Source organism: Rhizobium sp. CG4, from assembly GCF_023701965.1.
Taxonomy (GTDB): Bacteria; Pseudomonadota; Alphaproteobacteria; order Rhizobiales; family Rhizobiaceae; genus Agrobacterium.
Genome location: NZ_JABAEG010000002.1, coordinates 55,058 through 111,065, shown reverse-complemented (window position 1 = coordinate 111,065; position 56,008 = coordinate 55,058). Strand labels below are relative to the sequence as shown.

Here is a 56,008-nt window from a genome sequence, read left to right as displayed (position 1 = left end):
GTTCTGTGCCTTTCCTTGTGGCGCAGCAGCGTAAAACGGCGTGGCGGCAGGTCAAAATCCAGCACCTGCAGTTGGCCGTTTTCCAGGAAAGGCGACACGATCATCTGCGACAGCGCGGTCACGCAGCCGCCTTGCAAAACGGCGGTTAATAGCGCCTCGTTGGAGGGCAGCACGAAACGAATGTCCAGCGCGTGCGGGTCGATGGCCTGCTCTTTCAGTGCCTGTTCCAGCACGGACCGTGTGCCGGAACCCTGTTCGCGCATGATCCATTTCAGCGACGTCAGCGCATCATCTGGTTGGACAGCGCCGGCCTTGGACACCACCACCAACTTGTCGCTGGTGATCGTGGCGGTGGAAAGCAGCGGCTCATCAAGCGCACCTTCTATAAAGCCCAGCTCCGCATCGCCGTTGATCACAGCTGCCGCAACCGTTGCGGTGTTGCCAATCGTCATGTTCAGTTGAATGCCGGGATAGCTGGCGGAAAAACCAAGCAGCCGCGAAGGCAGCCAGTAATTGGCAATGGTCTGGCTGGCCTGAACATCCAGGCTGCCGGTGTTCAGCTTGCCAAGCTCCGCCAGCACCGACTCGGTTTCTTTCACCCGCGCCAGCGTTTCCTTGGCTTCTTTCAGCAACACTCTGCCTTCTCGGGTCAACTGAATGCCGCGGCCGACCCGGTCAAACAGTTTGACGGCATAAAACGTCTCCAGCGCCTTGATGGAGGCACTGACGGCAGAGGGCGTCAGCCGCAGCGCATTGGCGGCCTGCGTCAGGTGTTGCCGTTCTGCGGTGGCGACAAAAATTACCAGCTGTTCAAAGGTCATGACCAATCGTTCGTTTTTATCGAATGAAATGTCAAATATTATTCGATATACGCAAACGAATTGGACGAATATTCTCTCAGATGTAAGTGGTTTGGGGGTTTATTTTGTCTGTTCGGTCTATGTTGGAAATCGGTCCCGGTCTTGTTCTTGCTGTTGGCATCACATTTGCCGCGCAGGGGCTGGTTGCGGTTGAAAAGGCCGTACTGGGTCATGAACTGGTGGATGCCCTGGTCATTGCCATCGTTCTTGGCACGCTGCTGCACACCTGTTTCGGCCTCGCGCCGTTCCTCAAGGCCGGGGTCGATTTCTCCGCCAAGTTCGTATTGGAAATTGCCATCGTGCTGCTGGGTGCGTCGGTCAGCCTTGCCACCATTGCCGATGCCGGCAGCCTGATGATTGGCGTGGTGGCCTGCACGGTCATCCTGTCGCTGATTGCCAGTTACAGCCTCTGTCGTTTGCTGGGCCTGCCGGACCATCTGGCAACGCTGGTTGCCTGCGGCACCTCCATCTGCGGCAATTCGGCCATTGTCGCCGCAGCCCCAGTCATTGGTGCAAAGTCGGATGATGTCGCAGCCTCCATTGCCTTTACCGCCGCGCTGGGTGTGGTGGTCGTGCTGCTTTTGCCGTCGCTGTTTCCTATTTTCCCGGTCAGTGAATGGCAATATGGCGTTTTTGCCGGCATGACGGTTTACGCCGTGCCGCAGGTGCTGGCCGCCACCGCACCGGTCGGTGCCGCCAGTGTGCAGATCGGTACGCTGGTCAAGCTGATGCGCGTGTTGATGCTGGGGCCGGTCGTGCTCCTGTTGCGCCTGTTTAAGGGCGGTGCCGCCATGCAGGGGGAACGCCTGTCACTTGCCCGTCTGGTGCCGTGGTTCATCATTGGCTTTTTCCTCACCATGTGCCTGCGCAGCCTTGCCATCATTCCTGATACTGCCGTGGATGTCGCCAAGGGTAGTTCGGCCATTCTCACCACAGTGTCGATGGCGGCGCTTGGCCTGTCGGTTAACATGCGCACGGTCTTTGCCTCTGGCGGCCGGGTGCTGGTGGCTGGCATCCTGTCGCTTGCCGCTTTGGGTGCACTGGGTGTTGCAGGCCTGATGATGTTTCACCCGCAATAAGCGCATCTGAAACAAGGGCAGGGGCGATCGGCCGCCCAGGCGGAATTGACAAAGTCAGGGGAAAATGGTTTTCCGGTGGTCAAGGTTTCGTGCACCTGCCGCCTGCAGACGTAACGTCCCGGTGAAGCCCGATTTTAAAACCCTTCTCACCCTCGATGCATTTCGTTGGTGGCAACGCAGGCTCCCATCACATATCGAAATGCCTCATCTGAGGAGTGAGTGATGTCGCAAAGACCATCACCGGATAATCATTTCCTGACCGCGCCCTTGGGCAAGGTCTTCGCAACAACAGCCATTCCCATGGCTGTGGTCATGACCATGAACGGCCTGCTCGGCATCATCGATGCCGCTTTTCTCGGCCATTTTGTCGGGCCAGAAGCCATTACCGCCATTGGCATATCCTTTCCCGTGCTCATGCTGGCCATTGCCCTGTCGACACTGGTCAGCAGCGGCATGTCCAGCATGTTTGCCCGCCAGCTGGGGCGTGGCGCCAGGGCAGACGCCGCGGCCACCTTTGCAAGCGCCCACGGTCTTGCGCTGGTTCTCGGTCTAGCACTTGCGCTGATGTTTCTGCTGGGCGGTCCGGCATTTGCCCGCCACATGGCCGGTGCAGATCCCGTCGTGGCAGACATGGTCTGGCAATTCCTCATGATATCGCTGGCTGGCAGCCCGGTGCAATTCGTGCTGGCACTGCATGCCGATGCCTGGCGCAATGAAGGGCGGGCCGGCAGCATGGCATTGCTGTCGCTGGGTGTCACCGCGCTCAACATCCTGCTCAACTACGTGCTTATCGTGTTGTGCGGTTTGGGCGTGGCCGGTTCGACCGGCAGCACGGTGCTGGCGCAAATCATTGGCCTTGCCCTGTTGCTGGAAGGGCGCAGGCGCAGCCCCACCTTGCTGCCGCTTTCCGGCCTGTGGCAGCACGGCTGGTTCGGCAGCTGGCGGCAATTTGTGGCGCTTGGCGCACCGGTCAGTCTCAGCTTCATTGGCATGGCCTTTACCGCAACCTGTGTGCTGGCCGTATTGTCGCAGCAAAGCGCGATACAACACAGCGAGATACAACAGGGCCAGGCGCAATTGCACACCATGGCCGCCTATGGTGTCATCACTCGCATTCTCGGTTTTGCCTTCCTGCCCATGATGGCGCTTGGCCTGTCCATGCAAAGCATCGCCGGTAACAATGCCGGTGCCGGGTTTTATCAGCGTGCCAGACGCGTGGCGGCCATTGCCGCCGGCACGGCCCTTGTTTACGGCGCGGTGGTGGAACTTGTGCTGCTGTCCCAATCCCATGTCGTGGCGTCAATCTTCATGACGGACATGCAGGTTATCGCGGAAGTCAGCCGCATAGTGCGGCCAATGATGGCGCTTTACATGCTGTCAGGGCCAGTCTTTATGTTCGGGCTTTATTGTCAGGCCATTGGCCAACCCGCCCGGGCTGGCCTGCTTACCCTGACCAAATCCTTCGTCCTGTTGCCGGGTCTCATCATAGCTTTGGCCTTGTTGACCACGGCAAATTCCATCTGGTTTGCCTATCCGGCAGCAGAGGCCATCGTCACGGTAATTGCCATCTGGCTGCTTGTAAAAACATACCCTAAAGCCGCACGGCGCGGGGCTGTCAGCTAGCAGAGCGGCTGGATTTGACCTCCGGCGGCGGTTCGCTGCCGCCGGAACCTGAGCCAATCCCTGCGGCCAATTGTCAACCGCCACCACCTGCCATTGCGGGCGGTAAAAAATAGCTTATTTTGCAACGTCTTAAATCTCCATAATGAGTCGTTAAACAGTGCCTGACCAGTGCCTGACCAGTGTCGAAGCGGCTGATATCGGGTATGGTTTTCTGTCGGTACGCAGGATTACAAGGTGCAGGGGTGATCAAGGTCTGCGGTGACAGCACGCATTCCTCCTGCTAACAAACTTTATACAATCGGCCACACATGAGCGGCCACGGAGCGCCACTGCTAGATGAATACATCAGACGCGGAAAATAACGGGCAGGACGATGTCTTCGCATTCATGGGGGCAGGCGGGCTGGCAGGTCAACTCATCCGTTCCAATGATTGGCGGACAACATCGGTCGGAGATGTGTCCATATGGCCCGCGGCCTTGAAGGCGGCTTTGTCAATCTGCCTCGGCTCCAGCGCGCCTTGTGCGGTGTTATGGGGCGCAAATAACATACTCTTTTACAACGACGCATATGTGCCGGTGCTGGCCGAGCGCCATCCCGCCGCCATGGGAAAACCTGCTGCCGATGTGTGGCCGGAATTGTTTCCTGCCGTGGGCGAAAGGCTCAAGCGCGTCATGGCGGGTGAAGGACTGAGCGAACGCCGGCAGCCAATGACTTTCAGCCGGTCAGGCAAAAGCGTTGAAACCTTCTGGGACTACGCCTACACGCCGATCAGAACCGAAACCGGCAGCATCGGCGGTATCTTCATCAATGTCTCTGACGTCACGGATGTTGTGCTGAATGAACGTCGCCTAACGCAACGGGCGCAGCAACAGCAGACGATGTTCCAGAAAATGCCGGGTTTTGTCGCCGTTCTGCGCGGCGAAAACCACATCTATGAATATGCCAATGATGCCTATCGCGACATTACCGGTGGACGGCACCTCATCGGCCTTCCGGCAAAGGAGGCACTGCCTGAACTGGAAGGACAGGGCGTTTTTGAGGTCTTGGACCGAGTTTATGCAGAGGGCAATGCTTTTTCCGCCACCGGAATGAAGGTCAGGCTTGCAGGCGAGACAAAGGATCGATTTATCGATTTCGTCTTCCAGGCGCTGCATGACGAAACCGGCCATGTCACCGGCATTTTTGTTGGTGGCCACGATGTGACCGCCCATCTGGAAGCCCAGCGCGCTTTGTCCGTTCGTGAAAGTGAACTGCAAACACTCACCGATGCGCTTCCGGTTCTGATCTCCTATGTCGACAAGAATGAGCGCTACCAGTTCGTCAACAAGTTCTATGAAACCTGGTTTCCAAGAAAGCGGGAATCGCTCATCGGCAAGACCCTACTGGAAGTGGTCGGGCCAGATGCTTACGCCAAGGTCAAACACTGGATTGATGCAGCACTGGCTGGAGAGCGACTGCATTTTGAACAGCGCATGCCGTATTCCACGACCTCGCACCGCGACATCAGCGTTGAGTATATTCCGCGTGTCAGCGGCAGTGGCAAGGTTGAAGGCTTTTACACGCTGGTGCAGGACATTTCGGAAACCAAGGCGGTGGAAGCGCGGCAACGGGAACTCACCAACGAGCTTTCCCATCGCATCAAGAATTCTCTGGCCATGGTGCAGGCCATTGTCAGCCAGTCTTTGCGCAATGCCGATGACACCAGCCTGGCACAGGAGGTCATCTCCGCACGGCTTTCTGCCATGTCGCGCGCGCAAGATATCCTGACCAATACCAACTGGGCATCGGCAGATATCCGCGAGGTGCTGGATATGGCGCTGAAACCCTATCTCGGCGGCGGTGACCGCTTTTCCTTTGTTGGCCCGTCCATCCGCCTTTCGGCACAGCAGGGGCTGGGATTATCGCTGGCCATTCATGAGCTTGCCACCAATGCCACCAAGTATGGCTCGCTGTCGGTCATTGAAGGAACCATAGAAATTCAGTGGTCGGTCAGCGAGGATGGCGATTTCGTCTTCGACTGGGTGGAAGTGGGCGGTCCCACCGTCGTTGCACCGAAGAAAAAGGGCTTTGGCTCGCGGCTGATAGAACGCAGCGTCGCCCCGTATTTTGAAGGTGCCTGCACCTTGTCCTACTTGCCGTCAGGTGTACGATTTAATCTGGTCGGCAAAATCCTTCACGAATGATCTTGGCTGACGGCCGATGTCGGAGAAACTGTCATGAACGAACCGCAGAGCGGCCACCGGTTAAACGATGCGGTGAAAACGGACATTGAAAACTCCGTTCTCTGCTGGCTTGCCACTGTCGACGCCGATGGCACGCCCAATGTCAGCCCCAAGGAAATCTTCGGCTCTTATGGGGACGACCATATTGTGGTGGCAGATATTGCCTCCACCAACACGGTGCGCAATCTCCACGCTCATGCAACCGCCTGCGTCAGCTTTGTTGATGTGTTTCGCCAGCGCGGTTTCAAGATTGTCGGCACAGCCAGAATAATTGCGCCTGATGACCCGGATTTTGCTGATCTCGGCGCAGACTTGCTGCGCATGGCGGGCGATGATTTTCCCATCCGTCATGTCATCGCCATCAAGATCAGCCGCATTTCCCGCATCTGGGCACCCAGCTACAAACTGTTTCCGCAACGCAGCGACCAGCAGCGCATGCAAAGCGCCTACGACACCTATGGTGTCGCGCCCATCCAGAAATAAGCACTGTCTTCTGGCAGGCCTAAAAGAGGAAGGATTACGGTAATGACAACACCAGCCCCACAGGATGATGGCGCAGCGTCCCATCTTAAGGGCATGGCCGTGCCTGAACTCACGCTGCCAGCCACCGATGGTACAAGCGTTTCCCTCAACCAACCCGGCTTGACGGTCATCTATGCCTATCCGCGCACCAGTCCGCCGGATGGCGCAGCGCTTGATGGCTGGGACACCATACCCGGCGCCCGGGGCTGCACACCGCAATCCTGCGCCTTCCGGGATCATTTTGCGGAGCTGAAACAACTCGGCGCATCAAGGGTGTTTGGCCTTTCAACCCAAACAACGGACTACCAGAAAGAGGCCGCCGAAAGGCTGCATTTGCCATTTCCCTTGTTGTCGGATAGCGGCCTGTCTCTGGCGGATGCCTTGCGTCTGCCAACCTTTGATGCGGCTGGCCTGACACTTTTCAAACGTCTGACCATGATCATCGAAAATGGCCGCATCGCCCATGTGTTTTACCCGGTCTTTCCACCGGAGAAAAACGCGCATGACGTCATCGACTGGCTGCGCAGCCGTACGTAAGAGACATCCCATGCCACGAAAGCCTGTCACCATCTCCTTGAAGGAAATCCTTCAAAATGAGCAGTTTTCCGCTCCTGCCGTCCGAAGGTCATGACAACAACGCTTGTTCTCGGCGATGAATATGACCAGCATTTGCGCGCCGTGCTCGTGCAGGTGATGTTGCAGTTGGGTGCTGTGCTGGAAAACCGCAACTGGGTTGTCGCCGGGTCGCAGGAGGTTGAAACCTTTCTCTGGCAGCTCGCCGGTCAGGACATCACCGTTGAGGCAGAGACCTATATGGGCCTGTCCATATCGGGGGATGAAAACACCATCAACGATATCGCGCAGCGTGTTAGCCAGGCCGTGCAGGCTGCCAGCTGACTATCCGGCGTTACGATGGCCATAGGGCGACGGCCGGTACAAACGATCAGCCAGGCTGATTGTCGCTGCCAAACTGGACCGGTATTTTTCTTGCCAACTGGCTCTCATATTCAGTCCAGTGCTGGGTCATAAGAACGGAGGCGCGGGCGTCGCATCTACGATTTCTTTCCTGCGGACCACGCCTGATCAGACCATGATGGAGATGAATGTGAATGTTTGAACTGCCTGTTATCGATAGCCGCATTAGCACCATTGCCCCTGGTTTCAGGGCGGTCAGCATTCTGGTTGATGCCGTGTCCGCAGGGCGTGGCGCGCTTGATCCGGAAATCTTGCAGAGCGCTTGCGCTTCTGTGGTGGCGGGCGGCCCGGACTGGGCAGAGCCGCACCTTGCCAGTTGGGCGGATGCCTATCAGCGTTTTGGTGCAAAACCCAACCGCACACCGTGTTCGGCGCAGGCACTGCGCAAACGGGTGCTGAAAGATGGCGGCATGCCGTCCATCAATCCTGTCGTGGATCTCTATAATGCTGTTAGCCTGCGTTATGCCATTCCGGTGGGTGGTGAAAATGCGCTGGCCTATGTCGGCCATCCCTTTCTGACATTGGCGGATGGCACGGAGGTCTTTGATACTGTCATGAATGGCGAGGCCACAACCGAACATCCCGAACCGGGTGAGGTGATCTGGCGTGATGAGGTGGGTGTGACCTGCCGCCGCTGGAACTGGCGTCAGGGCGTGCGCACGCGGCTGGACAATACGCATGGGTACATGTGGTTCGTGCTGGAAAGCCTCGATACCATGCCGCAACAGGCGCTGGATGATGCCGCGTCCATGCTGGTGGATGGCCTCAAGGTGCTGATGCCAGGCTGCAAGATTTCCCGTACACAAATCGGCATTGGCGCTTGAGCCACCATTCCTGCTTCATCTGCGATGCTCCGTTGCACGCAAAGCCACATCCAGAATTATTCATTTTTCAGGATGAGAGTGTCACGCTAAAGTCCGGCCATAACACCTGATATCTGGCCTTTCCGGCCGATCAGACCTCAACTCTTGCCATCAGGGAAATTCACGCCTTGGCCTCTTATCCCTTGCTTCTCATTCAAGTCGGCACACCACCGGATGATATCAGAAAGCCGCTGGGCGATCTGCCGCTATGGTTTCAGCGTGCCGTAGGCCCCGACACAGAAACCCTTGCGGTCATCAGGGTGTTTGAGGGTGAAAGCCTGCCAGCGCCCGATAGCGTAAAAGGCGCCATCATCACCGGCTCTTGGGATATGGTGACAGACCGTCTGCCATGGAGCGAGGCAACGGCAGAGTGGATACGGCAGGCCATGGCCATCGACCTGCCGCTGTTTGGTGTCTGTTACGGCCATCAGCTGATTACCCATGCGCTGGGCGGTGAGGTGGACTATCACCCTGAAGGCCGCGAAATCGGCACGCAGACGGTTCGCCTTTTGCCGGGTGCTGAACGGGATCCGCTGGTCAGCGCCATGCCAGCGCAGTTTCCTGCCCATCTCACCCATATGCAGACGGTCATCCGCCTGCCGGAGGGCGCGCAAGCGCTGGCCGCTTCCAGCCATGATCCGCATCAGATCGTACGTTATGGCCGCAACGCCATTTCCACGCAATTCCACCCGGAATTCACGCCGGAAATTTCTGCGGCCATCATACGCATGCGGGCAGATGTGCTGCGTGCCGAGGGGCGTGATCCCGATCGCCTGCTGGCCGGCGTTGAGCATGCGGGCGAGCCGCTGGCGCTGCTGCGCCGTTTTGTTGCCCATGCGCTGAACCACCAGCCAACGACTGAGCCAGCCTGACAACAACAGCGCAAACGAGGTTTTGAAATGCCCTATGTCAACATCAAGGTCACCGGCGGTTCCGAAGCACCAACGGCCGAACAGAAAGCCGAGCTGATCCGTGGCGTAACCGATCTTTTGCAGCGGGTGCTCAACAAGAACCCGGCCACGACAGTTGTCGTCATTGACGAAGTGGCTATGGACAATTGGGGCATTGGCGGTGAATCCATCACCGTGCGCCGGCAAAAGGCCAAGGCGCAGAACCCGGCGTGATCAGCGCTTTCCGGCCATGGTGAACGAAATCCGTTTCAAGGTGGAGGTCAGACCTCGTCGACGTTGCGCGCTTTCAGCCACAGGCCGAACTCCTTGACAACGCTGACCACGTTTTCCAGACGTTTGCCATCTTCGGTCAGGGCATATTCCACCTTTACCGGCACGGTGGGATACACCGTTCGCTGAACCATCGTGGCCTCTTCAAGCGTGCGCAAATCAAGGGTCAGCATGCGCTGCGAAATGCCCGGTATCAGTCTGCGCAATTCGTTGAAGCGCTTCGGGCCATCCACGAGGTAGGAGACGATCAACAGGCGCCAACGCCCGCCAAGCAGATGCATCGCTTCTTCAACGGAACAGCCGGATACCGTGTCTTTCATGGGGCATGACCTCTTTGCCATACCAGGTATAATTTATGTACCTAGATGACAAACTTTTGCGTTCTTACGTTTATATACCACCTGAAATACATAGAGTCCGCACCTTCTGCAAGCGCAAGGATGGTGTTGAATTCTATGGAGAATACCAGCAATGAAACTTTATTATATGCCCGCAGCCTGCTCGCTTTCGCCTCACATTGTCGCAAACGAACTGGGTCTTGAGGTCGACTTCATAAAGGTGGATCACAATGATCACACCACGCAGCAGGGCAAAAACTTTCACAAGGTCAACCCGCACGGTTACATTCCGGCCCTTGAACTGGCAGATGGCACTATTTTGCGGGAAGGCCCTTTTATCGTTCAGTACCTGGCAGACTTGAAGCCGCAGGCAGGTTTGGTGCCGCTAAATGGCAGTTTTGAACGGTACAGGTTGCAGGAAATGCTCAGCTTCCTGTCAACGGAAGTCCACAAGGGCTTCATCCCGCTGCTTTATGCGCAGCAGGCGGGTGATTACATCAACACCGCGCGGCCAAAGCTGGAAAAACGGTTTTCATGGCTCAACGACCATCTCGCAGAGCGACCATTCCTCATGGGGCAAAACTTCTCGGTCGCGGATGCTTATCTGTTTGCCCTGACCGGCTGGGGGCAGGCGCCCTGGTTGAAGTCCTATTACAATGCGCCAATCCATTTTGATGGTCTTCAGCATCTTCAAGGCTGGTACCTTCGCGTCAAGGCGCGCGACGCGGTTGTAAAGTCCCTCTTGGAAGAAGGTCTGGACCTGAACTGACCACGGTCCCGCCAGGCGCTTGGCAGAAAAACAGCCGTTAAACTGCATTCTAGCTGCTTCGCGTCGCTTTCTGCGCCGCAGCGGCATGGACGCGGGCCAGCGCCAGAAAGGCCTTGAGGCCTGCTGACAGGTTTCGCCGGCCAGGGTAATAGAGGCAAAGGCCGGGAAAGGGCGGTGTCCAGTCGTCAAGCAGCCGCGTCAACCGTCCAGCCTCGATGTCTGCCAGCACGCTTTGCTCCAAGAAAAAGCCAATGGCGGTATGTTCCAGCACGGCGGTGCGTGACAGGCTGGTCTCATCAAGAATGATCGGCCCGCGCACATCTAGCTGCACGATCTCGCCATCTTTTTCTAGCCGCCACCGAAACAGCGATCCATCCGGCAACCGCACCCGAATGCACGGATGGTTGAGAAGGTCGGGCGGCACCAGCGGCACGCCATGTTTCTCCAGGTATTCCGGTGTCGCCACAACGGCATAGCGTTGCGGGCGTCCAAGCGGCACGGCAATCATGTCGGTGGGAATAAGCCCGGCAACACGCACGCCAAGATCAAACCCGTCGGCCACGATATCAACCAGTCTCCCTTCGGTGACAATGTCGACTACCATGTCAGGGTAACGGCGCAGAAACTCCAGCACCAACGGGGAAATGATCTCGCGTGCTGCAAAGGGTGCGGCATTGATGCGTATGGTGCCGGAGGGCGTGTCGCGCTCCGATCGTACCGCCTCCAGCCCGCTTTCAATGCCTTGCAGGGCGGGGCCAACCTGCTCAACGAACAATTTGCCTGCACTGGTCAAAGACAGGCTGCGGGTGGTGCGGTTAAACAGCCGCACGCCAAGGTTCGCCTCCAGCTTGTTGATCGCAAGGCTAAGCGCTGTCGTTGACATGTTCAGGTCAATGGCCGCCGCACGGAAGGTGCCGCGTCGCGTTATCGCCATCACTGCATTCAGATCCGCAAGGCTGGTTTTTTCCATCATACCAAAATTCAATTGTCCCGATATTGGCAATTCCTCATCCCGGTTTGTCCCACTTATCGGCATAAATGTCGAGTGTTACGTTCACTCCATCGGAAACACGCACCGGATGAAGCCCTGAAATGCCGGGCAATTTGACCTCATCGGTGCCGCTTACAGGAGATGACAGCATGACCGAATTTCTAACCTTGCGCGGCAAACGCGCGCTGATCACGGCTGGCACCAAAGGTGCAGGCAAAGCCACGGTTGATCTGTTTCGCCAGTTGGGCGCGCAGGTTCTCACCGCCGCACGCACCAAGTCGGATGATCTGCCGGAAGAGCTGTTTCTGGCCGCCGACCTGACGACGGCGGAAGGTGCAACGGCACTGGCGCAGGCCGTGCAGCAGCGCTTGGGTGGCCTTGATATCATCGTGCATATGCTCGGCGGTTCATCCGCACCTGGCGGCGGCTTTGCTGCTCTGGGTGATGATGATTGGAGCCGCGAGCTTGATCTCAACCTGTTTCCGGCCGTGCGCCTTGACCGGGCGCTGGTTCCAGCCATGGTCGCCCAGGGCCACGGGGTGGTCGTGCATGTCTCATCCATTCAAAGGGTGCTGCCGCTGCCGGAATCCACCACCGCTTACGCTTCCGCCAAGGCCGCACTTTCCACCTATAGCAAGGCGTTGTCGAAGGAAGTGTCGCCCAAGGGTGTGCGGGTGGTGCGCGTGTCGCCGGGCTGGATTGAAACCGAGGCATCGGTGCGTTTTACCCATCGTATCGCCGAGCAGATCGGCGGAGATTACGAGGCCGGCAAACAGAGGATCATGGATGGGCTGGGCGGCATACCGCTGGGGCGTCCTGCAAAACCGGCGGAGGTCGCAGATCTCATAGCCTTTCTCGCCTCGGACCGCGCTTCGTCCATTACCGGCACCGAACACATTATCGATGGTGGCACCGTGCCCACCGTCTAGTGGTCGCGACCAGGAACACACTTTGCCAAACCGCAATACGTCACGAATGCTTGAAAGGAGAACACCATGTCAATTCAGCTACCAAAGGCAATCGCCACCTACTTCGCAGCGGATAGAGAGGGTAATGCTGCGGATATCGCCAATTGTTTCCTTGATACCGCCTTTGTCCGGGACGAGGGCCACACCTATCTCGGCCGCGATGAAATCCGTCGATGGAAGGAGGAGGCGTCAACAAAATACCAATACACCGCCACGCCGTTCAACATCACAACGGATGGCGCCCGCACCGTGGTCACCAGCCACCTCAGCGGCAATTTTCCCGGTAGCCCTGTGGACCTGCGTTACGCCTTTGTGCTGAGTGGCGATCTGATCGAGCAACTGGAGATCACGCTGTAGTCGGTTCGTTGCAGCGTGTTGCAACAGATTATCGCTTTGTCAGACCAAGACGGTGCTGCGCTACCGCATCGGCGAGGCGTTTACGGATTTCGAAAAAAAACGCCTCGGGGACCATTCCGTAGTCCACTCGTGACGGATCTTCAGGACGCGGGCGTAATTCCGGACCGGGCCATTCGAATTCATTGACCTCTGAAACTCGCACCCAGTTCCTGTCGTTGTCCAAGCCGATCTCAGCACAAATTTCGGGTGGGATTTCGAGTGAATAGTCTTCTTGTCCAGGCTCGGGATATGAGTGCGAGATAGGCACAACCAATGTTTTGTTGGTGGCCTTTGTGTAAAGCACAATAGCACAAGGCCTCTCTTTATTGCTGGTAGAGAGGCCTTTTTGATGGTCAATGTCCCACAGATAATCGAAGCGGATCACCAAACCCGGTACAGGATCGGGATAATTCACTCTGATGCTTTACCGTATTCTGCGTTCATGATTGCGCCCAGCATATCGTCATCCATGTCACTTGCATGAATGACACGGCGCTCCTTGCTTTTCAGGCGCTCATAATTTTCGAGCTCCTTCATGCTGATATAGGCGCCAATTGGACGACCGTGAGACGTAACCTCAACGCCGCCGGAAACCATCGCTTCGTCGCTATATTTGCCAAACTCTTTTGCGAAGGTTGTCGCGGCAACCCGAATTGCGTAAGCCATGGCCAAACTCCTTATGTTCTCTTTAAAATACGGAATTTCCGTAATTTGTCAAAGGTTGCAACAACCTCATGCCCGTGGCAGGTAATTGAAGCTCGGTGATAAACCCGGGCGCAATGCCTGCCGCATGGAGCAGATATGAAACGTTTACTCATCAGCCTGCTGGCCATGGCAAGCATTCCCTTCGGTGTCGCCACCGCCAGTCCCGCGACACCCCAAGTGGACACGGTCCGGGCTTTCCACGATGCGGTTCACGAAGGCAATGTTGCCGAGGTGCGCGCCATGCTGAAAACCAATCCGGCATTGGCCACCTCTGAGGACGAATACAAGTTTCAGCCCATCCACCTGATGGACATGTATTTCGAGCCGGACATTCTCGATCTGCTGCTAACGGCCGGTGCCGATATAAACGCAAGAAATGATGAGGGCGTCACCATTTTGCATATCATCACCGATCCTGATGCCGTCAGCCTGCTGGTACAAAAGGGCGCAGATGTTGATGCACGCGATGCCAATGGCTGGACACCGCTGATCATGCAGGCCAACAATCAACAAAACGGGCCGGATGTGGTTGCAGCCCTGCTGGAAAACGGCGCAAACCCCAATGCGCAAGGTAATGGCGGCGAAACCGCGCTGTCCTTTGCGCTTGAAACCGGGGATGAGGATTTCATAAAGGTGTTGAAGGCTGGCGGCGCGACCAAATAGCCTCGCGGATTTTCAGCCAAGGGAGAGGGGCATTTACAGTGGTTTGGAATATCAGGTCGTCACGCATCACCTACAAGAACCGCTGGATGGAGGTCCGTGAGGATGAGTTCACCCGTGAGGACGGATCACCGGGCCTTTACGGCGTGGTCAGCAAGCCGGATTACGCACTGATTGTGCCGCTGGACAATGATCATATCTATCTGGTTGAACAATATCGTTATCCGGTGTCGGGCCGTTATTGGGAGCTGCCACAGGGCAGCAGCGAGGCGGAACCGGACAAGGACCCGGAAGAGCTGGCAAAGGCGGAACTGGCGGAAGAAACCGGCCTGACGGCACAGAGCCTGCAGCATGTCGGCCATCTGTTTCAGGCCTATGGTTATTCCAGTCAGGGTTTCAACATCTTCCTTGCGACCGGTCTTACCCAAGGCAAACAAGATCTCGACCCGGAAGAACAGGGGCTGGTCTGCAAGGCTTTTCCATTGGCTGAGGTCCGCCAGATGATTGAGGCTGGCAAAATCAAGGATAATGCAACACTTGCCGCCTTCGGCCTGTTGCAGATGAAGGGCCTGTTGTCTTTCGCTCCTTGAATACACCACGCGCTGATTTGCGCTGCTGCCTGGCGTCTACGGGCGGTGACAATACCGCCTTTCATGCTATCAATGTGTCATAACAACCGCTTGGCGCTTGGGAGGCATCCATGGCAACCAGTCCTGTAAAAGGTCCCGCATCCTACTTTCCATCCATCGAGGCCAAATACGGCCGTCCGATTGCCGAGTGGAAAGAACTGATCCGCAGCCAGGGGGCCGAGAAACATATGGAACTGGTCAACTGGCTGAAACAGGAACATGGCATGGGCCACGGCCACGCCAATGCGCTGGTGGCAGACACGCTGCGCGAACCGTGATTGCCGGCCGCTCAAGATCGGCCTCACGTCCCCTGTTTTGTTTGTTCGCGGGAACATTGCAAAGTGCGCATTTTTGGAAGCTTTAAGTCGGATTGGCTGCCATAGCGCAATAGCTTGGTTAGTGAGCCCGTACGCGACTTGATTCCGCTGTTGCAGAGCGTGTCATAAAGCTACATTTAACACTTATGGTTGATTCGATATGTCTAATCCGTGCCAGTGGAATGCCGTTAGGTGTCGATAGGGAAATATAAGCTCAGAGAATCATGCACGTTAAAGAAGCAACAGCACGTCTAAATGAGATTCGTGTGCAAGTGGTAGCGCAATGGCTTGGAATCTCGAACCTTCCTGAATTCGGATCTGCTCGGTGTCCGTTCCCGGACCATCCTGATAAAAAACCTTCCTTTGCAATCCAACGAGGCGGTTTGCGATGGAAGTGTTACGCTTGTAATCGCCATGGCGGAACAATAGATTTTGTCGCTACATATCTAAACACTGATTTTAAACAGGCTCGAAAGTGGCTTGATGATCGAGTGGGGAATCCTCGCGTAGCTGCTCCATCTAATAGGATTGTTCAGCAGGTTGTTGCAAAAAGCCCTGCGACGAACACTTTGGACGACCTCGAACTTTATAATGCGTTACTTGAAAAATGCCCTTTGAGGAATTCGGGGCGCAGTTATCTCGAGTCTCGGGGATTTACCAATGAGACAATTTCTCATTTTCGAGTAGGCCAAATACCAGATGATAATCTTCTCTCGAATTTGCTTGAAGAGTTTGGTTTTGAGCGACTAGAAGCTGCTGGCCTTCTCACCAAAAAATCTACTCAACTAAACAGCCGGCTAACCATTCGTCCAGGTTATTTGATGTTTCCGATAATCAAGGGCGAGGATGTGGTTTCTGTACAGGGAAGACAAGTCGGCCCATCTGACGGGACTTCTAAGTACATCTACCTGACGGGCAGAAAGCCAAAAACGTACAATCTAGATGTTCTTGAAACTGATGCCCGCGACATTTGTATATGCGAAGGAATTCCCGACACAATGTCTGCCCACCAACTTGGCTTTAAGGCGATTGGTTTGCTTGGGATATCCAACAATTTGAGCTCGAACGAAATCGCCAAATTAAAAGGGCGACGCGTTAAGCTTCTGTTGGACTGGGATGAGAAAGGCGAGTCTAAAGCACGGAGTCTACGTTCTGAATTAGCATCGCACGGAATAGTTTGTGAGCGGAAATCAAGGCCTCATCCGCAAGTAAAAGATTTAAATGAATTCTTGATGCTACGGAGCAGCAATGACGCTTCTTGATGATTTATGCTCTCTGGATAACTTAAACTACGCATGGCGCAAAGCAAAGGTACTCTTCAATCGGGCAGATGGGTATGTCGATAATGGCGAGATAACAGCTTTTGAGCTCAACCTTGCCAATGAACTTTTGAACATCCAACATGGATTTCGCGCCCTATCGTATGCTCTGAGTCCGTTGCGTCCTCTTCCTAGGCCCAAAAAGCTGGAAAATGGAAAAGCTCTAGATCGCCAATATTTTCATGTTCCTGTACGAGATCAGGTCGCTTGGATTGCGATGACAAATATCCTCGGCCCCCGGCTTGATCCTTTGATGCCTGCCTGGAGTTATGGCAATCGCATTTATCGTACAGCTTGGTTTGGGACCGTAGAAGGTCGCCAGTCGAAGAAATTGGAAATTGGTCCTTATCGCCATGCGAGCGGCCATCTTTACCGCAGGTTCCAGCACAGTTGGCCGTTGTTCCGTCGCCATATAGTTAGGACTGCGCGTCTCATGGCTGGTATTCGCTCTGAAGGGCCGACGATAACGGAGGAAGATCAGGCTGAAGAGAAAGCCTTCTTTGTTGGCCAAGCTGATAACCTTGCATATTTTAAACCTAATTTTTGGCGAAAACCGAAAAGTCCCCGCAGGCAAGAATTACATCACGCCTCAATAGATCTGGAGAAGTTTTTTCCCAGTATTAGCCGAACTGCAATCGTTGCAGCGTTGACCTCGATTTTACCAGAAACTGACAGACATAATTTCCATATACTTCTGTCGAAAATGTTGGATTTCACTGTTAGCATTGAAGATATTCCACCCGATATCATTGCTCGCGTTGAGCCGCTGTTTTCTGATTTTTGTGGCGACAACGGTATCCCAACAGGTTTGTTCGCCGCTGGCTTTTTAGCAAACGCAGTGTTTTTGCCAATCGATCAGGAGGTTGAAAAACGCCTCGGTAAAAAACGGCGGATTGCACATTTCCGTTACGTCGATGACCACACGATAATTGCGTATGACTTCGATGACTTGTGTGACTGGATCCGCGAATATTGTGATCTGATACGTACGTCAGGGATTGGTGTTGACGTAAACAAAGAAAAGTTCGATCCAAAATCTCTTGGGGCGTATCTCAGTTTTTTGGAAAACAACACACCCGAGCAGCAACGTGAAATGCAAGATCTGCGTACAGAAGCGCTCAACGATACTCGTATAGACGGCACCAATCCTACGAAGTTGTTAACGAAAACTCTTGGTCAGGTTTCTGCCGTTGCTGCCGGCAACGTCCACATTATGGATGACGATGATCTCAAAGACAGATTGAAGCTTCTGGAATGGTTGCTGCTCGCGGACATTCCGGACAGAGAGATCCGACCGGATACGCGAGCCGCATTTGCCGCTGGGCAGATTGCAACGCTTGTTCCGTTAATTGCGCAAAGCGGTGATGGTATTGTTGATAAGGCTCGAGAAATAGCGGAGCTTGAACGAGAGTTACGTTCGCTGCGCAAGTTGGGGGTCCCTGACAATAAGCTCAAGATGACGACTGCTAAAATGAAGGCTGCGCAAAAAGAGCTCAAGAAAAAAGAAACCGACCAAGAGAAGCATGAAAAGGCACAATACAGCCATTGCTTTGATCTCCTGATGCGCGCCTTTAAGGAATTCCCCGGCAAGCCACGGCTGTTTTACAGGCTGTGTCATTACTGCTTGTTGACGGGGCATCCAGGTTTAAACGACATAGCTAGTTGGATTGTCGAACAGCGCCGAGAGCATGTCGTGTGGGCAGATTACTACGCGGGACTTGGCTTGCAAATTTTGGCGACAAATTTGTTCCGGGCTTCATCGATACTCGAAAATCCCAATGCACTTCGCTCTGATCAAGACGCAGCCAGAGCGCACATAGAAGATATCACCAGATTAGACGAGAAGGCGTTCGTTGTTCCTGGCGAGCGAGCTGCTTGGTTTCATAAAGTAGGAGAACGTGAGCTCTATGTGTCACTGATCTCAGTTGCGGCTCAATACGCCAAATCGGATGAAAGTACCCTTGTAAAAAAGCTTAACGACACTGCTACGCGATTGAATAGCCGATCTAATTGGGAAATCTCCACAGCGTCTTGGCGAGATAGGACGGAATGGTCCGCTGGCGTTTGGGCCGAATGGGCAGAAAAACAACTAAGTGTTGATGGAAAACCATCTGCTGCAAGAAGCGAGATGTTTGTATCACATCTGGTTGCTCATGAACCTTACGACGTGCTGGCCATGAGGCGTTATCCAGAATTGTTGCCGCATGACTGGTGGCAGGGATATCTGTCGATGCCTAGCGGCTCTATCCCATTTGATGACGCTGGCTGGTGGCGCGATGTCCTTTCAGGAAGAAGCAATTGGCGCGAGGATGCGAAAACTTCGCATCATGAAGCTATCAGGTCAGCCGCAAACTCTTTGAGTATCGCAGTCGATGAAGACCCTTCGAGGCAGGTGAATTCGTCCACTTTGCTGGATTGGTTGCAACATGTTAGCGGACTCTCAAAGTTTGATCCAAGAAGAAGCGAGTGGACCGCACTTCAAATCCTGAAAGGTGTTTTGGAGACAAGTAACGGAGACCTGTTCGCTAGTTCAGATTATCTCGACCGTCTTCATCCAGCAAATGTATTGATACCCAAAAGTTGGTTTGAAAATTTTCCTGTTACACCGAGTTGGGAAAGCTGGCGGGAGGTTGCTCGTGCGCAGAAAGCGAAAATTCGTGATCAAGAATCAAGTGTTGCCGACTATAGGTTCGCGCCATCGACTGCAGATACTAAAACCGATAGTTGGTTGGGGCAGCGTGTTGGTTTAGGGCGAATTTTATTAGGCCTCCTACAACTCGACTTCAACGGGCCTCGGATTTGGAACATACGCGGCAATGAACACGCTTATCCGTTAGCAAGGCGTTCTGCATATGAGAGGCTTTCGATATCTTCTCAGACATTGCTCATACTGGAGGGGTGTTTGTCAGCGCGTAGCAAAGAAAATTTTCAATTAACTGCGCAACCTGGACTGTTCGGTACGGATCATCCGCTTAAATTGTTCGATATTGATTTTGATGCACCACAACTGGACGGCCCCGATGCCGTTGTTGAAAGCATTATCAGGGCACAAACTGCACTTGTACTTAATCAAATTGCAGTTTCTGGAAATCAGCCACGACAGCTTATACCGTTTAGAATCGAAGATTTTGCTGTTGGAGAATTTAGTACTCATCAAGGAGACGGCGATGCTGAATGACAATCTCATTGTTGGTGTAATTCAGACATCTCTCGATGCAGACGTTGCTTGGGATAAAAATGAATCCTGGAAAAATGCCGTAAAAATTTCGAAGAACGAGGAAGCAAGGGCAAAGAAAGAGATACGTCACTATTTCTCGGCATTGCGGGGATTGGATAAAAAACCTGACGTAGTTCTTCTGCCGGAATTGGCAGTTCCAGCAGGGTATGAATCTAAGCTGGAGAAGATCGCCGAGGATTTGCAGTGTATCGTTATCGCAGGCCTTGATTACAATATAACCACAACAACACCGCCTACAGTGTCCAATGAAGCGATCGTCATTGTTCCTCGTATATTGAGAGGCACAAAAATTGCTGCCCAAACTGCGAAACGCCGTGTGGGTAAAACGTACGCGGCTCCTGGGGAGAGAAGTAAACTCAACAAAATTGCACAGCCAGTTGAGTTCCAACCTCTACCAACTGTTTGGTTGTTCGAGAGCGCTACCCTTGGTAATTTTGGAGTAGCAGTTTGCTACGATTTCCTTGATCTCGACAGAACCGTTTTATACAGAAAAAAAATCCAAACACTTTTTATACTTGCGTATAATCAAGACATTAACACATTCGATCATGTAGCTGAGTCAATCGCTAGAACGGTATTTTGCAATGTCGTCGTATGCAACTGTGGGCACTTCGGTGGCTCGATGGCGGTTGCGCCATTCAGAGAGCCATTTAGAAGGACTGTATATCGTCACTCCGGAAACAAGTTGGCAAATGTACAAGTAGTAGAGCTGCCTCTTAAGGATCTCGCCGACCACCACAACAACCAAGGACCCGATGGGTTGTTCAAAAGTCTGCCTCCCGGTTTCGACGCTCTCGAACATTTGAACGAAAGAACTCAAGCTATATGAGCTTGAGTGTTTTTCTAGCGGATGGCGGCTGAAAACCTGCCACCACCTTACCTCCATCCCCTGAAAATGCTTTAAAGCACCCATGACCAAACCCACGCCTGAACAGACAGAACAACTCACCCACGCTCTTGAGCGGTTTACGCGTCGTTTCAAGGTGGCCGAGGCAACGGCCGCCATGGACAATGCGTTAAGCGCGCTAGATGTGCAGACCCTGCTGTTCGTGTCGGATCACAAGGGCTGCGGCCTGGGCGATGTTGCCCGTTACCTGCAGGTGCCGCTGACCACCATGTCATCGGCCGTTGACCGGCTGGTGCGCAAGGACATGGTGTTGCGCCAGCGACCGGAGGAAAACCGCCGCGCCGTCGCATTGTCGCTGACCGAGCAGGGCGAGGGCGCAGTTGCCGGTTATATCGCCGGTTACGGCGCCACCTGCCGCGCCATGCTGGAGGCACTGGACCCCACCGAACGGGACGAATTTGTCCGGCTGACGCAAAAAATATCAAAATCCGAATATTGAATAATACGAAATTCGTAGTATTTGTCTGATCGATGAAACGATCAGGGATTTTACGATGAGCGATTTAAACCGCATCGCGCTGGTAACCGGTGCCAACAAGGGCATTGGCCTTGCCATTGCCCGCCAGCTGGGCGCGCAGGGGCATTCCGTCTGGCTGGGTTGCCGCGATCTTGCGCGTGGAGAAGCGGCCGCCGATCAGCTGCGTGCTGAAGGCATCAAGGCCCAGGCCGTGCAGCTGGATGTGACAGATGATGCGAGCGTCGCCAGTGCCGTCGCCACGCTGTCCCACCACACGGACCGGCTGGATGTGCTGGTCAACAATGCCGGTGTGATGTTTGCCCCGCCGCCATCCTTGGCCGAAGAAAGTCTCGATGAGGTCACGCAGATGTTCGACACCAACGTGTTTGGTGTGCTGCGGGTCACGCAGGCGTTTTTGCCTCTGTTGCGCAAATCCAGCGCAGCGCGTGTGGTAATGATGAGCAGTGGTTTGGCCTCCATCAATGACGCGATGGACATGCGCAGCGAAACCTGGACAGTCGGTTTTGGCGGTTATTGCAGTTCCAAAACCGCGCTCAACATGCTGACCGTCAAACTGGCGAAAGAGCTGGATCGTGATGGCATCAAGGTCAATGCGGTTGACCCCGGCCTGACCTCGACAGACATGACCGGAAACGGCCCCGGCCACCCGGTTGATGTCGGCGCACGCCCCGCTGTCGCGCTGGCCACAACCCATGCCTATGGCCCAACCGGCGGCTTTTTTGCCTGCGGGCCATCAGGTGAGCTCATCCAAAAAAGCTGGTAGTCGGCTCGGGACAAGGGGAGGCGTCGACACTGCCGCCTTCCTCTAAAACTTTAGCTGGGTCAAACGTCAGCAGGTCGTAAGACGCTACATCCTCGAAGCCCAGTTTTTTGTAGATCGGGTATCCGCTGCTGCTGGCCTGCAGTGTTGCCACATCAAGGCCAAGTTCACGTCCTGCCATGCAGGCCGCATGGGTCAATGCCGTGCCCATGCCACGGCAACGATGGCTTTCTTGCGTCGTGACGAGATAGATGCCGGCAACCCCTTCATGCACAAAAAGCTCTGATGTTCCTACGATTTCTCCGTCAGAGAATGCGGCAAAGCGCGTCAATTGGCCCGGCGCGTCAGAGCGGTTTTGCTCCACCCGCAGCATGGTGGCGATATCTTCTTTTCGAGCACCCACGGACTCGCTGTAGCTTTGAACCCAGGGGACAAGAGCAGCACCTTCCTGCAACCGCACGATCGTCCAGTGGGATGAGAGTGTCGGCCTTTGGGCGAGTTTATGTAGCTGAATTGCCATCACTGGCAATGTTGCGGTTAGTTTTGCACCGGCACTGATTACGTCCTCAGCGGCGGTTGGGTAGCTGTCCGGACCGATCCACCACACAGATGGCAGGTCGCTGAGTTGCGAGACAACCTCACGGATTTCGCCAGCGCTCGCCGCGCTCATGTGAATGACGCCGTTAAGCTGATGGTGCGGCACACCGGTGCGGTAAACGGCAATAGGTCCATCAGAGTGTGGAGCCTGCGAATAATTCAGCCAGTACTGCCGACAGTTGGCCAGCATCGCTGCCACGTCATATTGGTTTTGATGTGTTTTTAAAGCATGTGTCATCTTAAAGCCCATCGCTGCGTGATGAGGCATTTGGCACCATCGCCGTTGCGGGGCGGTATCAAAACGCCGTCGTCGGGTTTCAAATGCAACCTTGCAGCACTTGCCCGCATCTGTCGGCGAAGCGTTGCTCGCGCGGGATGATGCGAAACCGCCGAGACGCCACCGTTAATGCAAAACCCCGCCAAGACAGGTTGTGTCCTCGGTCAAAATTCTTATCCTCATGGCCAGACGTCCATGTTGTGACCACGCCGGGGGTATCCGATGCAGGCAACAGATGCTGACTACGCCGATGTCGTGCAGTGGCGACGAGACCTTCACGCCCATCCGGAATTGCAGTTTGAGGTTCACCGCACGGCAGCTTTTGTGGCGCAAAAGCTCACCGAATTCGGCTGTGATGAGGTCGTCACGGGCATTGGCAGAACCGGCGTGGCCGGCGTCATCAAGGGGCAAAAACAGGTCAGTGGCCGGGTCATTGGCCTGCGGGCCGATATGGATGCCCTGCCGATAGAAGAAGAGACCGGCGCACCGTGGGCCTCCAAAACCAAAGGTGTCATGCATGCCTGCGGGCATGATGGCCACACCGCCATGTTGCTGGGTGCGGCGCGTGAACTGGCACGCAGCCGCGCTTTTGATGGCACGGCCGTGGTCATTTTCCAGCCAGCGGAAGAGGGCGGCGGTGGCGGCAAGGCCATGGTGGAGGATGGCCTGATGGACCGTTTCGCTATTGATGAAGTCTATGCCATGCACACTGAACCCGGCTTGGCCGTCGGCCAGTTCAGTACGGCCACCGGGCCATTGGCCGCCTCTGCCGATGGTTTTCGCATCCGCATCGATGGCAAGGGCGCACATGGCGCATCACCGCATGTCAGTGTGGATCCGCTGGTGGTTGGCGCAAACATTCTGCTGGCGCTGCAAACTATCGTGTCGCGCAATGTGCATCCGCGCCAGTGCGCGGTGGTTACAGTCGGCTGGATGGCCGGCGGCAAGGCGGGCAATGTCATTCCGCAATCGGCCGAAATGGGCGGCACGACAAGAACCTTTGACCCCGCCACCCGCGACCTTATGGAAAAGCGCATAACCGACATCGCCACCCATGTGGCAACGGCCTATGGCGCAACGGCAACCGTGACCTACAAACACATGTTTCCGCCGGTGGTAAACCATGGCAAACAAACGGCTTTTGCGGTTGATGTCGCCAGGTCACTGGTCGGTGATGACAAGGTCAATGGCGCCATGGAGCCCCTGATGGGTTCGGAAGATTTCGCCTTCATGCTGGAGGCACGCCCTGGCAACATCATGCTGATTGGCAATGGCAACGGACCGTCGGTCCATGAAGCAGGCTATGATTTCAACGACGCTGCCATTCCCTTTGGCATCGCATATTTCAAGGCGCTGGTGGAGAGCGGACTGCCGCTGGTGTGATCCCAATGCTCCAGAAGCGTACTGAACAGGCCGAGCGGCTCCGCCTGTCCGGACCGACCCACCACACAGATGGCAGGTCGCTGAGCTGCGAGACGACCTCACGGATCGCGCCGGCGCTCGCCGCGCTCATGTGGATGACGCCGGTAAGCTGATGGTGCGGCATGGCGGCAGGCCGCTAAGGCACCGACCACCGAATTGCCAGCATTCTTCCCGTTCGCACGAGTTTACTTGATATTTACAGGAACCGTGTTATCACAACTTTCACGAGTGGATACCCGTGCAGACCATTGGGCACCAGGGGCGGTCAGTATGAGCTATCAAGACGTCATAGGCCTGCTGAATACGAGCATGTCTGCACTATTTTGCGCATCTATGCTCGTGCTGTGGCGCCAACACCGACACCTTACCTATATTCGGATCTTCGTTCTTTCATACGGGATAAGAGCTCTCTGTTTCGGTATATTTTATTTTGCTTTTGCGCTGGAGGATCCGGTGCTGAGGCTGATGGCCAACGTGTTTTTGATGTTATCAATGATATTGTTGTCTATTGGACTGTCCAACCGGAGCGGGCAACGCCCTCACTATCTCATCCTGTTGTGTATCGCCGCAATTGCGTTGGGCGCGCTCTATTACCACCAGTTTGTAGAGCAAAGCCTGCTATTACGGGTTATTTACCTAAATAGCGGTCTCGCTGCGGTCGGTCTTGTGATGCTGCTTGATCTTGCGAAAATTCCAGATCGCACGCCGGTCGAGCACGTGCTGATTGGCTTGATAAGCATTTCGTGTGTCGGCTTCCTTCTTCGTCCATTGTTTTTGCTCGCTTCAGCGAGCGCGGAGGGCGGATTCGAAGGAGCGTATTGGCTGGTTGTCTCGATCTCGGATGCTCTAATCTCCGCGATGACAGCGGTAGGGATTTTCGCGGTGATCGCGAGTGACGTGATGGAAAGGATCAAATCCGATGCACAGATCGATGCCTTGTCGGCATTATTGAATCGTCGCGGATTTGAAGAGCGAGCCATCAAGGCGTTGGGGCGGCAGACCACTGATGCTCGCGTCACGATGATCATGAGCGACCTCGATCACTTCAAATCAATCAATGACCGCTTCGGACATAGCAGCGGTGACAGGGTCATTCGAGCGTTCTCCGACGTTCTCAAGGATAAGGCTCCTCGTGATGCGATCATCGCCCGCTTGGGCGGAGAAGAATTTGCTATAATGCTTGCGCCGGGGCAGACCGCCGCTGCGCCTATTTTTGCTGAGGCCGCCCGGCTCGCTTTCAAGGAATTGGCGCCCAGTATCCTTTCTAACGAATTGAGCCCAACGGCGAGCTTTGGCATCGCGGTTGCAAACAAAGGGGACAATCTGCCGGCGTTAATGGATCGTGCAGATCGCGCGCTTTACCTGGCAAAAAACGAAGGGCGCGATTGTATCCGGCAAGTGGGCTAAAGCGGTTCCTAAACCTCTTCGATACCTCGCAGGAGTTCGCGCGGACTGCCGCTGGTGTCATGCCAATGCTCCAGAAGCGTGCAGGGCAGGCCGAGCAGACCAGCCTGTCCGGTCAGATCATGGCCTTACGCCTTCCCATGTTTTTTCACATATGCGTCGTGATATTCATCGGCCATCTTGCGCAATGACCGGCCAATTGCCGCATATTCAAACTCGTTGAGGTTGGCCAGCGAGGCGCGGCCGGATGGGTGTTGGGTGCCAAAACCCCGGCCGGGCAGAAGAACGATGCCGGTTTCATCGGCAATGCGGAACAGCAGTTCGTTGGCGGAAAACTCCTTCTTTACCCAGGCGGCAAACTCCTTGCCGTAAAGTTTGAGCGCAACCTTTTCCAGGTCGAGCAGCGTGTAATAATCAACCGCGTTTTCATCATTTGGCATCTCAATGCCCAGCTCCGCATAAAGTGCGGCCTGCCGGCGGCGTATCACACGTTTCAGCGTCGCCTTGTAACTTTCATGTTCATCCATAAGCGCAAACAGCGAAAACAGCACCATCTGCACCTGCTGCGGTGTGGAAAGCCCGGCGGTATGGTTCAGTGCCACGGTGCGGCTGTCTGCCACCAGACGATCGATGAATTTCAGCGCCGAGACATCGGTAATGATGGATGAGTAGCGTTTGTCGAGCGCGGATTTCACACCGTCGGGCAGGGCGGCAATTGCATCGTCCAGCACATTGTCATGGTGCATGGCAATGGTGCCAAGTCTCCAGCCGGTGGCACCAAAATATTTGGAGTAGGAATAGACCAGCACGGTGTTGTTGGGGCACAGCGCAAACAGCGATTGGAAGTTGTCGGCAAAGGTGCCGTAAACATCATCGGTCAGGATCATCAGGTCAGGCCGGTCATTTTTGACAATGTCCGCAATCCGTTGCAGGCTGCGCGCATCCAGCTTTACCGATGGCGGGTTGCTGGGGTTGGAGCAGAAGAAAATCTTGATATCAGGGTCTTTCAGCTTGTCCAGCTCAGCATTGGAATACTGCCAGCCCGCATCCGGGTCGGCATTGATCGCCACTTCCTCAAGCCCGTAGGTCTCCAGTTCGGGAATTTCGATATAGGGCGTGAATACAGGCATGCCGATGGCCACCTTGTCGCCCTTCGTCAAAAGGTGGTTTTTCTTCAGCGTGTCAAACACATAGGTCATGGCCGCCGTGCCGCCCTCGGTGGCAAACACGTCCACATCCTTGGCCGAGATGAGGCCTGCCGCCATTTCTTTCATCAGATATTGGCAGACGATCGTCTCGCTGATGCGCAACATGCGCGGTGGCACCGGGTAATTGCAGCCCAGAATGCCCTCGACCATTTCATGCAGAAAATCAGAGGCTGAAAGCCCTAGCTGGTCGCGCACATAGCTGATGGCGCGGCGCAGAAAATCCACGCCTTCCTGGTCGCGGTTGTCGGCAATGTAACGTTCAAACCGCGCCTCAATGCCCTCAATGCGCGGCAGGCCGCCCACACCCTGCTGCATGTAGGAGAATGACAGCTCGGATTCGGTTGCCGCAAACAGTCCCAACCGGAAAAACGCGCGGCGCGGCAGCGTGGCAAGAAAGTTCGGGTTGCCCCGTCCGGCATTCAGCATAACCATGCCGGCCTTGCCGGATGCCAGCTTGATAAGCTCGTCTTTCAGTTCAAACGGGCTGAGTTTGGTAAACTGCTTGTAATCGGTCATGACGTCTCTCCGAGGAATTATACGAACGCGACGATCAGCGGCCCCAGCAATGTCAGGAAAACATTGGCCAGGGCATAGGTAATGGCGAAGGGCGTGGTGGGAACAGAGTTTCCGGCCTTGTCGAGAATTTCACCAAAGGCGGGGTTTGCACTGCGCGAGCCGGACAGCGCACCGGCAAACACGGCAACATTGTCATAGCGCAGCACATATCGGCCAACCAGCATGGTAATGATCAGTGGCAGTATGGTCACAATAACCCCTGCCACAAAAATCGACAGACCGCTTTGCAGGATTGTGCTGACGGCCTGCTGGCCGGATTGCAGGCCAACCACCGCCACGAAACCGGCAAGGCCAAGGTCACGCAGCAGCGTGGAGGCCGAGGTCGGCAGGTTGCCAAGCGTCATGTGCCGGCTTCGGTACCAGCCAAACACCAGGCCGGAAAGCAGCGCGCCACCGCCGGAGCCAAGTGTCAGCGGAATGGAGCCGATGCGCACCACGGCAAGGCCAATCAGCAGGCCAAGCGCCACACCAAGCCCATGAAACACAAAGTCGGTCTTGTCGCTGGGTATGATTTCCGGGCCAACCCGTGTGGCCAGCCGTTGCAGATCTTCCTGCACACCGTGCACGGTCACAATGTCACCGGCCTTTATCAGCGTGTCATTGGCAAGTTGCTGTTTGCTGCCGCCACGTGTCACGGCCAGCACGTAAATGCCATGGCGCAAATCGCCGCTGGCGCTCAATATCTGTGCCACGGTGTGGTCGGCAAATTCCTTGCCCTGCACAACGATGTCGCGGGTGGTCACCACCAGTTCCATGCCTTCGCCGCTGGCAACCTCGCTGCCCAGCCGGTCTTCAAGGCCAACAACGCCATTGCGCCGCCCAACAATCAGCGCCAGATCGCCAGATTGAAGTGTGGTTGCGGCATCAATGCCAATGATCTTGCCGTCGCGTTTTATGCGCTCGATGGTCACGGTACCGCCGGGGCCAAGTGCTTCCGCTTCAGTCACCGTTTTGCCTGCAGCCGCCTCTATCTGGTACACGCGGCCAACAAGGTCGGGCAGGGCAGGCGCTTCGCCAACGCCGTAGACCCGCGCACCCCGCAGCATTTCCGCTTCGGCTTTCACGGCATCGTCGCGAATGCCGCGTTTCATGAACCAGGGCAGAAAGTTGACGCAGACGATGATCGCGCCGAACGAGCCGAAAATATAGGTCACCGCGTAACCAATGGCGACATTGGCTTGCAGGCGCTGCGCCTCATCTGCCGCCAGTCCCAGTTTTTCAATAGCCGAACCAGCCGTGCCAATGACGGCAGATTGGGTAAGCCCACCCGCCGCAATGCCGGCCGCCAAACCCTTGTCCAGCCCCATGACTTTTGCCAGCACCACCACGGTCACCAGACCGCTGATTGCCAGCACGGCCGCCATGATGATTTCACGGATGGAGTGTCGCCCAAGCGAACGAAAGAACTGCGGGCCGCTTTCAAAACCAACCGCGTAAATGAACAGCGCAAACAGCACGGCCTTGATGCCATTGTCTATCTGCACGCCAAATTGGCTGATCAGCACGGCGGCCAGCAAAGAGCCAGCAACACCACCAAGCTGGAATTTTCCAAACTGGAATTTCCCCACCCAATATCCAAGGGCGAGAGACAGGAACAAGGCAATTTCAGGAGAATGGCGGAATATATCTGCGATGAAGGACATGTGCTTTCCTTCTTGTGGCATGAGGTGGAGTAATGCGCGACAAGCGCAATCAGGTCATAGCTAGGCAAACAATTTCAGTTTTGTCTAGGTGCGGAACTTAAAAATTTCCCGACAAGGTTGCTGTAATCACCTTTCAAGACGGTGGAATGACATCAGGAGATCAGCGACATGCCGCCGCCGGTTCAAACTTGAATGCGCTTGATCCCGGTTGCGTGTCCTTCACTATTTTACTGCTTTGGCGCGAATATTAGGGGAGTGTTAAGCATGTTTCTTCATTGTTTGATAAACGTCATTTCCCTCGTGCCCCCTGGGTCACCATGCAAAAGCGCCACGCCTTCCGCACTCTTCGACCGTCCTGTCACCGTCTGTTTTTGTCCACCGCGCCGCTCGTTCTGGCCTTCGCGGCCAGTCCGGTCTCTGCGCAGGATGTCTATTGGAATGGCGGTGCTGGCAATAATGACTGGTTCGATGCCGGCAATTGGGATTTAGGTTCTGTGCCTGACACATCAACGGATGTGTATCTGCCTGTGGGCAATGTCAGCCTGTCTGGTGCTGCGCTCGCCAATAATGTCACCGTGGAAGCGGGAGCGACATTAACGGTCACGGGCGCCGGGGTGCTGGACAGTAACGGCCGCATCACCCTGAATGACGGCAGCCTGACGATTGAAGACGGTGGTCAGGTGTCCAGCGGCCTTGCCATTGTCGGAGAGTCTGTTGCGGGTGGCGCTGTTATCTCCGGCCCCACCGCCAGCTGGACCAGTTCCGACCAGCTGACCGTGGGAAATTTTGCCAATGGCACATTGCGCATTGAGAATGGTGCAACCGTGTCCAGCACGCAAGGGTATGTCGGTGCGGCAGCATCCGGTATCGGTAGTGTCGTGGTCACGGGGGCGGGTTCCAGCTGGCGTATGACTGACTACAACCTCAATCTGGGAAATTTTGGCACCGGTGAGATCACCATTGAAGATGGCGCTGAGGTTTACGCTCAAACGGGCGTCTGGCTCGGCATTTCCGCGACAGATGCGGTCGGCACCCTCAATGTAAACGGCACGGCTGGCGCGCGCGGCGTGTTGGAAACCCGCTTTGTGCGGGGCGGGGTAGGCACCGCTGACGTGACACTCAATGGCGGCATCCTGCGCGCCAATGCCAACATCGCCAATTTCTTCGTCAACTTTTCCAACAGGCAGGTCTTGCTTGGCGCTGACGGAGGTTTCTTCGACACCAACGGTTTTAACATCGGCGTTGAACCGGAATTGACCGGCGCTGGCGCGTTGACCAAACAGGGTGCAGGCACCCTGACACTGACAGGCGAAAACACCTATAGCGGCAACACCACCATTACCGGTGGCACCTTGAAACTGGGCAATGGTGGCACCACCGGCAGCATCGTGGGCAATGTCGCCAATGATGGAATTCTGGCCTTTGACCGTTCTGACGTGGTGACGTTCGGCGGCACCATAACCGGCTCCGGCGGCGTGCGGCAGGTCGGCTCCGGCCAGACAATTCTCACCGCCAACAATTCAGCCTTGCTTGGAACATCAGGCGTTTACGCCGGCATATTGTCGGTCAACAACACGCTGGGCGGCAGCATGGAAGTTCGCGGCGGGCGTTTACAGGGCATAGGGCAGGTGGGCACCACCACCAACTTTGCCGGCGGCACCATTGCGCCGGGCAACTCCATTGGCACCCTCACGGTTGCGGGGGACTATATCGGCAGTGGCGGCACGCTGGAAATTGAAACCGTGCTGGGCGACGATACGTCTTCCACCGACCAGTTGATTATCACCGGCAACACGTCTGGCACCACTAATGTGCGGGTCATCAATTTTGGTGGCACCGGCGACCAGACGGTGGAAGGCATCAAGATCATCGATGTCGGTGGCGTTTCCGCCGGTGCCTTCTCACTGCTTGGCAGTTATGTGTTTGAGGGCGATCAGGCCGTGGTCGCAGGCGCTTATGCTTACCGGCTGTATCAGGGTGGTGTCAGCACCCCGGCAGATGGTGATTGGTATCTGCGCTCTGCCCTGTTGTCGTCAGGCACGCCGCTTTATCAGGCTGGTGCACCGGTTTACGAAGCCTATTCATCGGTGCTGCAACGGTTCAATACGCTGGATACGCTGCAACAGCGTGTGGGCAGCCGCGTCTGGGGCAGCAGCGATACAAATGCCGGACAAGGTTCTGATGGTGGTGATTATGGCATCTGGGGCCGCATTGTCGGCCAGCATGACCGCCTGTCACCGCATTTCTCCACCACATCAACGGATTATACGGTTGATACCTGGCAATTGCAGGCCGGTACCGACATGGAACTCATGTCCTCAAGCGGCGGCAATCTGGTTGGCGGCTTGTCCCTGCGTTACGGCACCATTGATGGTGACATCACGTCGCCCTATGGCAACGGCGCCATCAGCAGCAGTGGCTACGGCCTTGGCAGCACGCTGACCTGGTACGGCAATGGCGGTTTTTACGTCGATGGTCAGGTCAACCTCACCTGGTTTGACAGTGACCTCAACTCCACCACCGCAGCCACCCGGCTTGCCTCAGGCAATAATGGTTTCGGCTACGCGCTGGGCGTTGAGGCAGGCCAGCAGATTGCCATCAGCCCCGGCTGGAGCCTGACCCCGCAGGCCCAGCTCAGCTTTTCCGGCCTGAGCTACCGTGACTTTACCGATGCCTTTGGCGCAAAGGTGTCTCTGGGCAGGGACAATGATCTGAAGCTGCGCCTTGGCCTGTCATCGGATTATGAAAACAGCTGGACGGGTGAGGCCGGCACCCGCAACCGCCTGCAGGTCTATGGCATTGCCAATCTCTATTATGACCTGTCGCCCGACGCCAGAACAGACGTGGCCGGTGTGGCGTTCCGCAATTCGCAGGAACGGCTGTGGGGCGGCCTTGGCCTTGGCGGCACCTATGCCTGGGACAATGAAAAATATGCCGTTCACGGGCAGGCGGGCATCAACGCAAGTCTTGCCGATCTCTCCGGCAATACCAGCCTCAGCGGCACGCTTGGGTTTACCGCGAGATTCTAGGGCGACAAGATTTAGGGCAGCGCAATTGCCTTGCGCTGTCTTTACGCTTCAAGGCCATCAAGCCATTGCCGCATCACCGTTACAAGTTCGTCCGGCGCTTCCAGCGGTATCATGTGGCCGGTCTTTTCTATTACCTGAAGGCTGGAGCCGCTGATGCCCTCATGCAGTTCTTCCGCTTCCGTGCGGCTGCGCAGCTTGTCCTGTTCACCTGCTAGAATCAGACAGGGGCAGCTGATATCGGCCAGCAAATGGCTCTCATCCACCCGCTCCAGCAGCGATTGCCGGCGAAACACATCGCTGCCCAGCCGCTGGCCCATGGCCTGAATGCGGGCAATCAGGTCCTGCCGTCCGGCATTGTCTGGGTGCAGTGAAGACGCAACGGCCGCCGTGCTCAGGCCCTTGAAGGAAACACTGTCCGGCTTGTTTGCCACAGCTTCCTTCCGCTGGCGCTGCACCTCCGTGTCACCACGCGCAGACGTGGCAATCAGCACCAGTGCTTTAACCCGCTCAGGTGCCTGGCGCACAATTTCGCGCGCCACATAACCGCCCATCGAAAACCCGACGAGGATGAATGTCTCCGGCGCCTGCGCCAACACGCGGCTGGCCATATCCTTGATCGCACCGTCCTCAAATAGATCGGCATGCACAAATGGCCCGAATTCACCGAGACCCGGCGTCACATCGCGCCACAGGTCGGCATCCAGCATGAAACCGGGTATCAGAAGCATCGACATATCTTGTCCATCGTCATTGCGTGGTTGCTCCTGAGTTAGCGCAACGCAGATGAGTTGGCTACTGATGCCCCGTAATTGGCGCAAACATTGCGATTGTCATCGATATGACTATCCTTGAGCGCTTCGAAATTCAGCAAACACCGCCACTCCACACGTGACTAGTGGTAAGTGGCATACATACACATGATGAGGTTTCGCATGGCGCAGAATATTTATGACAATCCGGCCTTTTTTGCCGGTTACAGCCAGCTTCCGCGTCAAGTGCATGGGCTGGATGGCGCGCCCGAATGGCCGGCCATTCGTGCCATGCTGCCGCCCCTTGCTGGCAAACATGTGGTGGATCTCGGCTGCGGTTTTGGCTGGGCATCCCGCTGGATGGCCGGGCAGGGTGCGGCCAGCGTTCTGGGGCTTGATCTCTCGGAAAACATGATCAACCGCGCCAGACGGGACACGTCCGCCAGCGCAATCACCTACGACATAACCGACCTTGAAACGCTGGAATTGCCGCAGTCGCAGTTCGATCTTGCCTATAGCGCACTGGCCTTTCATTACGTCAGGGATTTTGCCCGTCTTGTCCGCATGGTTCATACGGCCCTCAAACCTGGTGGCAACTTCGTGTTCACGATAGAACATCCCATCTTTATGGCGGCGGCCCACCCGCACTGGATTGAAGATGAGGACGGCCGCAAAACCTGGCCGGTCAATGGTTATTCCGTGGAGGGAGAGCGCCGCACGGACTGGTTCGCCAAGGGGGTGGTCAAATATCACCGCACCATCGCCACGACACTCAATAGCTTGATCACCTCAGGGTTCACCATCCGTGAGATCAAGGAATTTTACCCGACAGCAGAACAGATCGCGGAGGTTCCAGCCCTTGCAGAAGAGCTGGAACGACCAATGATGCTGCTGGTATCAGCGCACCGCGCCTGAACTGGTGGCGGTGCGGCACTCAAACCGTGCCAAACATCAGTGAGCGATGCACGCCGGCACCCGCCAGATTGCCATCACCCACCGCCAGCGCCACGGAGGCTATTGGCCGTGCGGCATCACCGCAGGCAAACACGCCGGGCAGGGAGGTTTCCTTCATTGCGTCGGTCTTGATGGTCGCGCCCAGTGGCCCTTGCTCCATCTCAAGCCCCAGATCATGGGCAATGGGGCTCGCCAGCTCAAACGGCGCCATGGCAAACAGGCCAGCGAAGGAAAGCGCCCGGCCATCGGCCAGGTTTATGTCGGCATGGCCGGTAATGGCGGAAATCGGGCAGCGTTCCAGCGTTGTACCGCGTGCTGTCAGCGCCGCCAGCTGTTCGGCATCCGGGGTAAAGGCATCGTTCAACAGCAGCGTTGTTGGCCCCCAATCCGGCAACATCAGCGCGTGGTGCATGGACAGTTCGGACCCGGCAATGACGCCAATCGGCCCCTGGTTCAGCTCATAACCGTGGCAATAGGGGCAATGAAACACCGCTTTGCCCCAGCGCTCAGCAAGACCCTCTATGGCTGGCAGCAAATCCTTCACGCCGGTTGCCAGCAACAGGCGACGAGACAGGTGGCGTGCACCCTTGGCGAACACTTCAAAACCCGCATCCATGCTGCTTGCCGCCAATTTTTGCGCGCTGTCGGCGCGGCCAGAAAGCGAGGTGATTGTCGGGTAGTTCAAAACCTGCTCGCGTGCTTTGGCGGCAATCACTGCCGGGTCGACGCCATCCTGCGTGATGAAACCATGCGAGTGGGCGGCAAACCGGTTGCGCCGGAGGCCTTCATCAATAATCAGCACCTTGCGCCGCGCGCGGCCCAACTGAATGGCGGCGGAAAGGCCGGCATAGCTGCCGCCAATGATGATAACGTCGTACATTGTGTCAGTCATGGAATACCTCATCAATCTTTCGTCGCAACATAAGTATCGTGATATTGTGAAGTCAATAGTCATGATACATTTGATGTGACGAATTGATGATGGGATGTTGCCCGTGCAGCAGGCGGTGTTTGAAATTCCCGTTAGGGCTGTATTTATCGGCTTCCTAATATCTACGGGATTGTGCAAATAGACTTGAGGCACGCGAACCGGGAGCGATGTAATCATGGCAGAAATACCCATCCGCAGTTTTGGCGTGGCCGTTGTCGTGTTGCGTGAAGTCGGCGCGGAAACACAAGTGCTGCTGCTGCGCCGTAACCACACCCTGGTTGGGGAGTGGTGCCAGATTGCCGGTGGCATCGAAGACGGTGAAAAGGCCTGGCAAACGGCACTGCGCGAGGTGAAGGAAGAAACCGGGCTTTCCTGCACACGGCTTTATTCCGCCGATATCTGCGAACAGTTTTATGAGGCGGACCGCGACGCCATCACGTTGGCACCGGTGTTTGTTGGATACGTGGATGCAGAGGCTGAAGTCGTGCTGAACGAAGAACACAGCGAGTTCTGCTGGACCTCGTTTTCAAGAGCCGTCGATATGGTGCCCTTTGCCGGCCAGCGCCACGTGTTGCGCCATGTCGAAGCCGAATTTGTGCAGCGCCAGCCCGTCAATCACCTTTTGCTGTTTGAAATGTCGCATTGAGTGCTGTGACAGGCTCAACGAAACGAAAACATGGGGGTATGATGCCAGCAACATATCGCGTGCCAGAGACTTTCAACACCGAACGTTTCGTTGTTCGCAAGGCGCTCGTATCGGATGCCATATCCGTGCACCGGGGCTGGGCGACCGACCGGGAGGTAACACGGTATCTGGCGTGGAAACCGCATTCCAGCATGGAGCAAACGGTAAGCTTTCTGGAAGGTGCGGAGCGTGCGTGGCAGGTGGGCACAAGTTTCCCGCTGCTGATTGCCCGGCACACTGCACCAGATGAGATTATTGGAACGGTGGAACCGCGCAGCCACCAGGCGCGGGTGTCCTATGGCTGGATTACCAGGCGTGACCATTGGGGGCAGGGCGTTGCCAGCGAGGTTGTTCGCTGGCTGGTTGATCATGCGCTTGCACACCCGGCAATTTTTCGCACCGAGGCGATGTGCGATGTCGAAAACATTGCTTCGTCGCGGGTCATGGTAAAGGCTGGCATGACCCGTGAAGCGGTGTTGCGCCGTTACATTCTTCATCCCAATGTCTCGCCTGAGCCAAGAGACGCATTTCTGTATTGCAAAGTTCGATAGACGCGATTTGAGGAGATCATGGCGTGACGGCGGTAACGCAACATTTCATTGAAAGGCACGATGGCGCGCGCGTTGAGCTGTTCTTGTCTTCGCCACCTGCCACAACAAATGGTGCCATCCTCTTTGTGCATGGCAATCAGGGCGGGCTGTTGCTGGGCGGCAAGGAATTCGCCGATAACGGCTCGCTTGTCCGTTTCTCCTCGCGTCTTGGCATTACCGCCGCGGCGGTCTCGCAGCCGGGCTTTGGTGAATCTGACGGGCCAGCGGATTTCTGCGGCCCAGCCACCCAGCACGCGATCATCGCAGCGCTGGCGTTTCTGCAGCAGCAACCAATGGTCGATCCTGACCGCATCGTGCTTTACGGCAACAGTCGTGGCGCTGTCGCATCGGCCATGGTCGCCACCAAAATTCAAACCTTGAGGGCGCTTATCCTGTCGAGTGGCGTTTACGACCTGCGAGACGCCTATGAGCGCAGCTCAAGAGGTTTGCAGCAGACCATCAAGACCGAGAGTGGCGCCACTGACCGCGCCTTTTCGGACCGCTCGGCGCTGCACCACGCGCAGCAGATCACGGCCGAGACCTTGCTGCTGCATGGTGTCAATGATGACCGTGCCCCTGTCGATCAAGCGGAGCGATTTTCCGCGGCTCTTGCAGAGGCCGGCGCGCCGGTCAGCCTGCATAGATTGGATGCGGGACATCGGTTGGCCGGTGAGCAGGTCATGCCGATCCTCAAGGATTTCCTGACACGGATATTCAGACCGGCTGTGACGCTTCACTAACGCCTGGTCGCACATCTTTCGGGCCAAAATACCCATGCAACGAGGACGGTACTCTGGTTGCAAACAGGTGTTGTCTTGTGCTTCACGCTTGCGGGCGTTATCGTTGCGCTGCCAATGTTAAGTGAATGGAATCAAGAGAAAAAACGTGAATCGTATTTCAGTGTTATTGATAACCGGCCTCAGCCTGACCCTCACAAGTTGCGGTTTCACCCGTGCATCAGAGCGTGGCCATGCCCGTGAAGTCAGCAAGATCAATGCGGTTGGCGTCAGCCTCGATACTGCACGCGAAATGGCTGTCAAAAAGGGATTTCTGTGTGATCAGAGCGTTGATAGGGGCCGTACCGTGGTGAGTGATGGCGTGACCAGAAAAACCGACATTCTGTCCTGCCACAAAAAATCTCTCGAGCTTATCTGCCCGCAGCGCAGATATGTGATTTTTAACGCTTATCCAGCAACCGGCAAGGTCTACCGTGTCGGCAACCGCATAACCGAGCATTCCTGCTTTTAAGCAGCGTCTCCATGTGGTGATATTGGTTTGGGCCCCGCGTGATTATGCGTATTGCTTCACATAAATCTCGGGATCAAAATCAACCCGCTTTGCATTGCCATCCGGTGTTTTGAGGATAAGTTCAACACCACCGCCAATCGAATGCATGTAACGCACGATAGAGGAAATCAGCACATCATCGGCGCTCTCGATTTTCGAGATCGTGTTCTGTGTCATGGCGGCGCGTACGGCAACATCCTGCTGGGTTGCATTCATGGCTTTGCGCACTTCCGCCAGAGCCTTGCCCAGACGCCGTGTTTCGCGTTTTTCATCAAGACGTGCACGAACATCTTGCGGCAGTTCGGCGCGCAGTGTTTTCCAGTCAGTGCTCATCTTTTTCTCCTTCAGCCACGAATTGAAACGCTGGTCTGCTTTGCCGATCAACTGTTTGTAAAACAGTTCCTGGCTCTTGCCTTGTTTAGCCGCCCCGCACAGAATAATGGCAGCCTGATCAGGATCGAAGGCAAAGGCAAAACGCCAGACCTGCTTGCCAAATCTTACGCGGATCTCTTTCATATTGGCATGACCGGACCCGGAAAGCGTATCCACCTCAGGACGACCAAGAAACGGGCCATCATCTTCAAGGTGGTCCAAAACCTCGCCAACCAGTTCTTTAAGTCCCATTTCCAAAGCCTTCCATTCTGGAACGAACTCACGATGGAACTTCACGTCATAGGACATTATCGACCTCAGAAATATATTTTCAAAGATATAAAGTCAAGATTTCGCAAAACATAACGCAACGCTATACGATCAGGTTGTCAGGATTGAATACGCTGAGCGCTGTTCGCGCACATTCAGAATGTGCCTGGAAATATTGTGTCCTTGAATTGGTGTTTGGAAACAAGACGTTTGACACTTCAATTGCAACCGCCCGCACATCGTCTTCGCCGCTTTCCCTGCAAAACCAGCTTGCCAGTTATTCTTCTCCTTGTTCATTTGCAGATATCATTTCTAACAATGGTTGCAAGTGGTCGCTGAATTCATGCGCTGTCTGCCCGTCAAAACGCCCCAAGCCAATGGCCCGTAAACCATTTGCACAATCTCCTTGGTGTCAGACGAAACCTTTCGCTGCTGAGGGGATTAAGCGTACAGATGTTAGTGTGTTGAATGCACGCTTGTTTGCGGAGGAAAATATGGCGGAGCAAGCCTACACAACGGATGATCCTGCCACCCGTCTGGAGCTGTTCGATTTTGCGTTCGATCACGCACCGATAGGCATTGCGCTTGTCGATCTTGAGGGACGGATCCTGCGAGGCAACGCCGCATTTGCAAGGCTGGTCGGTCTGCCTATAACGAAAGTCATTGGCACCCACTTCAAGGACTTCACCCACCCGGATGATATCGACGCAGACATGCACCAGTTCCAGCAGGTTTTGCAGGGTCGTCGGGATGGTTACACCATCGAAAAACGCTATGTGCAGCCTCTCGGTGACGTGGTTGATGTGATGATCCATGTTGCCGCCATGCGCGATGCCGAAGGCCGTGTGGTGCGCTTCATTTCACAGATCGAGGATATTACCCGCCATAAGGAACATGAGCGGCAATTGGCCGAACGCGCCGCACAGCTGGAACTGGCCATGGAAGCGGTGAGGGGTGGGTTCTGGCATATGGACATCCCTAGCGGCAAGTTTGAAACCTCGGATCGCCTAGCACAGTTCATCGGCGGGCAGACCGCCGCCCGGCTTGATCTTGAGCGCTACGTCAGCCGTGTGAATGTCAATGACGGCGCGCAGGCAGATCTCACGCCGTTGATCTCAGGCGAACTGGACCAGAATGTTGCTGAATACCGGCTGGATACCATTCAGGGAGAACGCTGGATGCGCTGCGACCGGCGCTTGCTGCGCGATGGTGATGGCCGGCCGCTGAAGATTGTCGGCATGGCCATTGATTTTACCGATGAGCGCCGCCGCATTGAACAACTGGAGGAAACCGCCAGCACGGATGCCCTGACTGGCCTGTTGAACCGTCGCGGCCTGGTTGGTGAATTTACCGCCCTGCAATCTGCCGATGGTTTTGTGGTGCTGGCGCTGGATCTGGATGGTTTCAAGCAGGTCAATGACGTTCATGGCCACGGCGTTGGAGATGTGGTGTTGTGCGAAACCGCGCGGCGCATCAAGGGCGCGGTGCGCAGCCATGATCTCGTTGCCAGAACCGGCGGCGACGAATTCGTGGTCGTGGTGGCCGGAAGCCGTGCTGCTGGCATGGCGGCTGCAGAACGTATCCTTGAAAGAATGCGGGAACCGGTGCTGATTTCGGGTGGTTCTACCCATGTGCGCGCCAGTATTGGTGGCATTTGGAGCGCGGCCAAACGGGATATAACGGCCCTGATCAACGAGGCGGATGCGCTGCTTTATGATGCCAAGGCATCCGGCAAGGATGCGATGCAGTTTTAAAGCCTCAAACGGCGGGGTCGGTTTTGTCCTTTTTCGCCCAACCGTAATGCGCGACAATGTTCTGCTGGTTGCGGATCAGGTGTCCGGCCAGGTCCGCATCACCACTGGTCATTGTCTCGGCGTCGGCACCGCACAGGTGCAAGAACATGCGCTGGTGAACGACGGCTGCAAAATAGTCGTAAGGCGGCGGGGTTTCCTGCGTCTCTACGCTCTTCCACTCTGCGGCAACTTGGCTGCTTGCTGCGTCCAGCGCCTCCAGCACCGTCTGCATCATCTGTGCACTGGCACGTTCGACAATGTCGTTGAGTTTGCGCTCCTCAGGCTTCAGCACGGGACAGGAATTGCTCATGTTGGGCTCTCTCATCAAACATAGCTTTTGCGGTCATGGCATCTGCCATGTGGTCATCATTCCTATGTTTAAATGGAAAAACAGGCAAAAAATTGCGCCTGCGACAATATTATGGGACCGCCCTCAGGCGGGATTTCGGTAATTCTCGACGCCGGGGCCGGATAAGTGTCGCCGCAGGAACCCCAGCATAGTGGCCGCGCAGCGGGGCGGCGGGACCGACTACGCCCGGATTATGGCGTCCCGCATAGATTAAACCACTTCATCTGCGAAACCCCATCATGGGAGGCCCAATCGCCGATCCCGCAGAGAAGCGCGGGCCGCGAATGTCGAACGCTATAGGTACCTTAACGACGACTTTGTCGAGCACAGATTTCGGCTGCTTTGCGCCTATTGCGGTCATTGATATGAACGAAAAATTCCGTAAACTTTCCGCTGCTTCAAGGCTCGGAGAGGAAAGTGGAATGAATCTCAACCAAGTCACTGTGACTATGCCGGACCTTGATGAGGGTTGGACATTCTATTGCGCTCTCGGCCTAGTGCCAGTGGTGGATGCACGACCGGACTATGTACGCTTTGTCTGCCCTGACGGAAACAGCACATTCTCTTTACACAAGGGCGGCGATGTAAGCGCCGGAACCACCGTCTACTTCGAATGGGACGATTTAGATGAAAAATATCATAGCCTAACCGCTGCAGGAATCGCGTTCTCGACCCCTCCGCAGGACCAGAGTTGGCTTTGGCGAGAAGCTGAACTTTTTGATCCTGGTGGAAATCGTATCCTACTGTACCTAGCCGGAAGTAACCGTATTAATCCACCGTGGCGGATCCAATCCGATCAGATTTAGAAGACATCAGACCTCGCTTTGGGCCAACTGTGGACGATACTCGACTCCCGACAGTTAGAAGATAGACGAAGAAGACTTCAGTCCGCCGATTATAACGGCCGCTATGGCAGGAAAGTCCCTTGGGTGTGCTGCGCACAAGTGGCGGTGTTTGTTACGCCGCCATTGCGTGCAGTTGCGCTGTCACGCGGTCAACGTCGTAGGGTTTTGAAAAGAACACGCTGCGTGCAGGAAGATCGTCATCGGCAACCTTGCGATGGCCGGAAACAATGATGATCTCCACCGGTGGCCAGCGATCGCGCACCATGGCCGCCAGTTTCATGCCATCCATGCTGCCCGGCATGTCGATATCTGTAAACACAATCCGGATGTCTTCGCGCGCGTTGAGTATCTCGATGGCCTCATCGGCATTGCGTGCCTCGACCGCTTCAAAACCTGCTTCTTCAACAAGGTCGACAGCAGCCATCAGCAGTAGCGGTTCATCCTCAACAACAAGGACGACATTTTTTTTGGGCGGATTGAATGTACCCATTAGTGTTCGGCCTGTTGGAGTTGGTGTAGCGTTGCTTCCATCCGGAGAATGAGTCCAGATGACTCATAACGAACGTCTACCTTGCCTGTTCCACCAAGGCCCATTTTAATCAGCTTCGATCCAAACCCCGCCTTGTCTACGTCGTGAACCGGTGGGCCGCCAATCTCCTGCCAGTCAAGGTGAAACGTTGTGTTCTCGCCTTCACCCGTCAGGTACCAGCGCAGCACAACCTTGCCTGTCGTGTTCGACAACGCGCCATATTTGATGGCATTTGTCGTCAGTTCATGCAGCAGCAGGGAAAGCGATAGCGTGCCCTTGGGGCCGAAGGTCAGGTCTTCGCCCTGCAGCACCACGCGGTCGCGCACGGACAGCCGGTCGAAGGTCCGTTCCATCACCTGCACAATTGCGGCGCTGCTCCAGTTACGCTCAAACAAAACATCGTGGGCGGTACTCAGCGCGTGAACGCGGCGCTCAAAGGCTTCCACATATTGCCGTTCCTTGACCGGCCGCAGGGTCTGCGTGGCAATGGCCAGAACCATGGACAGCGTGTTTTTCAGCCGGTGGCCCATTTCCCGGTGCAACAACTGTTGCTCAGACTCTGCCCGCACACGCGCAATCGCCGCCTGTATGCGGTCGCCAAAGCTGCGCACAAAGGCAATTTCTTCATTCGACCACTGGTAGGGCGTGTCATGGTGAACGAACACCACGAGGCTGAAATTGCCCTGGTCGATAACCGGCACATTGACCAGCACGCGAATGCCCAGATCAAGCAGTGCTTGTGCATTTGCAGCGGTGCGTGGATCCTGCGTCACATCAGGAATGACGACAGGATTGCCCATTTTCAGATCGTTGATAAAGCTGCCATAAGCACGGAAATGGTGCAGGCCGGTCACGGGCGTAATGCCAGGTGCGGTCCATTGCGGCTGCATCAACACGGTCTCATTGACAGGGTCTACAATGCCAAAACCGGCGCGGGTCGCATCAAGGGCTTTGGCCATCAGGTCTGCGGCGGCGGATGCCATGGACTCGATGTCGCTCAGCTGTGTCAGCCGGTCGCCCAGGTCAAGCAGCGCCTGTATGCGCGCTGCCGCACGCCGGGTCACTGTGACATCCTTCACCGCACCGATCATTTTCACCGGCAGGCCGTTTTCGCCGCGAATGAAGTTTGCAGTCCGGGAAATCCACCGCAAACCGGCTGGCGTATTGATGCGGTATTCCACATCAAGTGCTGCCGAGCCATCGGCGCGGTTGGCCTGTGTCGATTGCGTGCCCTTATCGTCAGAAAAAACCATCGTCTCAAAAACGGACGTTGGATATGACCGCGCCGGCGGCAGATGAAAGATCCGGTAAAACTCCGGCGATGCGCGCAATTCGTTGCGCGTCAGGTCAATCTCGAAAGTGCCAACACCACCAGCCTCCTGCGCGGCAAGCGTTTCTTTCGCCGCGTTGCGCAAACTGGCCGTAATGCCTTTCTGGCGGCGAAACAGGTCATCCTTGCGCTGGGATAATCGACGCGCTTCAAAAAGCGCAATGACCTGCGAGGCAAGCGCCTGCAGGCCGTCGGCCTGTTCCTCGTCCAGTCCTTCAGGCCGTATGACCGTATCGATCACGCACAGGCTGCCGATGATAATGCCGTCTGGGGTAATCAGCGGGGCGCCCGCATAAAATCGGATGAACGGTTCGTCCGTTACCAGCGGGTTGTCCTTGGTGCGCGGATCGGCCGTCAGGTCGGGTATTTCAAGCAAGTCGCGGCTCAGCAGCGCATATTGGCAGACAGACCCTGCCATTGGCGTCTCGCAGGGTTCAAAGCCGACACGGGCCTTGAACCATTGCCTGTTTTCTTCCACCAGGCTGATCAGCGCAACGGGTGTGCGGCAAATGACGCGGGCAATCTGCACAATGCCGTCAAACTCCGGTTCTGGCGGAGTATCCATGATATCATAGGCCTCAAGCGCCTCAATTCTCTCATGCAGATCAGTCTGGTCATCATAGTTGGTCTGTCGCAAGGCACTCTCGCAGTCACGTGGGTTAACCTATCTGTGCAGTTCCAGGACGGTTATTATCGCTATCCTTTGAGAGTGAACGCTGCCCATCGGGTTGATGAACGAGCAGTGGCAATTAAAGTTCCTTCACGCCGCATAAAATTTTCGTAAAAACAATCCCATATGCCCGCGGCAGGACACGCTGACGGGGCAGGGAACTCATGCATCTTATCCAGTGCGCTAACAGTTGCTGCTGAGGCCCGTAATCTTACAGTGCCGGCCCGGGGCGAATGGTATTTCCCGGTGCAAACCGCGACAGGCGGAAGCGGTGCAGGTTATGGCCGGTTTCATTGCCTTGAATAAGGTCTGCCATCACCCGGCCAATGCCCGGGCCAATGCCAAAACCATGGCCGCTCATGCCCGTTGCCACAAACAGGCCGTTGATCGCAGCAACCCGGTCAACCACCGGCACGACATCCGGCATCGCATCAATCATGCCCGCCCATGTGGTTTTTAACCGGACGGGTTTGGCCTGCGCAAACAGCGTGTTGAAACCACGCTTTATCGCCTGTAGTTCACGCTTGCCGGGGGCAGGGTTCAGCACCCGCATCCGCTCAAACGGGCTTACCTCATCGGCCGCCCAGTCGCGCGGTGTACCCCAGGCATCGGGATATCCAGAAGGGGCCATCGGCGCATATCGCGTGCCAAACGGATGTGCCTTGAGTGCCGGCATATATTTGGTTGCGTGGCGAAATGCGTCCGGCCCAACATACAGCAAGTTGCTGCCGCCGGCCGCCAGCGTGTAACCGCCATCCTGCCGGCGGCGAAAGGCAATGTCATCCTCTGCCACTGCACCTGCATGCAGTTCCGGCATCGGCTCTGTCGCCGCGACCGTCGCCCGCACGCTTAGCTGCGGAATGGAAACGCCATGTTTGCGCAACAACAGCGATGACCATGCGCCACCGGCCACCAGCACATTGGATGTCTCTATCTTTCCGTGCTCGGTCCACACTGCTTGCACCGCACCGGCAGCCGTATCAACTGCGCGCACCGCGCAGTTTTCGATGATGCGAACACCTCGGCGCGCCGCCAGCCGCGCCAGCGCCGGAACGGCCAGCCACGGCTCGGCCCGCATGTCGGATGGCGTCACCATCGCACCGGCAAAATTGCGCGCCATGCCCGGTATCATCTGCCGCACGGCATCACCGTCAATCAGCCGCGTGTCGAGCGCGTGCGCGGCGGCAATCTTCATGAAATCTTCAAAACCGGCCATGTCCTTAGGTGTGCGTGCAAGATAGGTCACGCCAGTTTGCTGCAAGCCAATGTCTTCACCGCATTCCTGCGCCAACTCTTGCCACAGGCGGCAGGCCTCCATGACGATTGGTAACTCGTCTGCATCGCGGCCCTGCTTGCGGATCCAGCCCCAGTTGCGGGAGGATTGCTCGGCCGCAATGCGCCCCTTTTCCAGCAATGTCACCTCAATGTTGTTGCGGGCCAGATAAAGCGCGGTCGACACGCCAATCACCCCGCCACCAACAATCACCACTTCGGATTTTTGGGGGATAGGGCCGGAATGCTGAACCGCATCAGCCTCGGAGAACGGAAACATCGCGCTTTTCCTGGATCAGAGTAATCACCAATCCTTAGCGGTGTGTAATTAGGTGTTCAAGGTGGTGGTGAATTGTGAGAGCGAGTTGGCTGTGACTGTTCAATAGCCTCCAAACCCTGCCTTGGGTCGGATCATTTCTCCAGGCGATCAAGGGGTGATTTGCGTTCAATGCAGAATTGTCTACCCTGGCATGGTGCAAATTGGAGGTGACTATGAGACAGTTTTTACCTGGTCTGGTTGGCGGTTTGTTTGCTGGCGCAATTGTTTGGATCGCTCAGAACATGGGCGCGACGTTTCTGGTTGCCGCGGTTCTGGCAGCCATAGGAGGATTTCTTGGCACCGTTGCGGGGCAGAAGTTGCAGCGTTAAGTGCCACGGTCATCTACCAAGGTTAGAGCTTGATCTGGCGTCGCCGATTGGCGACAGCCGGCTTCGGTTCACCTGCGAATGACAGTATCGAAACCTGTCGCTCAAAAAGGGTGGTCAGCTCCAGCCCCTCACGACACATTTGCGGTAACGAAACGGCGCAGCCTGTGGTATGGCAAGATTCACAGGGCAGAAGATGAGGCAAACCAGATGAGACAGGACAGCCGGTTGTCGCGCATGTTGCATGTGTTGATCCACATGGGCAGGCACAAGGGCGTCATGACATCGGACATGATTGCCACCATGCTGGATGCCAATCCGGTTGTCATTCGCCGCACCATGGCGGGCCTGCGTGAGCAGGGTTATGTGCACTCGGAGCGTGGCCATGGCGGCGGCTGGACATTGGCGCGGCCGCTGGAAGAGCTGACGCTGCTGGATATTTACCGCGCGGTGGGCGAACCTTCGATTTTTGCGGTCGGCCCGGCCTATGACATGCCCGGCTGCCCCATTGAGAAGGCCGTCAACGCCACGCTGGAAGATGTGTTTTCCGATGCGGAAAAACGCCTGATGGACCGTTTTGCCGGCGTCACTCTGGCTGACATTGCCAAGACATTTGTCGCCCCTGAAGGCGCGCACCAGGACCAGTCCTGCAGCGCGTGATCTGTTGAGCCTGATCAGGGCGCGGTAAGCAAGTTTTAGCCAAAAAATAAAGATCGCCACTGGAACGAATTTTTGCGATGTATGGTTGTGCGTGTCCGTGCGTCACATCTTGATGTGAAGTTCGGTAAAGCGCAGCTGGCTGGGAAATCATTAATTTCCGGGAACCGGCCTTTGATTGTCGACTGTTGTCAGAGAGTGATGCCCGCAGATGTTACGCAATATCTTTTCCCGACTGCTCAATAAAACCGAGCCAGAGGCATCGGAAGGCCCGTCCGCCCATGACTTTGACAGCTGGAACCGCATTGGCCGCGCCAAGGCGCTGAATGTCTGCGCCGCGCTGGAGGCCATCATCGATCTTGATGAAAGTCCCGACGAAGATCTGGTGGAAGACGAGCGCGATGAAGAATTTGCCGATGCGGTGCTGGATGAGGTGGTGGCACTGAATGCCGCCGGCCATTGGCAGCGGGCGCGGGAGCGTTTTGACCCCGCCCACACACCTTTCACCTCGCATATGGGCGATGTCGGCTTGCATGCTGTCGTCATCCTGGGGCCGGACGCCTTTCTGGTGCGGCTGGATGATCAGGTCCTGCACATTGATGGCGGCGAGATCACCGAAGTGGATGGCGCCACCATGGTGGCCATTTCGCGCAACCGGCGCTGGATTGTTCTGGCCACCGGGCAGGGCCTTGCCATTTCCGAGGGCTTTGACCCCGCCACACAAGAAATCACCCCATGGCCTGAAGATATCGAGGTTGATGCCACGACGGTGCGTTGCCTTGAAATTTCAGATGACGGCAAAAGCGTTGTTCTGGCCAGTGATGAATTCGGAATCTGGCTGCTGCGCGGCAGCGACTGGACCCTGCTGGCACCACGCCCCGGCCATGTCGATGAAGACGACGAAGACGAAGACGAAGACGAAGATGATGAGGCCGGCGAAGACGACGCTGACACCACGGCGGATGAAGCCGAAGACGGCGTGCGCAATGTCGGCTCAGATGATTGCCCGGTTTACATAGGCAGCTACAAGGACATCAAGGCCAAGTTCGGCGGCCCGCTGGGCATTGATGCCAGCCATGTGGCAATCTCACCGGATGGGCACTACGTCGCCTATGGCTGGCAGGATGCGTATGGCGGCCATTATGTCGAGCGCATCACCGAGACCACCATTGAACCGCATGGCCGCATCGAGGCTGAGAGCGATTACCCCTATAATCTGCGTTTCACCGATGACTCCAAAAGCCTGCTGTCAAACTCCCGTTACGGCTCCAGCGGCGTTACCGTCTGCCGCGATCTGGCGTCACTGAAGGGTGATCATGACGAGGGCGAAGAAGAACCGCAGACAACGGATGATTATCTGCGCGCCTATGGCATGACGCAGCTGCCCGGCGAAGTTTATGGGCTGGGCGAACCGGTGGCGTGGATTGGTGGCGCAGGCTGGTCGCATGCCGCACCCTTAAGCGGTGGCAAGCCGGTGTTCACCCAGTTCCTCGGTTCGGCCTTGCGCGGCTTTGATTTTGATCCGGTCAGCGGCCGTGTCGCCGTCGCCAGCGCATCGGGTGTGCTGCATGTGCTGGACCCGTTTTCCGAGGCGCAGCCCGGCCGCGAACGCGGGTACCATCCGCGCCGCGAAGTGTTTCGCTGGATTTTCTGGGAAACGCTGGAAAACCCAATCCGCTGGTAGTACCGCGACGGTGTTAAATCCACGGCGCGCCATTGGCCCAATCGGCGCGCAACATCTCCACAAAACGCCGCACCTTGGGCGATACGTGGCGGCGCGTCGGGTACACGGCGCAGATCGGCGTTTCCGCGCGCACAAAATCCGGCAGCAGCGCTATCAGCCGACCCTGCCTGATGTCGTCACCGACAAGAAATTCACCCAGCTGCGCCACGCCAAGCCCGGCCAGAACAGCATCGCGTATCGCTTCGGTATTGCTCAGGCGTAGCGCACCTTGAACGCTGATGTCGCGGGCCACGCCACCCATCTGGTAGCGCCATGGCACCAGCCCGTTGGCATAGGTAAACACGATCTTGTCGTGCTGGGCCAAGTCATCCAGCGTGCGCGGCAAACCACGTCGTTCCAGATACTCCGGCGTGGCACACGTCACCAGCCGGTGAGGGGCCAAAACCTTGCGGATCAGGCCGCTATCGCTTGGTCCGCCAATGCGAATGGCCACATCGATACCGTCTGACACAAGGTCGCAATAATCATCAGAAAATGAGACATCGGCCTCCAGCTCAGGCCAATCCTGCAAAAAACGCTGCAACACTGGCAGCACGTGCAGCCGGCCAAAGGCGGTCGGCAGATCGATGCGCAAACGTCCCTTCGGGGTCTGGTTGCGCTCGGCCAGCGTTGCCTCGGCATCGTCCACCTCGCATAAAATCCGCAGCGCATGCTCGTAAAACAGCTTGCCTTCATCGGTCAGGCTGGCGCTGCGTGTCGTGCGCTGTATCAGCCGTGTGGCCAGGTTTTCCTCCAGCCGCGTTATGCTTTTGCCAACCGCAGACCGTGTCATGCCCAGCCGTTCGGCCGCGCGGGTAAAGCTGCCGCTGTCGGCCACCCGCACAAACGCCAGCACATCGCCAAAATGATCAAGCATTGTATCCGTTTCGTCCCATGTCTTGCCCTGTGTGGCCACTTTATCGGTTTTTCGGAACCAGTAAACAGCGTGTCTTCAACGGCGCGGCATCTTCGCCGCGTAAAGCGCAAAGGACAGGCAGGCTCATGCAACCGCATATTTCAGCGACAGATCAGGCAAAAGGCGGCGGCTGGCCTGCCGTGTTAACGGTGGGGCTGGCCACATTCTCCGTCGTCACCACGGAAATGTTGCCCGTGGGGCTGATGACTTCGATATCAACGGCGTTGGAAACCTCTGTCGGTACAGCCGGCCTGATGATTTCGTTGCCCGCGCTGCTGGCGGCGCTGTTTGCGCCCTTCGTTCTGCTGGTGGCTGGCAGTGTGGACCGGCGGCATATTCTGGCCGGGTTGCTGGCACTGCTGGTCGCCGCCAATGTTGCCTCGGCCCTTGCGCCCTCCATGGGCTGGCTGTTGGCGGCACGGATCATTGTCGGCTTTTGCATGGGCGGCATCTGGGCCATTGCCGGTGGTCTGGCGCTGCGGCTGGTGGCAAACCATGCGGTTGGTACCGCCACCGCCATCATCTTTGGCGGGGTGGCCGCCGCCTCGGTGCTGGGCGTGCCCATGGGCGCCGTGATTGGTGATTTCGCCGGCTGGCGCGCCGCCTTTGCCGCCATGGCGGTGTTCAGCGCCGTTGTGCTGGTGCTTAACCTCTGGGCCTTGCCAGCGCTGCCCATTCGCCAGTCCGTCAGCCTTGGCCAGTTCAAAACCCAGCTGTCGCGCCCGGTTGTGGTGTTTGGCCTCACCATCACGCTGCTTCTGGTGACAGGGCATTTCATGGCCTACACCTTCGTCAGCCCGGTCTTGCAGATCGTCTCGGGCGTGAAGCTGGAATGGGTCGGCGCGCTGCTGTTTTTATATGGGGCCGCTGGCATTGCCGGAAACTTTCTGGCCGGCATGGCCGCTATCAGCCACATCAGGCTCACGTTGCTCTCCATCTCTCTTGGGCTGGTTGTCGCCATATCAGGTTTCGTCTGGCTCGGCGCAACGCCAGCAATGGGCGCCACCTTGCTGCTGCTTTGGGGTGTCGCTTATGGCGGCGTGTCCGTCACCCTGCAAACATGGATGATGAAGGCGGCACCATCAGCCATTGAAATTGCCTCGGCGCTGTTTGTCTCGGTGTTCAACATTGGCATTGCCACCGGCGCCTTTATGGGCGGGCAGGTGGTTGATAGGGCCGACCTTGTTACCAATCTGGCGCTGGCAGCCATCTTGCCTGCGCTGGCGCTGCTGGCCACCCTTGTTTTTTCCACCCTTGTTTTTCCGACCCTCGTTTCTCAACGCAAAACCCATCTGTGAGCACTGACATGTCCCATGACATCTTTGAACTGGGTGACATCACCCTGCAGTCGCGCCGCACCATCCGGCAGGCAAAACTGGCCTATAAAACCTTCGGCACGTTGAATGCCGCCAAGGACAACGCCATCATCTACCCGACATCCTTTGCCGCCAGCCATGATGACACGGCCTGGCTGGTCGGGCCGGGCAGGGCGCTGGACCCTGCGAAATATTTCATCATCGTGCCTGACATGTTCGGCAATGGCTTCTCCAGCTCACCCAGCAACACACCGTCACCAACAGGTGATGCCAGGTTTCCTCACGTCACCATCCATGACAATGTGCAGCAGCAGCACCGGCTGGTGTCGGAACATTTCGGCATCACCAAACTGCACATGGCCATTGGCTGGTCGTTGGGCGGTGCACAGGCTTTTGAGTGGGCCGCGGCCTTTCCGGATAGGGTCGAACGGCTGTTCACCTTCCAGAGTGCGGCGCGCACCTCGCGCCACTTCCATCTGTTTTTTGACAGTGTGCGTGCGGCCATCGAGCTGGATGCAGATTTTCATAGTGGCTTTTATGTCAATCCGCCGCATCGCGGCCTGCGGGTTGCCGCCCGCATCTATGCGGCATGGGGTTTTTCGCAAGGCTTTTTCCGGCAAAGGCTGGATGAGACGGCGCTGGGTTACGCGTCGCTGGAAGACTTTCTGGTCGATTTCTGGGAAGGCTGGTTTCTGAAGCGGGATGCCAACAACCTGCTTGCCCATATCTGGACTGGCCAGCACGCCGATATCAGCGCCAATGTCAGATATGGCGGCGATCTCGACAAGGCGCTGGCGGCCATCACGGCAGACACCATCATCATGCCGTGCTCCAGCGACCTTTATTTCCCGCCTGAGGATGCCGCTTATGAGGCGGAAAGGATTGCCAGGGCCGAACTGCGCATTCTCAACTCACCCTGGGGCCATGTGGCCGGCGAAGGATTGAACGATGCCGACACCGTCTTCATCGAGCAGGCAATCCGGGATCTGCTCGCCCGTTAAGGGGCATGCCGCAAGGTAACATCCGCTTACGGCAGGTTGCCCGCACTTGCCGGATTGCGCGCTGCAACCTACCTTCCACTCCACGCGTTTGGTCGTCTGTCGGTAAAACAAGCGGACCAAACCAAACAGGCCTAAAATTGGCGAGGAGAAAACGGCATGGCAGAAACATCAGGCGATGGCCTAACGGTGCTCATTGTTGGTGCCACCGGGGTGGTCGGCAGCCATGTGCTGCAACTGGCGCTGGAAGACCCCGCCGTGGCCAAGGTCATTGCACCGACCCGCCGCCCTCTGCCGCCACATGAAAAATTGCTGTCACCGCAGGTGGACTTCAACCAGCTGCCAACCGAGGCCGACTGGTGGCGGGCAGATGCGGTTATTTGCACGCTCGGCACCACCATCGAGGCGGCCGGCTCGCAACTGGCCTTCCGCAGAGTGGACCATGATTACCCGCTGGATGTGGCGCGCCTCGCCAAGGCTTACGGCACCTCCACCTATGTGCTGACCTCTGCCATTGGTGCGGATGCCAAGTCGCGGTTCTTTTACAACCGCGTCAAGGGTCAGCTGGAAAAGGAACTGAAAGCGCAACGCTTCACATCGCTTACCATCGTGCGCCCCGGCATTATCGGCGGTAAACGGCCGGAGTTCCGGCTTGGCGAACGGGTGTTCCTGCATGCCATGCGGCTCATTGGCCCGCTTCTGCCACGCCAGTGGCGCGTCAGCCCGGCCGATAATATCGCCCGCGCACTTCTGACCGCCGCCATTTCTCAAAAACCGGGCGTGCATATCATCCCGGCCAGCGAACTGGCGTGAGGCTTGTATGTTTATGTAGGCACCTCATGCCTTGTGCTTGCTGTGGGCATCCAGTGCCGCGCGTCTGCGCGGCGAAAGGCTTCTTTTCATCCCAAAGACTTGGGCTGGACTGGATCTCTGTGACAAGCACAGAGATGAGGGGGAGTATGTTGGTTGCACTGAACGACATAGGATAGCGTTCATGGGTTGGGATCGTGCCCTTACCTCTACCCTTGTGGGAGAGGAAGAAAAATCATCATCTTAGCGTGCTAAGTGATAGATTTTTCAGGTGAGGGGTTGTGTTCTGCCGCATCGCGACCCGCCCACACGACGTCATCCTGGCCCTTGTGGCGAGGATCCAAGCCGGTGCCAAATATGCAACGTGTTTAGATTCTCGGGACAAGCCCGAAATGACGATGTTCGGGGTGAGGGCGGAAACGACCTGTGAAACATCGCTTAAGCGTTTTAGCCGAAATTCCTGTTCTGCGCGGCCATCCAGTCGACAAATGACTGCAACCGCACGGTGAAGGCTGCAGGTTCATCCTGCGGTGTCAAAGCCTGCGTCAGAAAATAATCGATATCGTCACGCATGAACGGAAAACGGTCGCGCAAGCGGTTGGCATGGGCATCCAGCGTATCCGGCCAGTCGATATCCTCATGATGCCGCAACACATTGGTGGAGCGGATCAGTTTGCGTGATGCCTCACGCATCAGTCGGGCAGCCGTACTGTGTGAAATGTCTCCGCTCAGTGATGTACGGTAGTGGCCGAGAATTCTCTCGAAGTCTCCATTCACCGCCAGCGCCAATTGCCGCGACGGGCGAAACAACCCGATACCAAGCGCCAGATCTTCGCCTAGGAGACAGCGGCAGTGGTGTCGCAGCCAATATTTCCAGGCTATCCCGGCCTCTGACGGCAAAACCTCACTTAGCAGGCCGATGTCGAAGTCGATCTTGCTCACCACCGGATAGGCGGTCTCTGCCTCACGGCGTATCTGTTCAAGGTCTGCCGCCTCATCGGAGGTGGGTGCGGCGTGCAAAATGATGGAGAGATCAAGATCAGAGCACCCGGCAACGGCTTGGCCCGTGGCAACGCTGCCATAGACATAGACGCTGTGAACGCAAGGAACGTTTGTCGGCGAAAGTTGCTGGCAAATATGGTCGAGCAGCGGGCGAAATGCCTCCTGAAAGGGTGGCGTGACAATGGTTTGGATAAACCCGTTCTGATCCACACCCATCACGTCACATCCAGCGCCGCGCTGCCAATTTGCGCAAGGGTGGTTGCGGCATAGGCCTCCACCAGCCGTGCCTCGGCTGCCGCGTGCGCCGCCTCGATCACCCTGTTGGAGGCGCGTTCCACCGGGCAGGACGGGTGGTCTTCAGAGGTTGGTGCGGTCAAAATGTTGCCGGCGGTCAGCGCACGTTGCACGTCCAACACGGTAATCTCGTCCAGCGGCCGGGTCAGTTTCCAGCCGCCGCCACGCCCACCTTCAGACTCCACAATGCCATGTTCGCGCAGCGCCCCCAACGTGCGGCGCACCACGACAGGGTTGGTGTTCAGCATCTGGCCAATCCGCTCGGAGGTTTCCCGGCCACCCAGCAACCCCATGTGAACCAGCACGTGCAACATTCTGGCAAGCCGACCGTCGGTTCTCATGAATGGCCTTTTCTGAAACAATAAAAGTTACGGTATATTGACATCTGGTCTAACGTGTAACATTTATTGTTACGCGATGAAAGGATGTGTGCATGTGCCGTCACCACTTTTTGCTGAAGGCGATGGCGCTGCTTACCACCGTTTCCGCACCCCATGCCCAGCCGTTTTTGCGGCAAGCCGCCAAGGAGCAGCCGATGATCGAAAAAACCATAAACACCCGCACCATCAGCATCAGCGTGCTTGAAGCAGGCGAAGGTCCGCTGGTTATTTTGTGCCATGGTTTTCCCGAGACAAAACGTGCCTGGCGGCATCAGGTTACGGCACTGGCGCAGGCCGGTTACCGCGTCGTGGCACCGGATCTGCGCGGTTATGGCAAAACTGACGCGCCAGCGCGTGACGACCAATATAGCGTGGTGCATGCGGTGGGTGATCTGGTGGCACTTCTGGATGCGCTTGGCGAACAGCGGGCTGTCCTGGTCGGCCATGATTGGGGTGCAACCATCGCCTGGCAGGCCGCACTGATGCGGCCGGACCGTTTTCGCGCCGTAGCGGCACTCAGCGTTCCCTTCATGGGCCAACCGCCCGTGCCGCCATCGCAGATTTTTCCGCAAAATGAACAGGCGCTGTTTTACACGCTGTATTTTCAGGAGCAGCAAGGCGCGGAGATCGAGTTTAACCGTGACGTGGCGCTCACCCTGCGCAAACTTCTGTTTGCCGCAAGCGGTGAGGCGGGGCCGCGCAAGGCAGGGGATGCGACACCCAATCCCTTTGGTATGGTGGACCGTAAAACAGGGCTGCTGCCCAGCCTGCCAGACCCGAAGACTCTGCCGTCCTGGCTGCCGCAGGAAGAGTTTGACCAGCTGGTTCACGCCTTTGAAAAAAGCGGCTTTGCCGGTGGCCTCAATTATTACCGCAATCTCGACCGCAATTGGGAACTGCAACAGGCACATATCGGCCAGATGGTCAGCGTGCCGGCCCTGTTTATGATTGGCGAACGGGATACCGGCCTCAGCATTCCCGGCATGGATCAGATCATTTCCGCCATGCCCTCTCAGGTGCCGGGTCTGCGCGGCAGCCATGTGCTTGGTGGTGCCGGTCACTGGCTGCAACAGGAAAGGCCCAAAGAGGTATCGGGCCTGTTGCTGGACTTTCTCAATACACTGGAAAACTGAGGTTTTTTCCGCTCCAGCCGTCATCCACCTCGCTTATGGCGCCGGCCTGACGCCATCATCGTCAGGTAGCGGCGTGTCGTCCTGTTGTTTTTCAGCGGCCTTCAATTCGCTGACGATAACACCGGCGACGATAAACAATGCGCCCAGCAGCGCCAGCGGCGGCAGCCGGTCGCCGGCCATGCGGCCAATAATGCCACCCCACACCGGTTCCCCGGCATAGATGATGGCGGCGCGAGACGCCGATACGGTTTTTTGCGCCCAGTTCATGGTGAACTGGATCAGCGCGCTGGCCACCGCCAGTCCGAGGGCCGCCGTCAGCCATACCCATGAAAAGTCGGGAATGCCTTCGCCAAACAGCGGCATGGCAAGGAAGGAAAGGGCGCTTGCCACAAAACACTGCACCACGGAAATACGGCCGCTATCCACCACCGTCGCAAAACGGCTCATCAGCAGTATCTCGACGGCAATGGCAAAGGCACTCAGCAAGGTGGCAATTTCGCCAGCCCCAAGCCCGACATGCAGCGCATCCGGCCCGGCAATCATCACCAACCCGGCAAAGGCCAGCGCCACGCCAACAAGCGTGGTGGTTTTCGGCGGCCGTTTCAACACCAGCCATTGCAGCAGCGGCACCAGCGGCACGTAAAGCGCCGTCAAAAAGGCCGACGTGCTGCTGTTGACCGTCTGCAAACCAAAAGTCTGCAAGGAAAACACGATGAAAATCGACGTGCCGATAACCGCGCCGCTACGCAGTTCGGTCAGGGTCAGATGCCGCATGCGTTTGCGGAAAATGACCAGACAAATGGCGGCAGCCCCCAGAAACCGCAGGCCGACAAAAAACAGCGGCCCGGTATGGCTCATGGCAGTATGAATGATCAGGAATGTCGCGCCCCAGACCACGGTAATGGCGATTAACGCCAGCTCCTGGCGGGAAAAAACCAGCTTGTATTTCGAAAGTGTGTGCATAATAATACGCAATATGAGCAATATAGTGCACAGTCAAGATGACCCATCCGATGTTCTCGCCCATGTGGCCGCCAATCTTCGCCGGTACCGCGCCGATGCGGGCATGAGCCAGGAAGCACTGGCCCAAGCCTCCGGCCTTAGCCGCCGCATGATCAGCAATCTCGAAAGTGGCGATACCAATATCAGCCTCAGCAAGCTGGCTTCGCTGTCGCGTGCGTTGGGTGTCGGCTTTGCGGCCATGGTGGCAAATCCGGCCGCCAGCACCACCAAGGTCGAGGAAATTGCCTGGCGCGGCGCAACGCGCAAAAGTTTTGCCGTGCTGTTGGGCACCGCGCCAGCCCGCAGCCTTGCCGAATTGTGGTCCTGGTCGATCGATGTTGGCGATACCTATCAGGCAGAGCCGGACCCGGTTGGCTGGTATGAAATGATATCCGTGTCGGCCGGTCGCCTGCGCATCAACAAACAGGATGGTTCGGTGGTGGTCAAAGCCGGGGACTTCACCATTTTCGACAGCGCCCAGCCTTATTCTTACGAAAATATCGGGGATGAGGTGCTGCATTTTACCCGCGTGGTGGTCTGCTAGACGCA

At 56.5% G+C, this 56,008-nt stretch carries 58 protein-coding genes (1 of these 58 only partly in view); 38 read left to right on the top strand and 20 right to left on the bottom strand.

Going from position 1 to position 56,008, the window contains the following annotated elements; translation table 11 throughout:
* Positions 1-821, bottom strand: partial view of a LysR substrate-binding domain-containing protein gene (locus HGO37_RS05650; RefSeq protein ID WP_250982526.1) — the 5' portion only. Its footprint begins 46 nt before the window's first position; only the first 821 of its 867 coding nucleotides appear in the window; its start codon is at positions 819-821; the stop codon falls past the left edge of the window.
* A 104-nt stretch (positions 822-925) separates the two neighbouring features.
* On the opposite strand from HGO37_RS05650, the gene HGO37_RS05645 reads away from it, so the two are divergent.
* From HGO37_RS05645 to HGO37_RS05605, 9 genes are all read left to right on the top strand, one after another.
* Positions 926-1,939 (top strand): YeiH family protein, encoded by a 1,014-nt coding sequence (locus tag HGO37_RS05645; RefSeq protein WP_352230550.1) that lies wholly within the window; start codon positions 926-928, stop codon positions 1,937-1,939.
* 222 nt (positions 1,940-2,161) lie between these two features.
* Positions 2,162-3,562 (top strand): MATE family efflux transporter, encoded by a 1,401-nt coding sequence (locus HGO37_RS05640; protein WP_250982525.1) that lies wholly within the window; start codon positions 2,162-2,164, stop codon positions 3,560-3,562.
* Positions 3,563-3,898: 336 nt separating this feature from the next.
* Positions 3,899-5,746 carry a PAS domain-containing sensor histidine kinase gene (locus HGO37_RS05635; protein WP_250982524.1) on the top strand — a complete coding sequence of 616 codons (1,848 nt, stop codon included), beginning with the start codon at positions 3,899-3,901 and terminating at the stop codon, positions 5,744-5,746.
* A gap of 33 nt (positions 5,747-5,779) precedes the next feature.
* Positions 5,780-6,268 carry a pyridoxamine 5'-phosphate oxidase family protein gene (locus HGO37_RS05630; RefSeq protein WP_250982523.1) on the top strand — a complete coding sequence of 163 codons (489 nt, stop codon included), beginning with the start codon at positions 5,780-5,782 and terminating at the stop codon, positions 6,266-6,268.
* Between the two features lie 42 nt (positions 6,269-6,310).
* A complete protein-coding gene (locus HGO37_RS05625) occupies positions 6,311-6,844 on the top strand; it encodes a peroxiredoxin (RefSeq protein WP_250982522.1) in 534 nt (177 codons plus the stop codon).
* A gap of 90 nt (positions 6,845-6,934) precedes the next feature.
* Positions 6,935-7,204 carry a hypothetical protein gene (locus HGO37_RS05620; RefSeq protein WP_250982521.1) on the top strand — a complete coding sequence of 90 codons (270 nt, stop codon included), beginning with the start codon at positions 6,935-6,937 and terminating at the stop codon, positions 7,202-7,204.
* Between the two features lie 212 nt (positions 7,205-7,416).
* Positions 7,417-8,106, top strand: coding sequence for a B3/B4 domain-containing protein (locus HGO37_RS05615; protein ID WP_250982520.1), 690 nt, complete (start codon positions 7,417-7,419; stop codon positions 8,104-8,106).
* Between the two features lie 167 nt (positions 8,107-8,273).
* Positions 8,274-9,017 carry a glutamine amidotransferase gene (locus HGO37_RS05610; protein WP_250982519.1) on the top strand — a complete coding sequence of 248 codons (744 nt, stop codon included), beginning with the start codon at positions 8,274-8,276 and terminating at the stop codon, positions 9,015-9,017.
* Positions 9,018-9,044: 27 nt separating this feature from the next.
* Positions 9,045-9,269, top strand: a complete 225-nt coding sequence (locus tag HGO37_RS05605) for a tautomerase family protein (protein WP_250982518.1) — start codon at positions 9,045-9,047, stop codon at positions 9,267-9,269.
* Between the two features lie 47 nt (positions 9,270-9,316).
* Here HGO37_RS05605 and HGO37_RS05600 read toward each other — a convergent pair whose 3' ends face one another.
* Positions 9,317-9,646: a winged helix-turn-helix transcriptional regulator gene (locus HGO37_RS05600; RefSeq protein WP_250982517.1), complete on the bottom strand. Its 330-nt coding sequence runs from the start codon at positions 9,644-9,646 to the stop codon at positions 9,317-9,319.
* Positions 9,647-9,797: 151 nt separating this feature from the next.
* Between HGO37_RS05600 and HGO37_RS05595 the strand changes: the two genes are divergently transcribed.
* Positions 9,798-10,433 carry a glutathione binding-like protein gene (locus HGO37_RS05595; RefSeq protein ID WP_250982516.1) on the top strand — a complete coding sequence of 212 codons (636 nt, stop codon included), beginning with the start codon at positions 9,798-9,800 and terminating at the stop codon, positions 10,431-10,433.
* A gap of 49 nt (positions 10,434-10,482) precedes the next feature.
* Here the strand turns inward: HGO37_RS05595 and HGO37_RS05590 are convergent, their stop codons facing one another.
* Complete coding sequence (locus HGO37_RS05590) at positions 10,483-11,403, bottom strand: LysR family transcriptional regulator (RefSeq protein WP_250983216.1); 921 nt, start codon at positions 11,401-11,403, stop codon at positions 10,483-10,485.
* Between the two features lie 37 nt (positions 11,404-11,440).
* A complete protein-coding gene (locus tag HGO37_RS26345; RefSeq protein WP_285200480.1) occupies positions 11,441-11,575 on the bottom strand; it encodes a hypothetical protein in 135 nt (44 codons plus the stop codon).
* Between HGO37_RS26345 and HGO37_RS05585 the strand changes: the two genes are divergently transcribed.
* Together HGO37_RS05585 and HGO37_RS05580 are read left to right on the top strand one after the other, a co-directional pair.
* Positions 11,574-12,353, top strand: a complete 780-nt coding sequence (locus tag HGO37_RS05585; protein WP_250982515.1) for an SDR family oxidoreductase — start codon at positions 11,574-11,576, stop codon at positions 12,351-12,353. The two genes, HGO37_RS26345 and HGO37_RS05585, sit on opposite strands and share 2 nt — an antisense overlap.
* Positions 12,354-12,419: 66 nt before the next feature.
* The gene (locus HGO37_RS05580) at positions 12,420-12,749 is read left to right on the top strand and encodes a nuclear transport factor 2 family protein (protein ID WP_250982514.1); all 330 of its coding nucleotides are present in this window, start codon (positions 12,420-12,422) and stop codon (positions 12,747-12,749) included.
* Positions 12,750-12,777: 28 nt separating this feature from the next.
* On the opposite strand, the gene HGO37_RS05575 is transcribed toward HGO37_RS05580, so the two are convergent.
* Both HGO37_RS05575 and HGO37_RS05570 read right to left on the bottom strand, forming a co-directional pair.
* Positions 12,778-13,203, bottom strand: a complete 426-nt coding sequence (locus HGO37_RS05575) for a hypothetical protein (RefSeq protein WP_250982513.1) — start codon at positions 13,201-13,203, stop codon at positions 12,778-12,780.
* Positions 13,200-13,454 carry a type II toxin-antitoxin system Phd/YefM family antitoxin gene (locus HGO37_RS05570; RefSeq protein WP_250982512.1) on the bottom strand — a complete coding sequence of 85 codons (255 nt, stop codon included), beginning with the start codon at positions 13,452-13,454 and terminating at the stop codon, positions 13,200-13,202. Before HGO37_RS05570 ends, HGO37_RS05575 begins: the two co-directional genes overlap by 4 nt.
* Positions 13,455-13,589: 135 nt before the next feature.
* Here HGO37_RS05570 and HGO37_RS05565 point away from each other — a divergent pair, with 135 nt between their 5' ends.
* From HGO37_RS05565 to HGO37_RS05530, 8 genes are all read left to right on the top strand, one after another.
* The gene (locus HGO37_RS05565) at positions 13,590-14,156 is read left to right on the top strand and encodes an ankyrin repeat domain-containing protein (RefSeq protein ID WP_250982511.1); all 567 of its coding nucleotides are present in this window, start codon (positions 13,590-13,592) and stop codon (positions 14,154-14,156) included.
* A gap of 38 nt (positions 14,157-14,194) precedes the next feature.
* Positions 14,195-14,743, top strand: coding sequence for an NUDIX domain-containing protein (locus tag HGO37_RS05560; RefSeq protein ID WP_352230549.1), 549 nt, complete (start codon positions 14,195-14,197; stop codon positions 14,741-14,743).
* A gap of 110 nt (positions 14,744-14,853) precedes the next feature.
* Positions 14,854-15,060: a DUF4287 domain-containing protein gene (locus HGO37_RS05555; protein ID WP_250982510.1), complete on the top strand. Its 207-nt coding sequence runs from the start codon at positions 14,854-14,856 to the stop codon at positions 15,058-15,060.
* A gap of 263 nt (positions 15,061-15,323) precedes the next feature.
* Entirely contained in the window at positions 15,324-16,361 is a 1,038-nt protein-coding gene (locus HGO37_RS05550) for a toprim domain-containing protein (protein WP_250982509.1), read from the top strand.
* Positions 16,348-19,596, top strand: a complete 3,249-nt coding sequence (locus tag HGO37_RS05545) for an RNA-directed DNA polymerase (RefSeq protein ID WP_250982508.1) — start codon at positions 16,348-16,350, stop codon at positions 19,594-19,596. Before HGO37_RS05550 ends, HGO37_RS05545 begins: the two co-directional genes overlap by 14 nt.
* Positions 19,586-20,485 (top strand): carbon-nitrogen hydrolase family protein, encoded by a 900-nt coding sequence (locus HGO37_RS05540; protein ID WP_250982507.1) that lies wholly within the window; start codon positions 19,586-19,588, stop codon positions 20,483-20,485. Before HGO37_RS05545 ends, HGO37_RS05540 begins: the two co-directional genes overlap by 11 nt.
* 82 nt (positions 20,486-20,567) lie before the next feature.
* Positions 20,568-21,002, top strand: a complete 435-nt coding sequence (locus tag HGO37_RS05535; RefSeq protein ID WP_250982506.1) for a MarR family winged helix-turn-helix transcriptional regulator — start codon at positions 20,568-20,570, stop codon at positions 21,000-21,002.
* A gap of 55 nt (positions 21,003-21,057) precedes the next feature.
* Complete coding sequence (locus tag HGO37_RS05530) at positions 21,058-21,804, top strand: SDR family oxidoreductase (RefSeq protein WP_250982505.1); 747 nt, start codon at positions 21,058-21,060, stop codon at positions 21,802-21,804.
* Here the strand turns inward: HGO37_RS05530 and HGO37_RS05525 are convergent.
* Positions 21,785-22,636 carry a GNAT family N-acetyltransferase gene (locus HGO37_RS05525; RefSeq protein WP_250982504.1) on the bottom strand — a complete coding sequence of 284 codons (852 nt, stop codon included), beginning with the start codon at positions 22,634-22,636 and terminating at the stop codon, positions 21,785-21,787. The two genes, HGO37_RS05530 and HGO37_RS05525, sit on opposite strands and share 20 nt — an antisense overlap.
* Before the next feature lie 261 nt (positions 22,637-22,897).
* Here HGO37_RS05525 and HGO37_RS05520 point away from each other — a divergent pair, with 261 nt between their 5' ends.
* Complete coding sequence (locus HGO37_RS05520; protein ID WP_250982503.1) at positions 22,898-24,058, top strand: M20 aminoacylase family protein; 1,161 nt, start codon at positions 22,898-22,900, stop codon at positions 24,056-24,058.
* Between the two features lie 309 nt (positions 24,059-24,367).
* Entirely contained in the window at positions 24,368-25,504 is a 1,137-nt protein-coding gene (locus HGO37_RS05515; RefSeq protein ID WP_250982502.1) for a GGDEF domain-containing protein, read from the top strand.
* A 125-nt stretch (positions 25,505-25,629) separates the two neighbouring features.
* Here the strand turns inward: HGO37_RS05515 and HGO37_RS05510 are convergent, their stop codons facing one another.
* A complete protein-coding gene (locus HGO37_RS05510) occupies positions 25,630-27,225 on the bottom strand; it encodes a bifunctional aspartate transaminase/aspartate 4-decarboxylase (RefSeq protein WP_250982501.1) in 1,596 nt (531 codons plus the stop codon).
* Between the two features lie 17 nt (positions 27,226-27,242).
* On the bottom strand, positions 27,243-28,928 hold the full coding sequence (aspT, locus tag HGO37_RS05505; protein ID WP_250982500.1) for an aspartate-alanine antiporter: 1,686 nt from the start codon (positions 28,926-28,928) through the stop codon (positions 27,243-27,245).
* 317 nt (positions 28,929-29,245) lie between these two features.
* On the opposite strand from aspT, the gene HGO37_RS05500 reads away from it, so the two are divergent.
* The gene (locus HGO37_RS05500) at positions 29,246-31,957 is read left to right on the top strand and encodes an autotransporter family protein (RefSeq protein ID WP_250982499.1); all 2,712 of its coding nucleotides are present in this window, start codon (positions 29,246-29,248) and stop codon (positions 31,955-31,957) included.
* 41 nt (positions 31,958-31,998) lie between these two features.
* Here the strand turns inward: HGO37_RS05500 and HGO37_RS05495 are convergent, their stop codons facing one another.
* Positions 31,999-32,691: an alpha/beta fold hydrolase gene (locus HGO37_RS05495; RefSeq protein WP_250982498.1), complete on the bottom strand. Its 693-nt coding sequence runs from the start codon at positions 32,689-32,691 to the stop codon at positions 31,999-32,001.
* A 198-nt stretch (positions 32,692-32,889) separates the two neighbouring features.
* Here HGO37_RS05495 and HGO37_RS05490 point away from each other — a divergent pair, with 198 nt between their 5' ends.
* Entirely contained in the window at positions 32,890-33,621 is a 732-nt protein-coding gene (locus HGO37_RS05490; protein ID WP_250982497.1) for a class I SAM-dependent methyltransferase, read from the top strand.
* Between the two features lie 19 nt (positions 33,622-33,640).
* Here the strand turns inward: HGO37_RS05490 and HGO37_RS05485 are convergent, their stop codons facing one another.
* On the bottom strand, positions 33,641-34,552 hold the full coding sequence (locus tag HGO37_RS05485; RefSeq protein WP_250982496.1) for an NAD(P)/FAD-dependent oxidoreductase: 912 nt from the start codon (positions 34,550-34,552) through the stop codon (positions 33,641-33,643).
* A gap of 214 nt (positions 34,553-34,766) precedes the next feature.
* Between HGO37_RS05485 and HGO37_RS05480 the strand changes: the two genes are divergently transcribed.
* From HGO37_RS05480 to HGO37_RS05465, 4 genes are all read left to right on the top strand, one after another.
* Positions 34,767-35,237 (top strand): NUDIX hydrolase, encoded by a 471-nt coding sequence (locus HGO37_RS05480; RefSeq protein ID WP_250982495.1) that lies wholly within the window; start codon positions 34,767-34,769, stop codon positions 35,235-35,237.
* Between the two features lie 38 nt (positions 35,238-35,275).
* Entirely contained in the window at positions 35,276-35,827 is a 552-nt protein-coding gene (locus HGO37_RS05475) for a GNAT family N-acetyltransferase (protein WP_250982494.1), read from the top strand.
* 23 nt (positions 35,828-35,850) lie between these two features.
* Positions 35,851-36,606 carry an alpha/beta hydrolase family protein gene (locus tag HGO37_RS05470; protein ID WP_250982493.1) on the top strand — a complete coding sequence of 252 codons (756 nt, stop codon included), beginning with the start codon at positions 35,851-35,853 and terminating at the stop codon, positions 36,604-36,606.
* Between the two features lie 145 nt (positions 36,607-36,751).
* Entirely contained in the window at positions 36,752-37,114 is a 363-nt protein-coding gene (locus tag HGO37_RS05465) for a hypothetical protein (RefSeq protein ID WP_250982492.1), read from the top strand.
* Between the two features lie 42 nt (positions 37,115-37,156).
* On the opposite strand, the gene HGO37_RS26620 is transcribed toward HGO37_RS05465, so the two are convergent.
* Complete coding sequence (locus HGO37_RS26620; RefSeq protein ID WP_502941383.1) at positions 37,157-37,834, bottom strand: type II toxin-antitoxin system RelE/ParE family toxin; 678 nt, start codon at positions 37,832-37,834, stop codon at positions 37,157-37,159.
* A gap of 455 nt (positions 37,835-38,289) precedes the next feature.
* On the opposite strand from HGO37_RS26620, the gene HGO37_RS26340 reads away from it, so the two are divergent.
* Positions 38,290-39,549, top strand: a complete 1,260-nt coding sequence (locus tag HGO37_RS26340; protein ID WP_285200479.1) for a diguanylate cyclase domain-containing protein — start codon at positions 38,290-38,292, stop codon at positions 39,547-39,549.
* 4 nt (positions 39,550-39,553) lie between these two features.
* Here HGO37_RS26340 and HGO37_RS05445 read toward each other — a convergent pair whose 3' ends face one another.
* Complete coding sequence (locus HGO37_RS05445) at positions 39,554-39,898, bottom strand: hypothetical protein (protein ID WP_250982491.1); 345 nt, start codon at positions 39,896-39,898, stop codon at positions 39,554-39,556.
* A 461-nt stretch (positions 39,899-40,359) separates the two neighbouring features.
* On the opposite strand from HGO37_RS05445, the gene HGO37_RS05440 reads away from it, so the two are divergent.
* Positions 40,360-40,743 (top strand): VOC family protein, encoded by a 384-nt coding sequence (locus HGO37_RS05440; RefSeq protein ID WP_250983213.1) that lies wholly within the window; start codon positions 40,360-40,362, stop codon positions 40,741-40,743.
* A 151-nt stretch (positions 40,744-40,894) separates the two neighbouring features.
* Here HGO37_RS05440 and HGO37_RS05435 read toward each other — a convergent pair whose 3' ends face one another.
* The 3 genes from HGO37_RS05435 to HGO37_RS05425 form a co-directional block, all read right to left on the bottom strand.
* Positions 40,895-41,272: a response regulator gene (locus HGO37_RS05435; protein ID WP_250982490.1), complete on the bottom strand. Its 378-nt coding sequence runs from the start codon at positions 41,270-41,272 to the stop codon at positions 40,895-40,897.
* Positions 41,272-43,278, bottom strand: a complete 2,007-nt coding sequence (locus HGO37_RS05430) for a GAF domain-containing protein (protein ID WP_250982489.1) — start codon at positions 43,276-43,278, stop codon at positions 41,272-41,274. Before HGO37_RS05430 ends, HGO37_RS05435 begins: the two co-directional genes overlap by 1 nt.
* A gap of 244 nt (positions 43,279-43,522) precedes the next feature.
* The gene (locus tag HGO37_RS05425; RefSeq protein ID WP_250982488.1) at positions 43,523-44,863 is read right to left on the bottom strand and encodes an NAD(P)/FAD-dependent oxidoreductase; all 1,341 of its coding nucleotides are present in this window, start codon (positions 44,861-44,863) and stop codon (positions 43,523-43,525) included.
* 212 nt (positions 44,864-45,075) lie between these two features.
* On the opposite strand from HGO37_RS05425, the gene HGO37_RS05420 reads away from it, so the two are divergent.
* The 3 genes from HGO37_RS05420 (at position 45,076) to HGO37_RS05410 (ending at position 47,569) form a co-directional block, all read left to right on the top strand.
* Positions 45,076-45,231: a hypothetical protein gene (locus HGO37_RS05420; RefSeq protein WP_250982487.1), complete on the top strand. Its 156-nt coding sequence runs from the start codon at positions 45,076-45,078 to the stop codon at positions 45,229-45,231.
* A gap of 207 nt (positions 45,232-45,438) precedes the next feature.
* Positions 45,439-45,888 (top strand): Rrf2 family transcriptional regulator, encoded by a 450-nt coding sequence (locus HGO37_RS05415; RefSeq protein WP_192491362.1) that lies wholly within the window; start codon positions 45,439-45,441, stop codon positions 45,886-45,888.
* 208 nt (positions 45,889-46,096) lie between these two features.
* On the top strand, positions 46,097-47,569 hold the full coding sequence (locus tag HGO37_RS05410) for a hypothetical protein (RefSeq protein WP_250982486.1): 1,473 nt from the start codon (positions 46,097-46,099) through the stop codon (positions 47,567-47,569).
* Between the two features lie 13 nt (positions 47,570-47,582).
* Here the strand turns inward: HGO37_RS05410 and HGO37_RS05405 are convergent, their stop codons facing one another.
* Entirely contained in the window at positions 47,583-48,485 is a 903-nt protein-coding gene (locus HGO37_RS05405; protein ID WP_250982485.1) for a LysR family transcriptional regulator, read from the bottom strand.
* 125 nt (positions 48,486-48,610) lie between these two features.
* Here HGO37_RS05405 and HGO37_RS05400 point away from each other — a divergent pair, with 125 nt between their 5' ends.
* From HGO37_RS05400 to HGO37_RS05390, 3 genes are all read left to right on the top strand, one after another.
* The gene (locus HGO37_RS05400) at positions 48,611-49,822 is read left to right on the top strand and encodes an MFS transporter (RefSeq protein ID WP_250982484.1); all 1,212 of its coding nucleotides are present in this window, start codon (positions 48,611-48,613) and stop codon (positions 49,820-49,822) included.
* 8 nt (positions 49,823-49,830) lie between these two features.
* Positions 49,831-50,841: an alpha/beta fold hydrolase gene (locus HGO37_RS05395; protein WP_250982483.1), complete on the top strand. Its 1,011-nt coding sequence runs from the start codon at positions 49,831-49,833 to the stop codon at positions 50,839-50,841.
* A gap of 156 nt (positions 50,842-50,997) precedes the next feature.
* Entirely contained in the window at positions 50,998-51,651 is a 654-nt protein-coding gene (locus tag HGO37_RS05390) for an NAD(P)H-binding protein (RefSeq protein WP_250982482.1), read from the top strand.
* Positions 51,652-52,095: 444 nt separating this feature from the next.
* Here HGO37_RS05390 and HGO37_RS05385 read toward each other — a convergent pair whose 3' ends face one another.
* Together HGO37_RS05385 and HGO37_RS05380 are read right to left on the bottom strand one after the other, a co-directional pair.
* Positions 52,096-52,866, bottom strand: coding sequence for a nucleotidyltransferase domain-containing protein (locus HGO37_RS05385; protein WP_250982481.1), 771 nt, complete (start codon positions 52,864-52,866; stop codon positions 52,096-52,098).
* Positions 52,866-53,285 (bottom strand): RrF2 family transcriptional regulator, encoded by a 420-nt coding sequence (locus tag HGO37_RS05380; protein ID WP_192491369.1) that lies wholly within the window; start codon positions 53,283-53,285, stop codon positions 52,866-52,868. The genes HGO37_RS05385 and HGO37_RS05380 overlap by 1 nt, the downstream gene beginning before the upstream one ends.
* A gap of 194 nt (positions 53,286-53,479) precedes the next feature.
* Here HGO37_RS05380 and HGO37_RS05375 point away from each other — a divergent pair, with 194 nt between their 5' ends.
* Entirely contained in the window at positions 53,480-54,457 is a 978-nt protein-coding gene (locus tag HGO37_RS05375; protein ID WP_250983212.1) for an alpha/beta fold hydrolase, read from the top strand.
* 33 nt (positions 54,458-54,490) lie between these two features.
* On the opposite strand, the gene HGO37_RS05370 is transcribed toward HGO37_RS05375, so the two are convergent.
* On the bottom strand, positions 54,491-55,420 hold the full coding sequence (locus tag HGO37_RS05370; RefSeq protein ID WP_250982480.1) for a DMT family transporter: 930 nt from the start codon (positions 55,418-55,420) through the stop codon (positions 54,491-54,493).
* Positions 55,421-55,445: 25 nt separating this feature from the next.
* Here HGO37_RS05370 and HGO37_RS05365 point away from each other — a divergent pair, with 25 nt between their 5' ends.
* Positions 55,446-56,003, top strand: coding sequence for a helix-turn-helix domain-containing protein (locus HGO37_RS05365; protein ID WP_246788275.1), 558 nt, complete (start codon positions 55,446-55,448; stop codon positions 56,001-56,003).
* Positions 56,004-56,008 lie beyond the last annotated feature (5 nt).

Excerpts from the sequence above, each read along its gene's own strand:
- HGO37_RS05510 (WP_250982501.1), bottom strand. The coding sequence starts at position 27,225 with ATGACCGATTACAAGCAGTTTACCAAACTCAGCCCGTTTGAACTGAAA.
- HGO37_RS05535 (WP_250982506.1), top strand. The coding sequence starts at position 20,568 with ATGACCAAACCCACGCCTGAACAGACAGAACAACTCACCCACGCTCTT.
- HGO37_RS05525 (WP_250982504.1), bottom strand. The coding sequence starts at position 22,636 with ATGACACATGCTTTAAAAACACATCAAAACCAATATGACGTGGCAGCG.
- HGO37_RS05485 (WP_250982496.1), bottom strand. The coding sequence starts at position 34,552 with ATGACTGACACAATGTACGACGTTATCATCATTGGCGGCAGCTATGCC.
- HGO37_RS05625 (WP_250982522.1), top strand. The coding sequence starts at position 6,311 with ATGACAACACCAGCCCCACAGGATGATGGCGCAGCGTCCCATCTTAAG.
- HGO37_RS05590 (WP_250983216.1), bottom strand. The coding sequence starts at position 11,403 with ATGGAAAAAACCAGCCTTGCGGATCTGAATGCAGTGATGGCGATAACG.
- HGO37_RS05495 (WP_250982498.1), bottom strand. The coding sequence starts at position 32,691 with ATGTCGATGCTTCTGATACCCGGTTTCATGCTGGATGCCGACCTGTGG.
- HGO37_RS05425 (WP_250982488.1), bottom strand. The coding sequence starts at position 44,863 with ATGTTTCCGTTCTCCGAGGCTGATGCGGTTCAGCATTCCGGCCCTATC.
- HGO37_RS05515 (WP_250982502.1), top strand. The coding sequence starts at position 24,368 with ATGAGCTATCAAGACGTCATAGGCCTGCTGAATACGAGCATGTCTGCA.
- HGO37_RS05420 (WP_250982487.1), top strand. The coding sequence starts at position 45,076 with ATGAGACAGTTTTTACCTGGTCTGGTTGGCGGTTTGTTTGCTGGCGCA.
- HGO37_RS05520 (WP_250982503.1), top strand. The coding sequence starts at position 22,898 with ATGCAGGCAACAGATGCTGACTACGCCGATGTCGTGCAGTGGCGACGA.
- HGO37_RS05375 (WP_250983212.1), top strand. The coding sequence starts at position 53,480 with ATGATCGAAAAAACCATAAACACCCGCACCATCAGCATCAGCGTGCTT.
- HGO37_RS05580 (WP_250982514.1), top strand. The coding sequence starts at position 12,420 with ATGTCAATTCAGCTACCAAAGGCAATCGCCACCTACTTCGCAGCGGAT.
- HGO37_RS05500 (WP_250982499.1), top strand. The coding sequence starts at position 29,246 with ATGCAAAAGCGCCACGCCTTCCGCACTCTTCGACCGTCCTGTCACCGT.
- HGO37_RS05415 (WP_192491362.1), top strand. The coding sequence starts at position 45,439 with ATGAGACAGGACAGCCGGTTGTCGCGCATGTTGCATGTGTTGATCCAC.
- HGO37_RS05540 (WP_250982507.1), top strand. The coding sequence starts at position 19,586 with ATGCTGAATGACAATCTCATTGTTGGTGTAATTCAGACATCTCTCGAT.
- HGO37_RS26345 (WP_285200480.1), bottom strand. The coding sequence starts at position 11,575 with ATGCTGTCATCTCCTGTAAGCGGCACCGATGAGGTCAAATTGCCCGGC.
- HGO37_RS05615 (WP_250982520.1), top strand. The coding sequence starts at position 7,417 with ATGTTTGAACTGCCTGTTATCGATAGCCGCATTAGCACCATTGCCCCT.
- HGO37_RS05565 (WP_250982511.1), top strand. The coding sequence starts at position 13,590 with ATGAAACGTTTACTCATCAGCCTGCTGGCCATGGCAAGCATTCCCTTC.
- HGO37_RS05550 (WP_250982509.1), top strand. The coding sequence starts at position 15,324 with ATGCACGTTAAAGAAGCAACAGCACGTCTAAATGAGATTCGTGTGCAA.
- HGO37_RS05370 (WP_250982480.1), bottom strand. The coding sequence starts at position 55,420 with ATGCACACACTTTCGAAATACAAGCTGGTTTTTTCCCGCCAGGAGCTG.
- HGO37_RS05405 (WP_250982485.1), bottom strand. The coding sequence starts at position 48,485 with ATGCTTGATCATTTTGGCGATGTGCTGGCGTTTGTGCGGGTGGCCGAC.
- HGO37_RS05595 (WP_250982516.1), top strand. The coding sequence starts at position 9,798 with ATGAAACTTTATTATATGCCCGCAGCCTGCTCGCTTTCGCCTCACATT.
- HGO37_RS05445 (WP_250982491.1), bottom strand. The coding sequence starts at position 39,898 with ATGAGCAATTCCTGTCCCGTGCTGAAGCCTGAGGAGCGCAAACTCAAC.
- HGO37_RS26620 (WP_502941383.1), bottom strand. The coding sequence starts at position 37,834 with ATGTCCTATGACGTGAAGTTCCATCGTGAGTTCGTTCCAGAATGGAAG.
- HGO37_RS05480 (WP_250982495.1), top strand. The coding sequence starts at position 34,767 with ATGGCAGAAATACCCATCCGCAGTTTTGGCGTGGCCGTTGTCGTGTTG.
- HGO37_RS05530 (WP_250982505.1), top strand. The coding sequence starts at position 21,058 with ATGAGCGATTTAAACCGCATCGCGCTGGTAACCGGTGCCAACAAGGGC.
- HGO37_RS05475 (WP_250982494.1), top strand. The coding sequence starts at position 35,276 with ATGATGCCAGCAACATATCGCGTGCCAGAGACTTTCAACACCGAACGT.
- HGO37_RS26340 (WP_285200479.1), top strand. The coding sequence starts at position 38,290 with ATGGCGGAGCAAGCCTACACAACGGATGATCCTGCCACCCGTCTGGAG.
- HGO37_RS05570 (WP_250982512.1), bottom strand. The coding sequence starts at position 13,454 with ATGGCTTACGCAATTCGGGTTGCCGCGACAACCTTCGCAAAAGAGTTT.
- HGO37_RS05395 (WP_250982483.1), top strand. The coding sequence starts at position 49,831 with ATGTCCCATGACATCTTTGAACTGGGTGACATCACCCTGCAGTCGCGC.
- HGO37_RS05555 (WP_250982510.1), top strand. The coding sequence starts at position 14,854 with ATGGCAACCAGTCCTGTAAAAGGTCCCGCATCCTACTTTCCATCCATC.
- HGO37_RS05640 (WP_250982525.1), top strand. The coding sequence starts at position 2,162 with ATGTCGCAAAGACCATCACCGGATAATCATTTCCTGACCGCGCCCTTG.
- HGO37_RS05630 (WP_250982523.1), top strand. The coding sequence starts at position 5,780 with ATGAACGAACCGCAGAGCGGCCACCGGTTAAACGATGCGGTGAAAACG.
- HGO37_RS05600 (WP_250982517.1), bottom strand. The coding sequence starts at position 9,646 with ATGAAAGACACGGTATCCGGCTGTTCCGTTGAAGAAGCGATGCATCTG.
- HGO37_RS05410 (WP_250982486.1), top strand. The coding sequence starts at position 46,097 with ATGTTACGCAATATCTTTTCCCGACTGCTCAATAAAACCGAGCCAGAG.
- HGO37_RS05635 (WP_250982524.1), top strand. The coding sequence starts at position 3,899 with ATGAATACATCAGACGCGGAAAATAACGGGCAGGACGATGTCTTCGCA.
- HGO37_RS05435 (WP_250982490.1), bottom strand. The coding sequence starts at position 41,272 with ATGGGTACATTCAATCCGCCCAAAAAAAATGTCGTCCTTGTTGTTGAG.
- aspT (WP_250982500.1), bottom strand. The coding sequence starts at position 28,928 with ATGTCCTTCATCGCAGATATATTCCGCCATTCTCCTGAAATTGCCTTG.
- HGO37_RS05400 (WP_250982484.1), top strand. The coding sequence starts at position 48,611 with ATGCAACCGCATATTTCAGCGACAGATCAGGCAAAAGGCGGCGGCTGG.
- HGO37_RS05385 (WP_250982481.1), bottom strand. The coding sequence starts at position 52,866 with ATGGGTGTGGATCAGAACGGGTTTATCCAAACCATTGTCACGCCACCC.
- HGO37_RS05380 (WP_192491369.1), bottom strand. The coding sequence starts at position 53,285 with ATGAGAACCGACGGTCGGCTTGCCAGAATGTTGCACGTGCTGGTTCAC.
- HGO37_RS05490 (WP_250982497.1), top strand. The coding sequence starts at position 32,890 with ATGGCGCAGAATATTTATGACAATCCGGCCTTTTTTGCCGGTTACAGC.
- HGO37_RS05390 (WP_250982482.1), top strand. The coding sequence starts at position 50,998 with ATGGCAGAAACATCAGGCGATGGCCTAACGGTGCTCATTGTTGGTGCC.
- HGO37_RS05585 (WP_250982515.1), top strand. The coding sequence starts at position 11,574 with ATGACCGAATTTCTAACCTTGCGCGGCAAACGCGCGCTGATCACGGCT.
- HGO37_RS05440 (WP_250983213.1), top strand. The coding sequence starts at position 40,360 with ATGAATCTCAACCAAGTCACTGTGACTATGCCGGACCTTGATGAGGGT.
- HGO37_RS05545 (WP_250982508.1), top strand. The coding sequence starts at position 16,348 with ATGACGCTTCTTGATGATTTATGCTCTCTGGATAACTTAAACTACGCA.
- HGO37_RS05605 (WP_250982518.1), top strand. The coding sequence starts at position 9,045 with ATGCCCTATGTCAACATCAAGGTCACCGGCGGTTCCGAAGCACCAACG.
- HGO37_RS05620 (WP_250982521.1), top strand. The coding sequence starts at position 6,935 with ATGACAACAACGCTTGTTCTCGGCGATGAATATGACCAGCATTTGCGC.